The 57,671-nt window shown below is 61.0% G+C and carries 44 protein-coding genes, 2 tRNA genes, 3 rRNA genes and 1 pseudogene (1 of these 50 only partly in view); 40 read left to right on the top strand and 10 right to left on the bottom strand.

Going from position 1 to position 57,671, the window contains the following annotated elements; genetic code table 11:
* Positions 1 to 131: 131 nt before the first annotated feature.
* The 10 genes and pseudogenes from benA (at position 132) to UIB01_RS13325 (ending at position 10,570) form a co-directional block, all read left to right on the top strand.
* Entirely contained in the window at positions 132 to 1,493 is a 1,362-nt protein-coding gene (gene benA, locus UIB01_RS13370) for a benzoate 1,2-dioxygenase large subunit (RefSeq protein ID WP_038665758.1), read from the top strand.
* The gene (benB, locus tag UIB01_RS13365; protein ID WP_038661318.1) at positions 1,493 to 1,981 is read left to right on the top strand and encodes a benzoate 1,2-dioxygenase small subunit; all 489 of its coding nucleotides are present in this window, start codon (positions 1,493 to 1,495) and stop codon (positions 1,979 to 1,981) included. The genes benA and benB overlap by 1 nt, the downstream gene beginning before the upstream one ends.
* Before the next feature lie 10 nt (positions 1,982 to 1,991).
* Entirely contained in the window at positions 1,992 to 3,002 is a 1,011-nt protein-coding gene (benC, locus tag UIB01_RS13360; protein ID WP_038661316.1) for a benzoate 1,2-dioxygenase electron transfer component BenC, read from the top strand.
* A 174-nt stretch (positions 3,003 to 3,176) separates the two neighbouring features.
* A complete protein-coding gene (locus UIB01_RS13355) occupies positions 3,177 to 3,956 on the top strand; it encodes a 1,6-dihydroxycyclohexa-2,4-diene-1-carboxylate dehydrogenase (RefSeq protein WP_038661310.1) in 780 nt (259 codons plus the stop codon).
* A 67-nt stretch (positions 3,957 to 4,023) separates the two neighbouring features.
* Positions 4,024 to 5,367: pseudogene (locus UIB01_RS13350) on the top strand (MFS transporter).
* A gap of 28 nt (positions 5,368 to 5,395) precedes the next feature.
* Complete coding sequence (locus UIB01_RS13345) at positions 5,396 to 6,517, top strand: muconate cycloisomerase family protein (RefSeq protein WP_038661308.1); 1,122 nt, start codon at positions 5,396 to 5,398, stop codon at positions 6,515 to 6,517.
* Positions 6,518 to 6,532: 15 nt separating this feature from the next.
* Positions 6,533 to 6,823, top strand: coding sequence for a muconolactone Delta-isomerase (catC, locus tag UIB01_RS13340; protein WP_038661305.1), 291 nt, complete (start codon positions 6,533 to 6,535; stop codon positions 6,821 to 6,823).
* A 73-nt stretch (positions 6,824 to 6,896) separates the two neighbouring features.
* Positions 6,897 to 7,835: a catechol 1,2-dioxygenase gene (gene catA / locus UIB01_RS13335; protein ID WP_038661304.1), complete on the top strand. Its 939-nt coding sequence runs from the start codon at positions 6,897 to 6,899 to the stop codon at positions 7,833 to 7,835.
* A gap of 159 nt (positions 7,836 to 7,994) precedes the next feature.
* Positions 7,995 to 9,200: a benzoate/H(+) symporter BenE family transporter gene (locus UIB01_RS13330; protein WP_038661296.1), complete on the top strand. Its 1,206-nt coding sequence runs from the start codon at positions 7,995 to 7,997 to the stop codon at positions 9,198 to 9,200.
* A gap of 110 nt (positions 9,201 to 9,310) precedes the next feature.
* Positions 9,311 to 10,570 (top strand): OprD family porin, encoded by a 1,260-nt coding sequence (locus UIB01_RS13325; protein WP_038661294.1) that lies wholly within the window; start codon positions 9,311 to 9,313, stop codon positions 10,568 to 10,570.
* 84 nt (positions 10,571 to 10,654) lie between these two features.
* Here the strand turns inward: UIB01_RS13325 and UIB01_RS13320 are convergent, their stop codons facing one another.
* Complete coding sequence (locus UIB01_RS13320; protein ID WP_038661293.1) at positions 10,655 to 11,095, bottom strand: hypothetical protein; 441 nt, start codon at positions 11,093 to 11,095, stop codon at positions 10,655 to 10,657.
* 101 nt (positions 11,096 to 11,196) lie between these two features.
* Between UIB01_RS13320 and UIB01_RS13315 the strand changes: the two genes are divergently transcribed.
* The 5 genes from UIB01_RS13315 (at position 11,197) to rrf (ending at position 16,418) form a co-directional block, all read left to right on the top strand.
* A 16S ribosomal RNA gene (locus UIB01_RS13315) occupies positions 11,197 to 12,733 on the top strand.
* Positions 12,734 to 12,824: 91 nt separating this feature from the next.
* Positions 12,825 to 12,901, top strand: a tRNA-Ile gene (locus UIB01_RS13310).
* Between the two features lie 30 nt (positions 12,902 to 12,931).
* Positions 12,932 to 13,007 (top strand) — tRNA-Ala (locus UIB01_RS13305).
* A 255-nt stretch (positions 13,008 to 13,262) separates the two neighbouring features.
* Positions 13,263 to 16,153, top strand: a 23S ribosomal RNA gene (locus UIB01_RS13300).
* 149 nt (positions 16,154 to 16,302) lie between these two features.
* Positions 16,303 to 16,418: ribosomal RNA gene (gene rrf / locus UIB01_RS13295) — 5S ribosomal RNA — on the top strand.
* Together the 16S, 23S and 5S rRNA genes with 2 tRNA genes alongside form the textbook arrangement of a ribosomal RNA operon.
* Before the next feature lie 503 nt (positions 16,419 to 16,921).
* Here the strand turns inward: rrf and UIB01_RS13290 are convergent.
* Entirely contained in the window at positions 16,922 to 18,316 is a 1,395-nt protein-coding gene (locus UIB01_RS13290; protein WP_038665755.1) for a class II fumarate hydratase, read from the bottom strand.
* 147 nt (positions 18,317 to 18,463) lie between these two features.
* Here UIB01_RS13290 and UIB01_RS13285 point away from each other — a divergent pair, with 147 nt between their 5' ends.
* From UIB01_RS13285 to UIB01_RS13260, 6 genes are all read left to right on the top strand, one after another.
* Positions 18,464 to 18,970, top strand: a complete 507-nt coding sequence (locus tag UIB01_RS13285) for a DUF2059 domain-containing protein (protein ID WP_038661291.1) — start codon at positions 18,464 to 18,466, stop codon at positions 18,968 to 18,970.
* A gap of 11 nt (positions 18,971 to 18,981) precedes the next feature.
* A complete protein-coding gene (locus tag UIB01_RS13280; protein WP_038661290.1) occupies positions 18,982 to 19,278 on the top strand; it encodes a BolA family protein in 297 nt (98 codons plus the stop codon).
* A 125-nt stretch (positions 19,279 to 19,403) separates the two neighbouring features.
* Positions 19,404 to 20,339: an oxygen-dependent tRNA uridine(34) hydroxylase TrhO gene (gene trhO, locus UIB01_RS13275; RefSeq protein ID WP_038661287.1), complete on the top strand. Its 936-nt coding sequence runs from the start codon at positions 19,404 to 19,406 to the stop codon at positions 20,337 to 20,339.
* 47 nt (positions 20,340 to 20,386) lie between these two features.
* Complete coding sequence (locus UIB01_RS13270) at positions 20,387 to 21,016, top strand: DsbA family protein (RefSeq protein ID WP_256044371.1); 630 nt, start codon at positions 20,387 to 20,389, stop codon at positions 21,014 to 21,016.
* Positions 21,009 to 22,787 (top strand): ABC transporter ATP-binding protein, encoded by a 1,779-nt coding sequence (locus UIB01_RS13265; RefSeq protein WP_038661284.1) that lies wholly within the window; start codon positions 21,009 to 21,011, stop codon positions 22,785 to 22,787. Before UIB01_RS13270 ends, UIB01_RS13265 begins: the two co-directional genes overlap by 8 nt.
* A 248-nt stretch (positions 22,788 to 23,035) precedes the next feature.
* Positions 23,036 to 24,988, top strand: a complete 1,953-nt coding sequence (locus UIB01_RS13260) for a methyl-accepting chemotaxis protein (protein ID WP_038661282.1) — start codon at positions 23,036 to 23,038, stop codon at positions 24,986 to 24,988.
* Positions 24,989 to 25,036: 48 nt separating this feature from the next.
* On the opposite strand, the gene UIB01_RS13255 is transcribed toward UIB01_RS13260, so the two are convergent.
* Positions 25,037 to 26,080, bottom strand: a complete 1,044-nt coding sequence (locus UIB01_RS13255) for a metal-dependent hydrolase (protein ID WP_038661279.1) — start codon at positions 26,078 to 26,080, stop codon at positions 25,037 to 25,039.
* 136 nt (positions 26,081 to 26,216) lie between these two features.
* On the opposite strand from UIB01_RS13255, the gene arfB reads away from it, so the two are divergent.
* Positions 26,217 to 26,630, top strand: a complete 414-nt coding sequence (gene arfB / locus UIB01_RS13250; protein WP_038661276.1) for an alternative ribosome rescue aminoacyl-tRNA hydrolase ArfB — start codon at positions 26,217 to 26,219, stop codon at positions 26,628 to 26,630.
* Positions 26,631 to 26,667: 37 nt separating this feature from the next.
* On the opposite strand, the gene UIB01_RS13245 is transcribed toward arfB, so the two are convergent.
* From UIB01_RS13245 to UIB01_RS13235, 3 genes are all read right to left on the bottom strand, one after another.
* Complete coding sequence (locus tag UIB01_RS13245; RefSeq protein WP_038661273.1) at positions 26,668 to 27,984, bottom strand: MFS transporter; 1,317 nt, start codon at positions 27,982 to 27,984, stop codon at positions 26,668 to 26,670.
* Positions 27,985 to 28,125: 141 nt separating this feature from the next.
* Positions 28,126 to 29,451, bottom strand: a complete 1,326-nt coding sequence (locus tag UIB01_RS13240; RefSeq protein WP_038661270.1) for a DUF2254 domain-containing protein — start codon at positions 29,449 to 29,451, stop codon at positions 28,126 to 28,128.
* Between the two features lie 72 nt (positions 29,452 to 29,523).
* Positions 29,524 to 30,417 (bottom strand): LysR substrate-binding domain-containing protein, encoded by an 894-nt coding sequence (locus UIB01_RS13235; protein ID WP_038661267.1) that lies wholly within the window; start codon positions 30,415 to 30,417, stop codon positions 29,524 to 29,526.
* A gap of 125 nt (positions 30,418 to 30,542) precedes the next feature.
* On the opposite strand from UIB01_RS13235, the gene UIB01_RS13230 reads away from it, so the two are divergent.
* The 11 genes from UIB01_RS13230 (at position 30,543) to UIB01_RS22815 (ending at position 41,199) form a co-directional block, all read left to right on the top strand.
* Positions 30,543 to 31,364 (top strand): HTD2 family dehydratase, encoded by an 822-nt coding sequence (locus UIB01_RS13230; RefSeq protein ID WP_038661263.1) that lies wholly within the window; start codon positions 30,543 to 30,545, stop codon positions 31,362 to 31,364.
* A gap of 76 nt (positions 31,365 to 31,440) precedes the next feature.
* A complete protein-coding gene (locus UIB01_RS13225; protein ID WP_038661260.1) occupies positions 31,441 to 32,604 on the top strand; it encodes an acyl-CoA dehydrogenase family protein in 1,164 nt (387 codons plus the stop codon).
* Positions 32,605 to 32,718: 114 nt separating this feature from the next.
* Complete coding sequence (locus UIB01_RS13220) at positions 32,719 to 33,123, top strand: VOC family protein (protein ID WP_038661256.1); 405 nt, start codon at positions 32,719 to 32,721, stop codon at positions 33,121 to 33,123.
* On the top strand, positions 33,120 to 34,472 hold the full coding sequence (locus UIB01_RS13215) for an MmgE/PrpD family protein (RefSeq protein ID WP_038661253.1): 1,353 nt from the start codon (positions 33,120 to 33,122) through the stop codon (positions 34,470 to 34,472). The genes UIB01_RS13220 and UIB01_RS13215 overlap by 4 nt, the downstream gene beginning before the upstream one ends.
* 130 nt (positions 34,473 to 34,602) lie before the next feature.
* Entirely contained in the window at positions 34,603 to 35,808 is a 1,206-nt protein-coding gene (locus UIB01_RS13210) for a CaiB/BaiF CoA transferase family protein (RefSeq protein WP_038661249.1), read from the top strand.
* A 20-nt stretch (positions 35,809 to 35,828) separates the two neighbouring features.
* The gene (locus UIB01_RS13205) at positions 35,829 to 36,656 is read left to right on the top strand and encodes an HpcH/HpaI aldolase/citrate lyase family protein (RefSeq protein ID WP_038661246.1); all 828 of its coding nucleotides are present in this window, start codon (positions 35,829 to 35,831) and stop codon (positions 36,654 to 36,656) included.
* Between the two features lie 54 nt (positions 36,657 to 36,710).
* A complete protein-coding gene (locus UIB01_RS13200) occupies positions 36,711 to 37,700 on the top strand; it encodes a TRAP transporter substrate-binding protein (RefSeq protein WP_038661243.1) in 990 nt (329 codons plus the stop codon).
* A 152-nt stretch (positions 37,701 to 37,852) separates the two neighbouring features.
* Positions 37,853 to 38,743: an alpha/beta fold hydrolase gene (locus UIB01_RS13195; RefSeq protein WP_038661240.1), complete on the top strand. Its 891-nt coding sequence runs from the start codon at positions 37,853 to 37,855 to the stop codon at positions 38,741 to 38,743.
* A 791-nt stretch (positions 38,744 to 39,534) separates the two neighbouring features.
* Complete coding sequence (locus UIB01_RS23090) at positions 39,535 to 39,807, top strand: hypothetical protein (protein ID WP_146031073.1); 273 nt, start codon at positions 39,535 to 39,537, stop codon at positions 39,805 to 39,807.
* A gap of 195 nt (positions 39,808 to 40,002) precedes the next feature.
* On the top strand, positions 40,003 to 40,410 hold the full coding sequence (locus UIB01_RS22820) for a lysozyme inhibitor LprI family protein (RefSeq protein WP_080695087.1): 408 nt from the start codon (positions 40,003 to 40,005) through the stop codon (positions 40,408 to 40,410).
* A 423-nt stretch (positions 40,411 to 40,833) separates the two neighbouring features.
* Positions 40,834 to 41,199 (top strand): DUF4087 domain-containing protein, encoded by a 366-nt coding sequence (locus tag UIB01_RS22815; RefSeq protein WP_102857231.1) that lies wholly within the window; start codon positions 40,834 to 40,836, stop codon positions 41,197 to 41,199.
* Positions 41,200 to 41,408: 209 nt separating this feature from the next.
* Here UIB01_RS22815 and UIB01_RS13190 read toward each other — a convergent pair whose 3' ends face one another.
* Positions 41,409 to 42,344 carry a hydroxymethylglutaryl-CoA lyase gene (locus tag UIB01_RS13190; protein WP_038661237.1) on the bottom strand — a complete coding sequence of 312 codons (936 nt, stop codon included), beginning with the start codon at positions 42,342 to 42,344 and terminating at the stop codon, positions 41,409 to 41,411.
* Positions 42,345 to 42,525: 181 nt separating this feature from the next.
* Positions 42,526 to 43,734, bottom strand: coding sequence for a CaiB/BaiF CoA transferase family protein (locus UIB01_RS13185; RefSeq protein WP_038661235.1), 1,209 nt, complete (start codon positions 43,732 to 43,734; stop codon positions 42,526 to 42,528).
* Between the two features lie 176 nt (positions 43,735 to 43,910).
* On the opposite strand from UIB01_RS13185, the gene UIB01_RS13180 reads away from it, so the two are divergent.
* The 3 genes from UIB01_RS13180 (at position 43,911) to acs (ending at position 48,295) form a co-directional block, all read left to right on the top strand.
* Positions 43,911 to 44,810 carry a LysR family transcriptional regulator gene (locus UIB01_RS13180; protein WP_038661232.1) on the top strand — a complete coding sequence of 300 codons (900 nt, stop codon included), beginning with the start codon at positions 43,911 to 43,913 and terminating at the stop codon, positions 44,808 to 44,810.
* A 147-nt stretch (positions 44,811 to 44,957) separates the two neighbouring features.
* Positions 44,958 to 45,956, top strand: coding sequence for a TRAP transporter substrate-binding protein (locus tag UIB01_RS13175; protein ID WP_038661229.1), 999 nt, complete (start codon positions 44,958 to 44,960; stop codon positions 45,954 to 45,956).
* Between the two features lie 383 nt (positions 45,957 to 46,339).
* Positions 46,340 to 48,295, top strand: coding sequence for an acetate--CoA ligase (acs, locus tag UIB01_RS13170; RefSeq protein WP_038661227.1), 1,956 nt, complete (start codon positions 46,340 to 46,342; stop codon positions 48,293 to 48,295).
* Between the two features lie 158 nt (positions 48,296 to 48,453).
* On the opposite strand, the gene UIB01_RS13165 is transcribed toward acs, so the two are convergent.
* The gene (locus tag UIB01_RS13165) at positions 48,454 to 48,813 is read right to left on the bottom strand and encodes a YgaP-like transmembrane domain (protein ID WP_015277427.1); all 360 of its coding nucleotides are present in this window, start codon (positions 48,811 to 48,813) and stop codon (positions 48,454 to 48,456) included.
* An 85-nt stretch (positions 48,814 to 48,898) separates the two neighbouring features.
* Positions 48,899 to 50,929: a S9 family peptidase gene (locus UIB01_RS13160; protein ID WP_038661224.1), complete on the bottom strand. Its 2,031-nt coding sequence runs from the start codon at positions 50,927 to 50,929 to the stop codon at positions 48,899 to 48,901.
* 440 nt (positions 50,930 to 51,369) lie between these two features.
* On the opposite strand from UIB01_RS13160, the gene fadB reads away from it, so the two are divergent.
* The 4 genes from fadB to topA all read left to right on the top strand — a co-directional run.
* Positions 51,370 to 53,517 (top strand): fatty acid oxidation complex subunit alpha FadB, encoded by a 2,148-nt coding sequence (gene fadB, locus UIB01_RS13155; protein ID WP_038661221.1) that lies wholly within the window; start codon positions 51,370 to 51,372, stop codon positions 53,515 to 53,517.
* Positions 53,518 to 53,535: 18 nt separating this feature from the next.
* Positions 53,536 to 54,711, top strand: coding sequence for an acetyl-CoA C-acyltransferase FadA (fadA, locus tag UIB01_RS13150; protein WP_038661217.1), 1,176 nt, complete (start codon positions 53,536 to 53,538; stop codon positions 54,709 to 54,711).
* 134 nt (positions 54,712 to 54,845) lie between these two features.
* Complete coding sequence (locus UIB01_RS13145) at positions 54,846 to 55,079, top strand: DUF1653 domain-containing protein (protein WP_038661214.1); 234 nt, start codon at positions 54,846 to 54,848, stop codon at positions 55,077 to 55,079.
* A gap of 288 nt (positions 55,080 to 55,367) precedes the next feature.
* A protein-coding gene (gene topA, locus UIB01_RS13140; RefSeq protein WP_038661211.1) for a type I DNA topoisomerase crosses the window boundary here: on the top strand, positions 55,368 to 57,671 show its 5' portion. The gene runs 300 nt beyond the window's last position; the window shows 2,304 of its 2,604 coding nt (coding positions 1-2,304); it begins with the start codon at positions 55,368 to 55,370; the stop codon falls past the right edge of the window.

Genomic DNA, 57,671 nt, shown 5'->3' with positions numbered 1-57,671 from the left:
GCGCCTGCGTCAATCTGTCCGCTTGCGCTTTGCAGAAAACGGATAGAGGTCCTGCAGAAAACGGATATTGATGCCGCCTCCCGCGCCGTAGCCTTCATCACGTGGAAACAATAACAATGGAGGCCCCGGCCATGTCCCTGGGATTCGACTACCTTGATTCGCTGCTAGAAGAAGATAAAGAGAAGGGCGTCTTTCGCTGCAAGCGCGAGATGTTCACCGACCTGCGGTTGTTCGATCTGGAGATGAAGCACATCTTCGAGGGCAACTGGCTGTACCTCGCCCATGAGAGCCAGATTCCCGAGAAGAACGACTACTACACCACCCAGATGGGTCGTCAGCCGATCTTCATCGCCCGCAACAAGGATGGCGAACTTAACGCCTTCATCAACGCCTGCAGCCATCGCGGCGCCATGCTGTGCCGCTTCAAAAGCGGCAACAAGGCGACCTATACCTGCCCATTTCATGGCTGGACCTTCAACAACTCCGGCAAGCTGCTGAAGGTCAAGGACCCCAAGGAAGCCGGCTACCCGGACAGCTTCAACTGCGACGGCTCCCACGACCTGAAGAAGGTTGCGCGCTTCGAGTCCTACCGCGGCTTCCTGTTCGGCAGCTTGCGTGACGACGTCGCGCCACTGGAGGACTTCCTCGGCGAGTCGAAGAAGATCATCGACATGGTGGTCGACCAGTCGCCCGATGGCATCGAAGTCCTGCGCGGCTCGTCCACCTATGTCTACGAAGGCAACTGGAAGCTGCAGGCCGAAAACGGTGCGGACGGCTACCACGTCACCGCCGTGCACTGGAACTACGCCGCTACTCAACAGCAACGTAAGTTGAAGGAAGCGGGCGACGACATCCGCGCGATGAGCGCCGGTGGCTGGGGCAAGAAGGGCGGTGGTTTCTACTCGTTCGAGAACGGTCACCTGCTTCTCTGGACCCGCTGGGACAACCCGGAAGACCGCCCGCTGTACGCCCGTCGCGAGGAGATGATCGCCGAGTTCGGCCAGGCCCGCACCGACTGGATGATCGAGAATTCGCGCAACCTGTGCCTCTACCCGAACCTGTATCTGATGGACCAGTTCGGCTCGCAGCTGCGCATCGCCAAGCCGATCTCCGTCGACAAGACCGAAGTCACCATCTACTGCATCGCACCCAAGGGCGAGAGCGCCGAAGCCCGCGCCCGCCGCATCCGCCAGTACGAAGACTTCTTCAACGTCAGCGGTATGGCCACGCCGGATGACCTCGAAGAGTTCCGCGCCTGCCAGCAGGGCTTTGCCGGTAGGGCGATGGAATGGAACGACATGTCCCGCGGGGCCAAGCACTGGATCGACGGCGCGGACGAGGGCGCGCAGGAGATCGATCTGCATCCGCTGATGAGCGGCGTGCGCACCGAGGATGAAGGCTTGTTCGTACTGCAACACCACTATTGGCAGCAGCAGATGATCAAGGCGGTGCAGCAAGAGCAGGACCAGCTGATCCACGTGGAGGGCGCGTGATGACGCTTTCCTACGACACCGCGCGTGACTTCCTCTACCGCGAAGCGCGCTACCTGGATGACAAGGACTGGGACGCCTGGCTCGAACTGTACGCGCCAGACGCCACCTTCTGGATGCCCGCCTGGGATGACCGCGACCAGCTGACCCAGGACCCGATGAGCGAAATTTCATTGATCTGGTACGGCAACCGCAGTGGCCTGGAAGACCGTGTGTTCCGCATCCGCACCGAGCGCTCCAGCGCAACCATTCCGGACACCCGGACGAGCCACAACATCAGCAACCTCGAGTTGCTCGAGCAGGCCGACGGCGTCTGCAAGCTGCGCTTCAACTGGCACACGATGAGCTTTCGCTACAAGACGGTCGACCACTTCTACGGCACGAGCTTCTACACCCTCGACACGCGCGGCGGGAACCCGCTGATCAAGGCCAAGAAGGTTGTGCTGAAGAACGACTACATCCGCCAGATGATCGACGTGTACCACATCTGAGGGCGCCGCCATGACTCACAAGATCGCATTGAACTTCGAAGACGGCGTCACCCGTTTCATCGACGCCAACTTAGGCGAAACCGTCGCTGATGCCGCCTACCGCCAAGGCATCAACGTCCCGCTGGATTGCCGGGACGGTGCCTGCGGAGCCTGCAAGTGCTTCGCCGAAAGCGGTCGCTACGACCTCGGCGAGGAATATATCGAGGACGCGCTGAGCGAAGCCGAAGCCGAGCAGGGCTACGTACTGACCTGCCAGATGCGCGCCGAAAGCGACTGCGTGATTCGCGTGCCGGCCGCCTCGGACATCTGCAAGACCCAGCAGGCCAACTACCAGGCCGCCATCAGTAATGTGCGCCAGCTGTCCGAGAGCACCATTGCACTGTCGATCAAGGGCGAGTCACTGAATCAGCTGGCGTTCCTGCCCGGGCAGTACGTGAACCTGCAGGTGCCTGGCAGCGACCAGACCCGCGCCTATTCCTTCAGCTCGCTGCAGAAGGATGGCGAAGTCAGCTTCCTGATCCGCAACGTGCCGGGCGGCTTGATGAGCAGCTTTCTGACCAACCTCGCCAAGGCCGGCGACAGCGTCAATCTGGCCGGGCCGCTCGGCGCCTTCTATCTGCGCGAGATTAAGCGGCCGCTGCTGTTGCTGGCCGGCGGCACCGGCCTCGCGCCCTTCACCGCGATGCTGGAGAAGATCGCCGAGCAGGGCAGCGAGCACCCGCTGCACCTGATCTACGGCGTCACTCACGACCACGACCTGGTGGAGATGGACAAGCTCGAGGCCTTCGCCGCGCGCATCCCCAACTTCACCTACAGCGCCTGCGTCGCCAGCCCGGACAGCGCCTATCCGCAGAAGGGCTACGTGACCCAGCACATCGAGCCCAGGCACCTCAACGACGGTGAAGTGGACATCTACCTCTGCGGCCCGCCTCCGATGGTCGAGGCGGTCAGCCAGTTCATTCGTGAGCAGGGGCTGGAGCCGGCGAACTTCTACTACGAGAAGTTCGCCGCCAGCGCCTGAGGGCAGAGCACTGCACGGCCTTGTAGGAGCGGGCTTGCCCGCGAAAAAAGGGTTTGGCACGCCACAGGACGCTTGGCTCACCGCACCGAAAAGCTTCGCGAGCAATGGCTGAGCGCCCCTCTCGCGCCTACAAGGATTGGGTGTGCTGGCTTCGATCAGATGGAGGTTGGGTAGATGAACACACGTTTCGAAAACAAAGTCGCCGTTATCACCGGCGCCGCCCAGGGCATCGGGCGGCGTGTGGCCGAACGCATGGGCGAAGAGGGTGGCCGGCTGATTCTGGTCGATCGCTCCGAACTGGTCCACGAGCTGGCGGATGAACTGGGCGCCAAGGGCGTCGAGGTGCTCACCCTGACTGCCGATCTCGAGCAGTTCGCCGACTGCCATCGCGTCATGGAAGCCGCGAAAGCGCACATCGGCCGCCTCGACATCCTTATTAACAACGTCGGCGGCACCATCTGGGCCAAGCCGTTCGAGCACTATCAGGAACACGAGATCGAGGCCGAAGTGCGCCGTTCGCTCTTCCCCACGCTGTGGTGCTGCCACGCCGCGCTGCCACACATGCTGGAGCAGGGCGCCGGCGCCATCGTCAACGTGTCCTCTATTGCCACGCGCAGCGTGAATCGCGTGCCCTACGGCGCGGCCAAGGGTGGCGTCAACGCACTGACCGCCTGCCTGGCGTTCGAGAACGCCCAGCGCGGCATCCGCATCAATGCCACCGCACCAGGGGGCACCGAAGCGCCACCGCGGCGCATCCCGCGCAACGCCGCGGAGCAGAGCGAACAGGAAAAGATCTGGTACCAGCAGATCGTCGATCAGACCGTCGATTCAACCTTGATGAAGCGCTACGGAAGCATTGACGAACAGGCCGGGGCGATCCTCTTCCTGGCCTCGGATGACGCCTCCTACATCACCGGAATGACCCTGCCCGTAGGGGGTGGCGACCTGGGTTGAACCGACCCGCCGCCAAATGCGGCCAGCACGCAATTAACGACTAACAAAAACAATAGAGAGTCTTGCCATGCGAAAAGTAGATGTTCACGAGATCATCGATAACGCCCGCTTCAGCAGGTTTCACTGGCTGGTCGTGTGCCTGTGTGCGCTGCTGCTGATCTTCGACGGCTACGACCTGTTCATTTACGGCGTGGTCCTGCCGGTGATCATGAAGTAGTGGGGGTTGAGCCCGCTGGAGGCCGGTGCGCTGGGCAGCTACGCGCTGTTCGGCATGATGTTCGGTGCTCTGGTGTTCGGCACCCTGGCCGACCGCATCGGCCGCAAGAAAGGCATCGCCATCTGCTTCGTGCTGTTCAGCGGCGCCACGGTGCTCAACGGCTTCGCCAGTACACCGACCGAGTTCGGCATCTTCCGCTTTCTCGCCGGTCTCGGCTGCGGCGGCTTGATGCCCAACGTGGTGGCGCTGATGAACGAGTACGCGCCCAAGAAACTGCGCAGCACACTGGTGGCCCTGATGTTCAGCGGCTATTCGCTGGGTGGCATGTTGTCGGCTGGCCTGGGAATCTTCGTGCTGCCGCGCTTCGGCTGGGAAACGATGTTCTTCGCCGCTGCCGTGCCGTTGCTGCTGTTGCCGGTGATTCTCTGGTACCTGCCGGAATCCGTCGGCTTCCTGGTTCGTCAGGGCAAGGCTGATCAGGCGCGGGCCTTGCTCAACAAGGTCGACCCGAGCCGCCAGCTGAGCGCCACCGATGAGCTGGTGATGACCGACGTGAAGGGCAAGAGCGCCTCGGTGATGGAGCTGTTCCGCGACGGCCGTGGCGTGCGCACCTTCTCGCTGTGGCTGGCGTTCTTCTGCTGCCTGCTGATGGTTTACGCGCTGGGCTCCTGGCTGCCGAAGCTGATGGCGAACGCCGGTTATAGCCTGGGCTCCAGCCTGTCCTTCCTGCTCGCGCTGAACTTCGGCGGGATGGCTGGCGCGATTCTCGGTGGCTGGCTGGGCGATCGCTACAACCTGTCCAAGGTGGTGGTGGTGTTCTTCGCGGTGTCGGTGGTCTCGATCAGCCTGTTGGGCTTCAAGACGCCGATGCCGGTGCTCTACACCCTGATCTTCATCGCCGGTGCCACCGTGATCGGCACGCAGATCCTGCTTTACGCAACCGCCGCGCAGTTCTACGGCCTGTCGATCCGCTCGACCGGTCTTGGCTGGGCTTCGGGTATTGGCCGCAACGGCGCCATCGTCGGCCCGCTGCTGGGCGGTGCGCTGTTGGGCATCAACCTGCCATTGCAACTGAACTTCATGGCGTTCGCGGTACCGGGCGTCATCGCCGCCGTGGCCATGGCCATCTTCTCAGTCTCCAGCAACCGCAGCACGGCCACCGCCACGGTGGTGCTGTCGGCGGCGAAGGCTTGAACCCGACATTCGCAACGTGGAAAACGATATGAGCCCCATTCTGATCGAACGCATCCAGGCAATCATCGTCGACCTGCCGACCATCCGCCCGCACAAGCTGGCGATGCACACCATGCAACAGCAGACGCTGGTGATCATCCGCGTGCGGTGCAGCGACGGTATCGAAGGCATCGGCGAGTCCACCACCATCGGCGGTCTGGCCTATGGCAACGAAAGCCCGGAGAGCATCAAGCAGAACATCGACAGCCATCTCGGCGCGCTGCTGGTGGGTCAGGATGCGGCCAATATCAACGCCGCCATGCTGCGGCTGGACAAGGCCGCCAAGGGCAACACCTTCGCCAAGTCGGGCCTGGAAAGCGCCTTGCTCGATGCCCAGGGCAAGCGCCTCGGCCTACCAGTCAGCGAGCTGCTCGGCGGCCGCGTGCGCGACAGCCTGGAAGTGGCCTGGACACTGGCCAGCGGCGACACCGCCAAGGACATCGAAGAAGCCGAGCGCATGCTCGACATCCGTCGCCATCGCATCTTCAAGCTGAAGATCGGCGCCGGTGAAGTGAACGCCGACCTCAAGCACGTCATCGCCATCAAGCAGGCTCTCGGCGAGCGCGCCAGCGTGCGCGTCGACGTGAACCAGGCCTGGGACGAATCGGTGGCGATGCGCGCCTGCCGCATCCTCGGCGATAACGGTATCGACCTGATCGAACAGCCGATCTCGCGGATCAACCGCGGCGGGCAGATCAGGCTGAACCAGCGCAGCCCGGCACCGATCATGGCCGACGAATCCATCGAGAGCGTCGAGGATGCGTTCAGCCTGGCTGCTGACGGCGCGGCCAGCATCTTCGCCCTGAAGATCGCCAAGAACGGCGGCCCGCGCGCCGTGCTGCGTACCGCGCAGATCGCCGAAGCGGCAGGTGTCGCGCTGTATGGCGGCACCATGCTCGAAGGCGCCATCGGCACCCTGGCCTCGGCACACGCCTTCGTCACCCTCAACAAGTTGACCTGGGGCACCGAGCTGTTCGGCCCGCTGCTACTCACCGAAGAAATCGTCACCGAGGCGCCGGTCTATCGGGATTTCCAGCTGGAAGTTCCGCGTACGCCGGGCCTGGGCCTGACCCTGGATGAAGAGCGCCTGGCGTTCTTTGCTCGCAAGTAACCGGAGGCTGAACAGATGCTGTTCCACGTAAAGATGATCGTAAAACTGCCCGTCGACATGGACCCGGCAAAGGCCGCCACGCTCAAGGCCGACGAGAAGGAACTGGCCCAGGGCCTGATGCGCGAGGGCAAGTGGCGCCACCTGTGGCGCATCGCCGGCCAGTACGCCAACTACAGCGTGTTCGACGTTGCCAGCGTGCAGGAACTGCACGACACCCTGATGCAGCTGCCGCTGTTCCCCTACATGGAGATCGAGGTCAATCCGCTGTGCCGGCACCCGTCCTCGATTCGTGAAGACGACACCTGATCGACTCTTCAAGGGCTGGCGTGCGCCGGCCAACTAACCAGCGTCACCACAACTACAAGACGAGGCCTGAGCCATGACTGTGAAAATTTCCCACTCCCCCGAAATCCAGCAATTCTTCAAAGAAGCCAGCGGCTTCAATAATGATGAAGGCAGTAGCCGCATGAAGACCGTGATCAACCGCATCCTGATCGACACCGCAAAAATCGTCGAAGACCTGGAAATCACTCAGGACGAATTCTGGAAGGCGGTGGACTATCTGAATCGCCTGGGCGGTCGTCACGAGGCGGGGCTCTTGGTTGCTGGTCTCGGTCTGGAGCATTTTCTCGATCTGCTGGAGGATGCCAAGGATGAACAGCATGGCTTGACTGGCGGCACGCCGCGCACCATCGAAGGCCCGCTGTATGTGGCCGGCGCGCCGATCGCTCAGGGCGTGACACGCATGGACGACGGCAGCGAGGACGATGTTGCCACGACGATGTTCCTGCAGGGTCGCGTCACCGGCCCGGACGGCAAGCCAATTGCCGGTGCGGTAGTCGACCTGTGGCACGCCAACACCAAGGGCAACTACTCCTATTTCGACAAGAGTCAGTCCGACTACAACCTGCGTCGCCGCATCGTCACCGACGAGAACGGCTGTTACCGCGCGCGCAGCATTGTGCCTTCCGGCTACGGCTGCTCGCCCGACGGCCCGACCCAAGAGGTGCTCGACACCCTCGGTCGCCACGGTCAGCGTCCGGCGCACATCCACTTCTTCATCTCCGCGTCGGGTCATCGCCATCTGACTACCCAGATCAACCTGGCCGGCGACAAGTACCTGTGGGACGACTTCGCTTACGCAACTCGCGACGGGCTGGTCGGTGACATTCGTTTCATTAATGACGCCGAAGCCGCACGCAGCCGCGGCGTGCAAGGCCGCTTCGCCGAGGTCGACTTCGACTTCCAGCTGCAGAAAGCGCCCGCGCCGAAGGCCGAACAGCGCAGCTCGCGTCCGCGGGCTTTGCAGGAGGCGTAAGGCAAACATGTCGGCGCCGGCCACGGACGGCTCTGCCGCGCCACCAGTTAATGCGGTGCGGCGTGTCCCGCTGCGTTGTCGAGCCATTGGAACGATACACCTACAACAAGAGCCGTCCGGACACTGTCACGGATAGCCAGGCCTGACTTGCGAGGCTTCATGAAGACGCTACTCAGAGACTGCTCACTTTCTGCGGTGGTCGCGGGATTCATCGCGACGGTAATCTCCTACGCCGGCCCCCTGGTGATCGTCTTCCAGGCAGCCAAGGCGGGTGGGTTGCCTCAAGACGTACTGTCTTCCTGGGTCTGGACGATCTCCATCGGCAGCGGTGTGCTCGGCATTCTGCTCAGCCTTCGCTACAAGGTGCCGATCATCATTGCCTGGTCCGCGCCGGGCTCTGCGTTGCTGGTCACCATGTTGCCGGACATAACGCTGAATGAAGCTATCGGCGCTTATATCGTAACCAGCGTGGTGCTGCTGTTGGTGGGCCTTTCCGGTGCATTCGACCGCATCATCAACCGCCTGCCTGCCGCGATCGCCGCAGGCATGCTCGCGGGGATCCTGTTCCGCTTCGGGACTGGCCTGTTCATCTCCATAAAGGAACAGCCCTGGCTGGTGCTGGCGATGTTCGCCACCTATCTGGCGTTCAAGCGTGCCTCGCCTCGCTATGCGGTGCTCGCGGTACTGGTTGTCGGCGTAACGATCACCGTCGCCTCGGGCGAACTGCAAAGCGAGGCCCTGGTGCTTGGCCTGGCGACGCCGATGTGGATCGCCCCGGAGTTCAGTTGGCAGGTGATCCTTAATATCGCCTTTCCGCTGGTGATGGTGGCGTTGACCGGGCAGTTCGTTCCGGGGATGGCTGTCCTGCGCAACGACGGCTACAGCACACCGGCCAGCCCGTTGATCAGCAGCAGCGCATTGGGGTCGTTGTTGCTGGCGCCTTTCGGTTGCCACGGGCTTAACCTCGCTGCAATCACGGCGGCGATCTGCACCGGCAGGGAGGCCCATGAAAACCCGGCAAAGCGCTACGTTGCGGGCGTATCGGGCGGTGTTTTCTATCTCCTGCTGGGGGTATTCGGTGCAACGCTGGTCTCCATCTTCACCGCGTTTCCCCCTGCACTGATAGCCGCGTTGGCCGGTCTGGCACTACTGGCAGCAATTGGCGGGGCGCTGAGTGCCGCGATGGCAATGCCCGCAGACCGTGAAGCGGCCTTGATCACCTTTCTGGTGACGGCATCCGGAATGTCGTTCCTGGGTCTGTCCGCCGCGTTCTGGGGACTGATCTTCGGTATCGCCGCCCACCTGTTACTGCGATTGCGCCCCGCTGTGGCAACAGGGGCGAGGGAGCAACAGCCGGCCCGCTGATTTCACTGTCGCCGATACCAAACCCAAGCAACCAAAGCTGTCGTCACCTCTGACTTCGAGTCGGAGGGTCGGCCGCGTGCACCTGCAAACAACAACAAGAGAAATCTAGCATGCAGAACACAATGATCCCCAAACTGTCCCTGGCTGTTGCCGCAGCTTCCGTCCTGCCCTCAGTGCACGCTGCCGATGGCGGCTTCATCGATGGGGCCAGCGCCACGTTGCAAGCGCGTAATTACTACTTCAGCCGGGACTTCTCCGACATCGTGGGCGCCAATCAGCAGTCGAAAGCGGAGGAGTGGGGGCAGGGCTTCATTCTGAACTTCAAGTCCGGTTATACCCAGGGCACGGTTCGCTTGGGCGTTGATGCAATCGGACAACTCGGGCTTAAGCTGGACAGTAGCCGCGATAGGGTGGGGACCGGGCTTCTGCCGGTCGGCGATGACGGTCGCGCGGCTGACGACTACAGTCGGTTCGGTGCTGCGCTCAAGGTGAGAGTGTCGGACACCGAGCTGAAGATTGGTGAATTGCAACCAAATCTCCCTTTGCTGACGTTCAGCGATATTCGCCTGCTACCGCCGACTTATCAGGGCGCCAGTATCATTTCCAACGAGGTCGCCGGCCTGACATTGCACGGAGGGCATCTGCGTTCGACCAGCCTGCGCAACGAGGCGGGCGATGGTCGGATGCGAGCAATGTTAGGGCGTACACCGCAGGCCGGGTTCAGCGATGCGTTCAACTATGTGGGCGGTGACTATGCGTTCAACGCCGAACGTACCTCGCTGAGCGCGTGGTATGCACAGCTTGAAGATATATATAAGCAGCGCTTTATCGGCTTGAAGCACAGTGAGCCACTGGGTAGCTGGACGCTTGGTGCCAACCTTGGCGTTTATGACTCCAACGAGGACGGAAGCAAGCTCGCGGGAGCCATCGACAACCAGGCATTCTATTCGCTGCTCTCAGCCAAACGAGGCGGCCATACATTCTATGTTGGCTATCAGGCAATGTTTGGCGATCACGCATTTCCCAGGGTATTCGCCAACGTAACGCCGCTCGGCAACGAGGTCCCGACCTACGAGTTCGCCGAGAAGGATGAGCGATCCTGGCAGGTACGATACGACTACGATTTCGCCGCGTTAGGCGTTCCGGGCCTGGTTGCGACGGTGCGCTATATCACGAGCGATAACGTCGATACAGATAGGGGCTTCGAGGGTACTGCTCATGAGCGCGACCTGGATGTCGGCTATACCGTTCAGAGCGGCCTGTTGAAAAATGTTGGCATTCGTATCCGCAATGTGGCGGCACGCTCTAACTACCGCAGTGACATTGATGAAAACCGTGTGATCCTCAGTTATACATTGGCGTTGTTCTGAACGTGAGTTCACCGCCAGCGGCCGCATCGTAGGGCTACGCAAACTATTCCGTCGTAAGTCGAAATAAACGGTTGACGTTGAATTTCAGGCCCCTATAATGCGCACCACTTCCGGCGCAGTTCTCAAGCAAAACCTCTTGTAAATCAAAAGGTTAGCGAAATAAAAGGGTTGCACGGATGGCGGATTCGAGTAGAATGCGCCGGGCTGGCAGGGTGGCGGTTGAGTCCTGTTGGTGGCTTCGGTCAGGTTGATCGGAAGCGGTTGAAAGATGTGGTTGACAGCGGTTTTGAACGCTGTATGATTCGCCTCCCGCTGACGAGAGATGCGAATTGATCGGAAGCGCAAGCGGTTGAGAGGAAACGAAAAATTCTTCAAAAACAGCTTGACAGGTAACAAGGCTGCTGTAGAATGCGCGGCCTCGGTTGAGACGAAAGACTTGATCGAAACGCTCTTTAACAACTGAATCAAGCAATTCGTGTGGGTGCTTGTGAATGTAAGACTGATGGTCAGATAGATTATCAGCATCACAAAGCAACACTCGTTTATTCGAGAGTTACTCTTTACTTGTAAAGAGATTTGCGATTGCTGAGCCAAGTTTAGGGTTTTCTCAAAACCCAAGCAGTATTGAACTGAAGAGTTTGATCATGGCTCAGATTGAACGCTGGCGGCAGGCCTAACACATGCAAGTCGAGCGGATGAAGGGAGCTTGCTCTCTGATTCAGCGGCGGACGGGTGAGTAATGCCTAGGAATCTGCCTATTAGTGGGGGACAACGTTTCGAAAGGAACGCTAATACCGCATACGTCCTACGGGAGAAAGCAGGGGACCTTCGGGCCTTGCGCTAATAGATGAGCCTAGGTCGGATTAGCTAGTTGGTGAGGTAAAGGCTCACCAAGGCAACGATCCGTAACTGGTCTGAGAGGATGATCAGTCACACTGGAACTGAGACACGGTCCAGACTCCTACGGGAGGCAGCAGTGGGGAATATTGGACAATGGGCGAAAGCCTGATCCAGCCATGCCGCGTGTGTGAAGAAGGTCTTCGGATTGTAAAGCACTTTAAGTTGGGAGGAAGGGCAGTAAGTTAATACCTTGCTGTTTTGACGTTACCGACAGAATAAGCACCGGCTAACTTCGTGCCAGCAGCCGCGGTAATACGAAGGGTGCAAGCGTTAATCGGAATTACTGGGCGTAAAGCGCGCGTAGGTGGTTCGTTAAGTTGGATGTGAAAGCCCCGGGCTCAACCTGGGAACTGCATCCAAAACTGGCGAGCTAGAGTATGGCAGAGGGTGGTGGAATTTCCTGTGTAGCGGTGAAATGCGTAGATATAGGAAGGAACACCAGTGGCGAAGGCGACCACCTGGGCTAATACTGACACTGAGGTGCGAAAGCGTGGGGAGCAAACAGGATTAGATACCCTGGTAGTCCACGCCGTAAACGATGTCGACTAGCCGTTGGGATCCTTGAGATCTTAGTGGCGCAGCTAACGCATTAAGTCGACCGCCTGGGGAGTACGGCCGCAAGGTTAAAACTCAAATGAATTGACGGGGGCCCGCACAAGCGGTGGAGCATGTGGTTTAATTCGAAGCAACGCGAAGAACCTTACCAGGCCTTGACATGCAGAGAACTTTCCAGAGATGGATTGGTGCCTTCGGGAACTCTGACACAGGTGCTGCATGGCTGTCGTCAGCTCGTGTCGTGAGATGTTGGGTTAAGTCCCGTAACGAGCGCAACCCTTGTCCTTAGTTACCAGCACGTTATGGTGGGCACTCTAAGGAGACTGCCGGTGACAAACCGGAGGAAGGTGGGGATGACGTCAAGTCATCATGGCCCTTACGGCCTGGGCTACACACGTGCTACAATGGTCGGTACAAAGGGTTGCCAAGCCGCGAGGTGGAGCTAATCCCATAAAACCGATCGTAGTCCGGATCGCAGTCTGCAACTCGACTGCGTGAAGTCGGAATCGCTAGTAATCGTGAATCAGAATGTCACGGTGAATACGTTCCCGGGCCTTGTACACACCGCCCGTCACACCATGGGAGTGGGTTGCTCCAGAAGTAGCTAGTCTAACCTTCGGGGGGACGGTTACCACGGAGTGATTCATGACTGGGGTGAAGTCGTAACAAGGTAGCCGTAGGGGAACCTGCGGCTGGATCACCTCCTTAATCGAAGACTTCAGCTTCTTCATAAGCTCCCACACGAATTGCTTGATTCACTAGCGAAAAGCGATTGGGTTTCGACCCGAGAGAGACGATTGGGTCTGTAGCTCAGTTGGTTAGAGCGCACCCCTGATAAGGGTGAGGTCGGCAGTTCGAATCTGCCCAGACCCACCAATTGTCATGGGATGTGGCCGATCTGTAGATGGGGCCATAGCTCAGCTGGGAGAGCGCCTGCTTTGCACGCAGGAGGTCAGGAGTTCGATCCTCCTTGGCTCCACCATTAACTCGATAATCGCTGAAAGCTCAGAAATGAGTGCTGCTTGGGCATCCTGCCGGATGTTTGAGGGTATTGATTTCTGGTCTTTGCGCCAGAAGTGTTCTTTAAAAATTTGGGTATGTGATAGAAGTAGATTTGAGTGATCACTTTCACTGGTGGTTATTCAAGTCAAGGTAAAATTTGCGAGTAAAATTGCGGATTTTCGGCGAATGTCGTCTTCACGTTATTAGACAGTAACCAGATTGCTTGGGGTTATATGGTCAAGTGAAGAAGCGCATACGGTGGATGCCTTGGCAGTCAGAGGCGATGAAAGACGTGGTAGCCTGCGAAAAGCTTCGGGGAGTCGGCAAACAGACTTTGATCCGGAGATGTCTGAATGGGGGAACCCAGCCATCATAAGATGGTTATCACACACTGAATACATAGGTGTGTGAGGCGAACCAGGGGAACTGAAACATCTAAGTACCCTGAGGAAAAGAAATCAACCGAGATTCCCTTAGTAGTGGCGAGCGAACGGGGATTAGCCCTTAAGCTTCTTTGATTTTAGCGGAACGCTCTGGAAAGTGCGGCCATAGTGGGTGATAGCCCTGTACGCGAAAGGATCTTAGAAGTGAAATCGAGTAGGACGGAGCACGAGAAACTTTGTCTGAATATGGGGGGACCATCCTCCAAGGCTAAATACTACTGACTGACCGATAGTGAACCAGTACCGTGAGGGAAAGGCGAAAAGAACCCCGGAGAGGGGAGTGAAATAGAACCTGAAACCGTATGCGTACAAGCAGTGGGAGCCTACTTTGTTAGGTGACTGCGTACCTTTTGTATAATGGGTCAGCGACTTATTTTCAGTGGCGAGCTTAACCGAATAGGGGAGGCGTAGCGAAAGCGAGTCTTAATAGGGCGTTTAGTCGCTGGGAATAGACCCGAAACCGGGCGATCTATCCATGGGCAGGTTGAAGGTTAGGTAACACTGACTGGAGGACCGAACCGACTACCGTTGAAAAGTTAGCGGATGACCTGTGGATCGGAGTGAAAGGCTAATCAAGCTCGGAGATAGCTGGTTCTCCTCGAAAGCTATTTAGGTAGCGCCTCGTGTATCACTGCTGGGGGTAGAGCACTGTTTCGGCTAGGGGGTCATCCCGACTTACCAAACCGATGCAAACTCCGAATACCAGCAAGTGTCAGCACGGGAGACACACGGCGGGTGCTAACGTCCGTCGTGAAAAGGGAAACAACCCAGACCGTCAGCTAAGGTCCCAAAATCCTGGTTAAGTGGGAAACGATGTGGGAAGGCTTAGACAGCTAGGAGGTTGGCTTAGAAGCAGCCACCCTTTAAAGAAAGCGTAATAGCTCACTAGTCGAGTCGGCCTGCGCGGAAGATGTAACGGGGCTCAAACCAGGTACCGAAGCTACGGGTTCAACGCAAGTTGAGCGGTAGAGGAGCGTTCTGTAAGCCTGTGAAGGTCAGTTGAGAAGCTGGCTGGAGGTATCAGAAGTGCGAATGCTGACATGAGTAACGACAATGCGAGTGAAAAACTCGCACGCCGAAAGACCAAGGGTTCCTGCGCAACGTTAATCGACGCAGGGTGAGTCGGTCCCTAAGGCGAGGCTGAAGAGCGTAGTCGATGGGAAACGGGTTAATATTCCCGTACTTCTAGTTACTGCGATGGGGGGACGGAGAAGGCTAGGCCAGCAAGGCGTTGGTTGTCCTTGTTTAAGGTGGTAGGCAGAGATCTTAGGTAAATCCGGGATCTTAATGCCGAGAGCTGATGACGAGCTTTCTTTTAGAAAGCGAAGTGGTTGATGCCATGCTTCCAGGAAAAGCCTCTAAGCTTCAGGTAACTAGGAACCGTACCCCAAACCGACACAGGTGGTTGGGTAGAGAATACCAAGGCGCTTGAGAGAACTCGGGTGAAGGAACTAGGCAAAATGGCACCGTAACTTCGGGAGAAGGTGCGCCGGTGAGGGTGAAGTATTTACTACGTAAGCCCATGCCGGTCGAAGATACCAGGCCGCTGCGACTGTTTATTAAAAACACAGCACTCTGCAAACACGAAAGTGGACGTATAGGGTGTGACGCCTGCCCGGTGCCGGAAGGTTAATTGATGGGGTTAGCGCAAGCGAAGCTCTTGATCGAAGCCCCGGTAAACGGCGGCCGTAACTATAACGGTCCTAAGGTAGCGAAATTCCTTGTCGGGTAAGTTCCGACCTGCACGAATGGCGTAACGATGGCGGCGCTGTCTCCACCCGAGACTCAGTGAAATTGAAATCGCTGTGAAGATGCAGTGTATCCGCGGCTAGACGGAAAGACCCCGTGAACCTTTACTATAGCTTTGCACTGGACTTTGAATTTGCTTGTGTAGGATAGGTGGGAGGCTTTGAAGCGTGGACGCCAGTTCGCGTGGAGCCATCCTTGAAATACCACCCTGGCAACTTTGAGGTTCTAACTCTGGTCCGTTATCCGGATCGAGGACAGTGTATGGTGGGTAGTTTGACTGGGGCGGTCTCCTCCTAAAGAGTAACGGAGGAGTACGAAGGTGCGCTCAGACCGGTCGGAAATCGGTCGTAGAGTATAAAGGCAAAAGCGCGCTTGACTGCGAGACAGACACGTCGAGCAGGTACGAAAGTAGGTCTTAGTGATCCGGTGGTTCTGTATGGAAGGGCCATCGCTCAACGGATAAAAGGTACTCCGGGGATAACAGGCTGATACCGCCCAAGAGTTCATATCGACGGCGGTGTTTGGCACCTCGATGTCGGCTCATCACATCCTGGGGCTGAAGCCGGTCCCAAGGGTATGGCTGTTCGCCATTTAAAGTGGTACGCGAGCTGGGTTTAGAACGTCGTGAGACAGTTCGGTCCCTATCTGCCGTGGACGTTTGAGATTTGAGAGGGGCTGCTCCTAGTACGAGAGGACCGGAGTGGACGAACCTCTGGTGTTCCGGTTGTCACGCCAGTGGCATTGCCGGGTAGCTACGTTCGGAAGAGATAACCGCTGAAAGCATCTAAGCGGGAAACTTGCCTCAAGATGAGATCTCACTGGAGCCTTGAGCTCCCTGAAGGGCCGTCGAAGACTACGACGTTGATAGGTTGGGTGTGTAAGCGCTGTGAGGCGTTGAGCTAACCAATACTAATTGCCCGTGAGGCTTGACCATATAACACCCAAACAATTTGATGTTTGCGTGTCAGACGGTTGAAGTCGACAAACAAACCGAAGATCAGCAACACTCGCAAGTAACATCGAAACAGACATCACATACCCAATTAGGGGAAGCGACTCAACACCGACTCCCCAACCGAATTGCTTGACGACCATAGAGCGTTGGAACCACCTGATCCCATCCCGAACTCAGTAGTGAAACGACGCATCGCCGATGGTAGTGTGGGGTCTCCCCATGTGAGAGTAGGTCATCGTCAAGCTCTTATCCCAAACCCCCGATCGGAGTAATCCGGTCGGGGGTTTGCTTTTGCGCTGAAGAAAGCCGCTGTGGGCGCTGGCTGCTCCTGGCTCGGCGCGTAGAAGGGGGGCGAACAGCGTGGGGGTAAGCCGTGGCAGTGCGGGCCTTGTTCTGAGGCGCGTCTGCCTGCGATCTATATCGAGAGCCGTGGTTATGCCTTAATCCCACGAGCTGTCGCCCAAGCGCGTTTAGCAAACATGCTCCGTGCCTCGGATCCCGGCCCGGCTGCCTGCCGGCGCAGGTGAGGCGAGATGGTGTCAGCCTCGCCGCGCGCTTGGATGGTTTGTTACCTCTCCTCGGTAATCTGCTGCGCGACCGTCTGCTCGAGCATGGCGCGGTATGCAGGGCTTTCGAAGGTGAAACGGTAAACAGGGGCAGAGCTACGGCAGCAGGCTAGAGTCTAAGCTGCCGCGCGAGCCTGGCAATGGGGCGAGGAGCGCCAACCCTCCTCGCCCGGGCTACTTGCTATTCTCGCTGCCCCGATTCGAGCATGGTTTCTGGACGTACCCACTGATCGAATTCTTCGCTGGTCAGATAACCCAGCTCCATCGCTGCTTCACGCAATGTGGTTCCTTGCGCGTAAGCCTTCTTGGCTATCTCAGCCGCCCGGTCGTAGCCGATATGTGGGTTTAGTGCTGTTACCAGCATGAGCCCCCGCTCCAGATGCTCCGCCATGCGTGCCGGGTCCGGCTCAAGTCCCGCAATGCAATGAGTATTGAAATTGCGGCATCCATCCGACAGCAGCTGGATCGACTGCAGCAGGTTGTGAATGATCACCGGCTTGAATACGTTCAGTTGCAGATGCCCCTGGCTGGCGGCAAAGCTGATCGTCATATCGTTACCCATGACCTGACAAGCGAGCATCGACAACGCTTCGCACTGGGTCGGGTTGACCTTGCCCGGCATGATCGAGCTTCCCGGCTCGTTTGCGGGCAACCGTATCTCCGCAAATCCGCCGCGTGGGCCTGAGCCGAGCAGACGAAGGTCATTGGCCAATTTCATCAAGGCGACGGCCAGCGTCTTCAGCGCACCGGACATCGCGACCAGCGGCTCATGTCCGGCTAGCGCGGCAAATTTGTTGGGAGCAGATATGAAGGGGAGGCCCGAGAGCGCCGCCAGCTCCGCTGCGATGGCTTCGGCGAAGCCGTGTGGGGAGTTCAATCCGGTTCCAACCGCGGTACCGCCCTGTGCTAGCTCATAGACAGCAGGTAAGCACAGACGGATCGTGCGTTCAGCGATGTCCAGCTGGGCGACAAAGGCCGACATTTCCTGGCCGAAGGTGATCGGAGTGGCATCCATCATATGGGTGCGCCCGGTCTTGATCAGCTTGCTGTGCCGCACCGAAAGCTCGGCCAGCCCACCAGAGAGCTCCGCCAGGGCTGGAAGCAATTTGCCATGGACCGCTTTTGCCGCAGCGATGTGCATTGCGGTCGGAAAACAGTCGTTGGAACTCTGGGACCGATTCACATGGTCGTTGGGATGGACGGGCGACTTGCCGCCTCGGTTGCCGCCGGCCAGCTCGTTAGCTCGACCTGCGATAACCTCGTTGACGTTCATATTGCTCTGTGTGCCGCTGCCGGTTTGCCAAACGACCAGCGGGAACTGATCGTCGTGTTGCCCATGCAGGATCTCGTCCGCGGCTTGTTCGATCAGGCGAGCTACGTCGGGAGGCAGGTCGCCAATTCGATTGTTAACCCGCGCTGCAGCCTTCTTGATCAGGGCCAATGCGTGCAGCACATCGATCGGCATGCGCTCGGTACCGATTTCGAAATTGCTCAGCGAACGTTCCGTCTGGGCGCCCCAGTAAGCCTGTTCCGGTACTTCGACTGGTCCCAGGCTGTCGGTTTCTATACGCGTCATGCAATGCTCCTGCTCGATATTGCTGGTTAGGCTGCCTTGCGGTGTCGCCGGTTCCCCGAACGGGCCGCTCACGGCTTGAGGCATTGGAACTCCCGGCGCAGAATGTGTCCATTGAAGGCTACCTATAGCCTGCCCAAGGGATTTCCAATGCCAACGTTTCGTACCCAGGCCTTGCGCTCTGCAATGCTATTTATCTGTATCAGTTCGTCGGCCTTGGCTGATAGCGCGAGCCATGCAGGAAGTGCAGAGCGTTTCTTGCAGCTGGCCAATGCCGATCGCCTCGCCGTACCCGTTTATGCCCAGGTGCAACAGATGTTTGCGCAGCGCTTTGCTGAGGCTCAAGCGCCTGACAGCAAGAAGGCGATGCTCGAGCGCTACCAGGCTCAGGCCAACACGGCGTTGGACAAGGCTATAGGGTGGGACAAGCTGAAGCCCGATCTGGTCGCCCTGTATACCAGCCAATTTTCCGAAATCGAGCTGAATCAGCTGATCGACTTCTATCAGTCCCCACTCGGCAAAAAGATGCTTACCAAGCTACCAGAGCTTAATGCACGTTCCGCTCAGATCACCCAGACCAAGCTGGAAGGTGCAGTACCGGAAGTGAACAAGTTGCTAGCCGACATGACGGCCGAACTCGAAAAACAGAAGCCTTGAGAGACCCTGTAATGCGCAAAATCGATTTGATCCAGAATGCCCTGCAGGCTCTGCAGCCAGAACACCTCGAAGTGCTAGATGAAAGCCATACGCATAGCCGCGGACTGGAAACCCACTACAAGGCGGTGATCGTCAGCCCGCAGTTTGCTGGTCTGAACTCGGTTAAGCGTCATCAAAAGGCATACGCGGCGATGGGCGACCTGATGCAACAGATTCACGCCCTTGCCTTGCACACCTATACGCCTGAGGAATGGGCGCAACAGCGGGCGGTTCCTGCATCTCCGGTTTGCGCCGGCGGACATAAGTAGGGCTTTGTCGCGCAGGACCGTGTTACGCGTTCTTTGTTAAACTTCCCGCTCGCGCCGGCCCACGCCGGCGTTTTCGTTTGTATCCGGTCCACCCTTTACGCGGGTGACCACTGGTGGAAGTACACATGACTCAAAAAATTGTTGTGGCTGCGTTGTACAAGTTCGTATCGCTGCCGGATTACGTTGCGCTGCGCGAACCCCTGCTCGAAACACTCCTTCAACACAGCATCAAGGGAACGCTGCTGCTTGCCGAAGAGGGCATCAATGGCACGGTGTCCGGTACCCGCGAGGCCATCGATGCGTTGCTCGACTGGTTCAGCCGCGATGCCCGCTTGGCCGATATCGACCACAAGGAGTCGTACTGCGACGAGCAGCCGTTCTATCGCACCAAGGTCAAACTGAAGAAAGAGATCGTCACGCTGGGCGTTGAGGGTGTCGATCCCAACAAGCGGGTCGGCACTTACGTGGAGCCGCAGGACTGGAACGCGCTCATCGCCGATCCCGAGGTGCTGCTGATCGATACGCGAAACGACTACGAGGTGGCGATCGGTACGTTCGAGGGCGCTGTCGATCCCAAGACCAAGTCGTTCCGCGAGTTTCCCGACTACATCAAGGCCCACTACGATCCGGCGAAGCACAAGAAGGTGGCGATGTTCTGCACCGGCGGTATCCGTTGCGAGAAGGCGTCTAGCTACATGCTCGGTGAGGGCTTCGAAGAGGTCTATCACCTCAAGGGTGGCATTCTCAAATATCTGGAAGATGTGCCCGAAGCGCAAAGCCGCTGGCAGGGTGACTGCTTCGTGTTCGATAACCGGGTGACCGTCCGTCATGACCTCAGTGTCGGCGATTTCGATCTGTGTCACGCATGCCGCGCTCCGCTATCCGTGGAAGATCGGCAATCGCAGCACTACGCTCCGGGTATCAGCTGTCCACACTGCTGGGACAAGTTGAGTGAGAAAACGCGCGCCGGCGCACGTGAGCGGCAGAAGCAGATCGAGCTGGCGCGGCAGCGCAATCAGCCGCATCCGATCGGCCGCGACCCGCGCGAATTGGATCGCTGATAACTGGCCGCTGCGCCAGCACGTCACGCAGTAGTGGAGTGAACGAAGTGGCCCGATTGATCTATGTAATGGACCCGATGTGCTCCTGGTGCTGGGGGTTCGCGCCGGTAATGACGGCCTTAGCCGAGCAAGCCAGGGAGCAGGGCGTATCGCTCGGACTGCGGGTCGGCGGCCTGCGCCGTGAGCGGGTCGTGATGGATCAGGCCGGGCGGGATCGCACGTTGGCCTACTGGCAAGCCGTGCACTCGGCGACGGGACAGGCATTCGATCTGGAGCTGGGTCTGCCTGAAGCGCTGGTATACGACACGGAGCCGGCTTGCCGTGCCCTGGTCGCGGCTCGCGCCCTCGATCAGGCCATCGTCTGGCCGCTGTCATTGCTGATCCAGCAGGCGTTCTACGAGCACCGACGCGACGTGACTCAGCCATCAGTGTTGGTGGAGCTGGCCGAGGCCGCAGGACTTTCGCGGGGCCAGTTCGCCGAGCGTTATGACGATCCGGTCACCAAGGAAGCAACCGCGGCCGACTTTACCTGGGTGGAGAATCTGGGCATAGCCGGTTTCCCCACGTTGCTGGCCGAGCACGAGGGGCAACTGGCGCTGGTCACCAACGGCTATCAGCCATTGCCTGCGCTGGCGCCGCTACTGGAGCGTTGGCTGGAGCGCAACGCCCATGGCTGACCAACTCAGCTGGGCGGAAATTCGCCGGCTTGCGCTGCACCACCGCAAAGCACTGATTCTGGCGAACCTGGTCGCCGTGCTGGCGACGCTCTGCAGCGTGCCGATCCCGTTGCTGCTGCCGTTGCTGGTCGACGAGGTGCTGCTCGGTGCAGGCGATACCGCGTTACAGGTGATGAATCGCTTTCTGCCGGCCAGCTGGGAAAGCGCGGCGGGCTATATCGGGCTGATGCTGGGTATCACACTGGTCTTGCGGGCCTCGGCGCTGGTGTTCAACGTGCTGCAGGCGCGCCTGTTTGCTCGGCTGTCGAAGGACATCGTGTACCGCATTCGCGTGCGTCTGATCGAGCGCCTCAAGCGCATCGCCCTTGCGGAATACGAAAGCCTCGGCGGCGGAACGGTTGCGGCCCATCTGGTCACCGATCTGGAGACCATCGACAAGTTCATCGGCGACACGCTCAGCCGTCTTCTCGTCGCGGTCCTTTCGATCATCGGCACGGCCGCCATTCTGGTGTGGATGCACTGGCAGCTGGCATTGTTGATCCTCTTGTTCAATCCGCTGGTGATCTACGCCACCGTGCAGTTGGGCAAGCGGGTAAAGCACCTTAAGAAGCTGGAGAACGACAGTACGTCGCGTTTCACCCAGGCGCTGACGGAAACCCTTGATGCGATCCAGGAGGTGCGTGCTGGTAATCGCCAGGGATTCTTCCTCGGCCGTCTGGGGCTGCGCGCACGAGAGGTGCGGGACTACGCAGTAGCCTCGCAATGGAAGACGGACGCATCCAACCGTGCCAGTGGCCTGTTGTTCCAGTTTGGCATCGACGTGTTCCGCGCCGCCGCGATGCTCACCGTGCTGTTTTCCGACCTGTCGATCGGCCAGATGCTGGCAGTGTTCAGCTACCTCTGGTTCATGATCGGCCCCGTGGAGCAACTGCTGAGCCTGCAGTACGCCTTCTACGCTGCCGGTGGTGCGCTGGGCCGTATCAATCAGCTGCTGGCGCGCGCGGACGAGCCGCAGTATCCCGGCGGACACGATCCCTTTGCGGGGCAGACAACGGTGGCGATCGAGGTGCGTGGCTTACAGTTCGCCTATCAGGACGAACCGGTGCTCGAGGGCCTCGACCTCAGCATCGCACCTGGTGAGAAGGTCGCCATCGTCGGGGCGAGCGGCGGAGGCAAAAGCACCCTGGTGCAGTTGCTGCTGGGGCTGTATCAGCCGCAAGCCGGGCAAATTCGTTTTGGCGGCGTGCCGATTGAAGAGATCGGGCTGGGTACCGTGCGCGACAACGTTGCGGTCGTGCTGCAACACCCGGCGCTGTTCAACGACACAGTTCGGGCCAATCTGATGATGGGCCGCGAGCGCGATGATGATGCGTGCTGGCGTGCGCTGGAGATCGCTCAATTGGCCGATACGATTCGCCAGTTACCGAACGGTCTGGACAGCATCGTGGGCCGCTCCGGCGTGCGCCTTTCCGGTGGGCAGCGGCAACGGCTGGCTGTCGCACGCATGATCCTGGCCGAGCCGAAAGTCGTGATCCTCGACGAGGCCACCTCGGCGCTCGATGCGGCGACCGAGTATGCGCTGCATCAGGGGCTCAACCGCTTCCTCCAGGGACGCACGACGCTGATCATCGCCCACCGGTTGTCGGCGGTGAAACAGGCTGATCGCGTGCTGGTCTTCGACGGTGGCCGCATCGCCGAAGACGGCGATCACCAGCAGCTTATCGCTGACGGCGGGCTGTACGCTCGGCTCTACGGGCATCTTCAGCACTAGAAGCGTACCCACGTCAGCGTTTACCCGCAGCGCGGACTACTCGCCAACGCAGGATTTGGCGTGATCCTCCAGCCTCTGGACGGCGAATGTATCGGAGCGACTATCCCGACCGAGAGGTTGATCGCACCGGCAGTTCAAGGATCGCTACTACCGTCAGTCTTGAGGCGCCAAAATATCCTGTCTGGACGCTCAACTATTAGTAACCTCTGCCGACTTCCCGATGTGCCCTTTGTTGCGGAACCCTTCTGATGGAACCAGTACTGAATCTCTTCACCAATCTCTCCGTTGGCAAAAAGCTCATCTGCGGCTTCGGCCTGGTATTGCTGCTGACGCTCGGCGTGGCCGGTACCGGCTTCGTTGCGGTCGATGAAATCCTCGGCCGGGCGCAACAGATCGAGCAACTGTCCAGCGTCAACGCATCGATCCTGGCCGCCCGTGGCGCCGAGCGCGACTTCGCCCTGACTCGCCAGAAGTCTTCGGCCGACGCGTTGCACAGCTCGTTGCAGCAGCTCAATACGGAACTGGCTGGCATGGCCTCCAGTTCCAGCGCAACGGAGCGAGGCTATCTGGATCGGATCAGCCAGGCTGCGGACGAATATGTACGACAGTTTGACCGCTATATGCAGCTGATCGAGCGGGGAGTGGCGCTGCGCACGCGCATGCAGAATGCCGCGCAGGTCAGTCGTGAGGAGTTCGAGTTCATCGAGCTGGATATGTACGACGCGGTACGAGTGCTGCGTCTGGAGGGCGATCGGCTCAAGGGCAGCGACCCGTTGACGATTGCCGAGGCGACATCCGGTCTGACCAAGCAGGTCCTCGACATGCGCACTCTGGAGAACGTCTATGTGGCCAACAGCTCCGACGCAGCGGCGCAAAGCTGGAGCGCGCTGCACGGGAACGTCACGGCCATCGGCAGCAACCTGAAGGTCTGGTTGAACGACGATCAGCAGGCCTCGATGAGCAAGGCGCTCGCCGAACTGGAGCAGTACCGCGTCGCATTCGATGAGTTTCGGCAGAATCGTGGCGAGCGGCTCGCGCTCGAACGCTCCATGGCCCAGCAATCCGAAGTGGTGATTGCTGCCGCTGACGAGGCACTGGCCAATGCCAGCAAGGCGATGCAGCAGCAACGGCGTAGCAGCTACATGTTGCTCAGCGTGATCGGTGCGCTGGCCATCGTTTTCGGGTTGCTGGCTGCCACGGTCATTTCGCGAATGATCGTCGGCCCGCTGCGCAGCACCGTTCAGCAGGCTCAGCGTGTCGCCAATGGCGACCTGACGTACTCCCAGGCCAGCGCACGGCGTGATGAGGTTGGGCAGCTGCAGAACGCCATGCATGGCATGACCGAAAGCCTGCGCAACCTGATCGGCCGCATCGGGGGTGGCGTCAGCCAGATCGCCGCCGCCGCCGATCAGCTCTCGGCCGTGACGGCGCAGACGAGTGCCGGCGTACAGACCCAGCGTGTCGAAACCGAGCAGGTGGCCACTGCGATGCACGAGATGGCCGCCACCGTGCAGGAGGTGGCGCGCAATGCAGAGCAGGCGTCCATTGCCGCGCGACAGGCGGATCAGCAGGCGCGTCAGGGCGATCGAGTGGTGCAGGATGCTGTCGGGCAAATCGGCAATCTAGCCGGCGAGGTGGATCAGTCGGCGCATGCCATCGAGGCGCTGCATGCCGAAAGCGGTCGGATCGGCAGCGTGCTCGAGGTGATTCGTGCGGTTGCCGAGCAGACTAACCTGTTGGCGCTCAATGCGGCCATCGAAGCGGCTCGTGCCGGCGAGCAGGGCCGCGGCTTCGCCGTGGTGGCCGACGAGGTCCGTGCCTTGGCGCGGCGTACCCATGATTCCACCGAGGAAATCGAAGGGCTGATCGCCAATCTGCAGCGTGTTGCGCAGCAGGCGGTGGAGCAGATGCAGAGCAGTCGTGACCTCACCCAGCGCACCGTGGACCTGGCCAACGAGGCCGGGGTCGCGCTGGGCCGGATCACCGAGTCGGTGTCGACCATCGAGCAGATGAACCAGCAGATTGCTGCAGCGGCCGAGCAGCAGAGCGCTGTAGCGGAAAACATCTCTGAGAGCGTGACGCGCGTGCGGGATATCGGCGATCAGAGCGCCAGCGCCACTGAACAGACAGCTGGGGCCAGCGCTGAGCTGGCACGTCTCGGTCTGGAACTGCAGCAACTGGTTCGTCAATTCCGCACCTGATTTACCGATGCTGGGAGGTAGGCAGCTCGGGTTTCTCGAGCCGCCTGTTCAGCGACTTCCGTTCAGCTCGGCCGCCCAGGTAGCCAGAGGTAGCGCAGGCTCTTGCTGCCAGATGCGTTGCCACAGGCTGATCAGGCGGCCCATGTCGCCGCGATTGGCCGGCAGTCGTTCGGGTTGCGCGATTAGCTGCCAACCTTCGGCAGAGCGTTCTGCCAGCGGAAAGCGGAATGGATGAAAGCCGGTCATGCCCAGTCGCAGGTCAGTCACCAGCAGCTGTTCGCCATCCACATCGTAGCGCAGCACGTTTCCGCTAAACCACTTCAGTCGTTCATGCTGCGCCGAGCCATCGAGCTCTGCGGCCAGCTGCGCGTTGCGCGGCAGCCTTACTAGGCTGGGCGGTGCGTCGTCCCACCAACTGACCAGCGTTTCATAATAATGCTCGCCATCCACCAGGATCACCCGCCACAACAGGCTGTTGAAGGGTGTCGGTGTGCTGAACATCTGCTCCGCCTGAATACCCTGGCTGGCCATGGTCGTCTGCACACGATGCTCGGCCATCTGTTTGCCGGCGAGGGTAAAGGCCAGATAAAAGGTGGAGACGGCCAGGGCGTAGGCGGGCCATCTGGCTGTGCGCCCGCGCAACCCGACTAGCAGACCCGCCAGCACCGCAACGAGCAATGGCACGCTGTACAGCGGGTCGATGATGAACACGCTGGACCAGGCGATAGGCGGCGTGGTCAGTGGCCAGAGCAACTGCGTGCCATAGCTGGTGAAGGCGTCCAGCAGGACGTGGGTGATCAGCACCAGCCAGATCGTGAGGAAAAGTCGCGTTCCGGAGTAGCGCTCGTCTGGGCGGAATCGCCTGATCAGCCAGGTCAGCAGCACCGCGAGCAGACTCAGCACGAACAGCGAATGGCTGAAGCCACGGTGATAGGTCATGTTGGCGACCGCATCGCCGTAGTCGATGACCACATCGAGGTCCGGCAGGGTGCCGAGCACAGCGCCGTAAGCGAGCGCCTTGCGACCTTGCCAGCGACCGAGCATCGCACCTTGCACGCTGGCGCCGAGTAGAGCCTGGGTGATCGAGTCCATGTTCTGATCCGTTGGGGCGGGCGTTTACCTTAGCCGAACGGCTGCCGGCAGCTGACGGCCAATGTTCTAAAAAGTGTGTCGGTGGCGCGCAGGTCATAGGACAATCACCGACGCCCATCGTCCGCCGCGAGCTTTCATGCTGGAAATTTCCAATGCCGTGCAGTTGCCGGATGCAGAGATCGAACTGACTGCCATCCGCGCCCAAGGTGCGGGCGGGCAGAACGTCAACAAGGTCTCCAGTGCCTTGCACCTGCGCTTCGACATCCTGGCGTCTTCGTTACCGCCGTTCTACAAGGAGCGGCTGCTGGCGCTGCGTGACAGTAGGATCACCAGCGAGGGCGTGGTTGTCATCAAGGCGCAGCGGTATCGAACCCAGGAGCAGAACCGCCTCGATGCGCTGGAACGGCTGGCGGAACTGATTCGCAGCGTGGCCAAGGTGGAGAAGGCGCGCCGCCCGACCAAGCCGACGCTCGGCTCGAAGAAGCGCCGGCTCGAAGGCAAGACCAAGCGCGGCGCGATCAAGGCAGGGCGAGGCAAGGTCGACTTCTGATCGGTCTGTGTCGCCACGCCGCCCGCGAAGCAGCCGACTACAGCGTGCCGGTACGTGGTGGAAGCGGCTCTTCCTGCGCGGCCGGGTGTTCGTCGACCATCTCCGCCTCGTTGGCCGATGCCGGTGCAGCTTCGACTTCCGGGGTGTCGGGCATCAACTCCAGCACGGTGTGGCTGGTACGCAGCATCGGCGTGAAATGGCCGTGCGGTTCGGTCACCAGGTCCACTACGCGGCGCGGGCGCCAGAACGAGTAGATCGCGAGGACGCCCAGCGACACAGCGAAGAACAGCGGCAGGGCGATGTGGCCGAACAGGTGCATCAGCCCACCGGCTACCACCGGGCCGAACGCCGCACCGAAGCCGTTGGCCAGTAACAGGCCGCTGGAGCCTGACAGGATTTCGTCCGGGTGCAACTGATCGACCATCTGCGCAACGGCGATCGAATAGATCGAAAACGCCAGCCCGCCCCAGAGAAACATCAGCCCCAGCAGTAGCGAACCGGACAGGATCGGCGTGATCACCAGCGCCAGGACCGCTGCGATCGCCACCACCCAGAGCAGCACGACGCGCCGATCATGCTTGTCCGAGAACAGCCCGATCGGCCATTGCAGCACCGCGCCGCCGAGAATCGTAATACTCATCAGCAGGCCGACACCGGCTGCGTCGAAGCCGACCTGGCTCGCGTACACCGGCGCCAGGCCCCAGAAGCCGCCCAGCGTAAGCCCGGAAATACCGGCCGCCATCAACGGCAGCGGGGCGATGCGCGCCAGTTGCAGCAAGTCGGTGGCTGGCATGTCCGGCAGCGCAGGTTGCGCCTGGCGCGTCAGCGTGATCGGCATCAGCGCGCTGCTGATGAGGATGGCCGCCAGCGCGAACAGCGTGAAATTCATCGGCGTGTCGAGGCTCAACAGCTGCTGTGCAGCCGCCAGCGCGCCGAGGTTGACCGCCATGTACAGGGCGAACACCTGGCCGCGCTTCTCGCCACTGACCTGCGCGTTCAGCCAGCTTTCGATGACCATGTACAGCGTGACCAGCGACACCCCGTAGAGCACCCGTAGCACCAGCCACACCCACGGGTTGACGATCAGCACGTGCACCAGCACGGCGACCGCCGCCAGCGCGGCATAAAAGGCGAAGGTGCGAATGTGGCCGATGCGGCGGATCAGCGAGGGCGCCAGCCAGGTGCCGATGAGAAAGCCGGCAAAGTAGCCGGACATCAGCAGACCGATCATCCCGGTGGAGTAGCCTTCGGCCACGCCGCGCAACGTGAGCAGAGTATTGAGCAGCCCGTGCCCGAGCAGAAGCAGCGCCACGCCAGCGAGCAGGGAGCTGATAGGTGCGATCAAGGTTTTCATCGGGACACCCTAAATAACGAGATAACTGAAAACAAGCCGAATCGCCTTTTCCGTTGCGAGTGATGCGATGCAACTTTTTGATTTTTAATGAGTTTCACGAGTTTGAGAGCGCCATGCTCGCGGACGGAGTTGAACACATCGTCAGGACTCCCGTGTCAGCGTGTTCTCCAGCGGCTCGGCGTGGCGCACGGCCTGGTTCAACAACCGCACCGCCTCGGCGACGGCCTGGCGATCCAGCGCGCCGTCCAGCGAGACGGCTGCCTGCTCGAGGATCGCCTGAGCGTGGCGCAGAATTACGCGTTCGTCCCCAGCGTTGGTTGCGCTGAACAGCAAGTTCTTGCACGCCTGAAGCAGGCTCAGCAGCACCTGCAGGTCCTCCTTGCCGTAAGCGCGCAACGAGCCGAAGGCCAGCAGGAGCATTTGATGCAGATCGAACTCTCTGAGATAGATCCGTGGTGCGCCTTGCTCGGGCGCGACATCGTGGTCCGGCAGCCTCATCCGTTCGCTGAGCAGCACGCCCATCATGTCGATCGCCTTGATCGCCGTTCCGGGGTCATTGATACCTGGGCTCAGCGCCCGCACCGCGATTTCGATGATCTGCTTGAAACCAAAGAAGAAATGCCGGTGGGCGTATTCCTCGACGTAGAAATCGAAACAGTCGAGCAACTGCGCCACGCATTGCTCGTCCAGTTCCCGGCTCAACCGTATCAGCGGGTGGCCAGGCATGACGAAGAAACCGTAGTGCACTTGCACGGTCATGCAGGCGTCCTGCTCGTTTAGCAGATCCTGTGCCGCAGCGGCATTCAGCGCCTTGAAGTAGCCGGAACGCCGTGCCCGGATGGTCTGCCAGCCGCTGTCGTCCGGCCAATCGGCGACCTCGCAGTGCTCCAGTCGCTCAAGACGCTGTTGCAGCTGGGCGTGGGTCTGCTTGTAGACCCGGTTGAGGATGAAATCCACCTGGATCGACAGTGAAATGGAGCGGATGAAGTACACGAACAGGCACAGACAGATCACCGCGAGTCCCAGCGCCAGGAAGATGCCCAGGCTCGGTACGTTGATGTCGTCGCCTTCCTGAATCGTCGAGATCAGCATCAGCGAATTGATGATCGTGCCGAGATAGACGCCGAGTACGATCTGGTGGCTGCGGCTGCTGATCAGCCCGGGAATGACCCGCGGCGACAGCGACGAGGCGGCCGAGTTAAGCACCACCATCACCATGGAAAAGCTGAACACCATCAGCGAAATGATCCCGCCGACCAGGGTGCCGAGGATCAGCCGGGCGTTCTCGGCATTCTTCACCAGTCCCAGGTCAAGGTCCTCCTTGTACGGCTGCAGCCAGGTCATCTCCAAGAGGATTGTGACGACACACAGGATTCCCAGGCTCAGGGCGATCAGTGTCGGATAGAAGGCGATGCTGCCGGTGACTCGGTGATACAACCGAAACAGCCGGTTGGTCAGTGCGGACATGGTGGCTCCCTGCGATGGTCCGCCGAAGCGGGGCTACCCGCCTTTCGGCAGCATCCGGGACGTAACGTTCGCTCAGGCCTCGTCGTTGGGAACCAGGGTCGCAATCAGCGCACGGACGCTACCGGGCAGGGCGTCCAGTTCTCGGACCAGAATGCTGCGCTCGCGCACCGCCCAGGGTTCGTCCAGTTCCACCAGCGCCAGCTGCATGGTGCGGCTGTGTCGGCGCGCCGCGGACTCGGGAATGATGCCGATGCCGACGCTGGCCTCGATCATCCGGCACACCGCCTCGAAGCTGGAAACCTGGATGCGCAGTGATAGCTGGCTGCCGAGCGTTTCCACCTGATCGCGCAGAAAGGTCAGCAGCGTGCTGCCCTCGTGCAGGCCGATGTGCTGATAGGTCAGGGTCTGGCGCAGCGTGACCTGTGCTTCCCCGGCCAGCGGATGCCCGACCGGCACCGCCAGCAGCAGGCGGTCGGTGCTGAAGTGCAATACCTGCAGCCCTTCGGCCTGCACCGGGCCCGCGATGATGCCCATGTCGGTGCTGCCGTCCAGCACGCCGCGGACGATGTCGCGGCTCAGTCGTTCCTGCAGGTCCACCGTGACGCCGGGGCGCTCGGCGAGGAAGCCAGCTAGCACCTCTGGCAGAAATTCGGTTACAGCCGTGGTGTTGGCGAAGATGCGGATATGTCCGGCTGAGTCGGTGCCGTATTCGGCGAACTCGCTTTTCAGGTAATCCACCTGGCGCATGATCAGCCGCGCGTGCTGCAGCAGCTTGTGCCCGGCCGGCGTCAACTCGACACCGCGGCTGTCGCGGTAGAGCAGGCGGCTGTCGAGCTGGGTTTCCAGCGCCTTGATGCGTGCGCTGGCCGCCGCTGGCGACAGGTGCGCGCGGCGTGCGCCCTGGGTAAGGCTTGGGGATTCGGCGATATGAATGAACAGGCGCAGGTCGGCCAGATCGAAATGCATGCTTGCTACCGGTACTTGGAACGGCGTTCAGCTTAGGCGAACGCCGGTGTCGGTAAATACAAATTCACGGAACGCCGCCTTCGTTGCATTCTCCAGTGAAACAAAGACAACGACCGGAAGCCGCAATGACCGATATCTCTGCCTGGATTGGCCGCAGCGAAGAAGTGCACGACCAGCTCAGTCGCAACCTGCTGATGCGCATCGCCGCCACCTTCGGCGAAACCACGCCCGCTCATGGCGAAGCCTTGCCGCCGTTGTGGCAATGGTGCTTCTTTCAGGAGCCCATCGCCGAGAGCGGCCTTGGCGAGGACGGTCACCCGGCGCGCGGCGGCTTCCTGCCCCCGGCCGATAACCGCAACCGCATGTGGGCTGGCGGTCGGGTCGATTTCATTCGTCCGCTGGAAGCCGGTGGCGAGGCGCGGCGGGTATCCACCATCAAGCACATCGAGGAGAAGCACGGCCGCAGCGGTGCGCTCTTGTTCGTCACCGTGCAGCACGACTACCTGCAGGACAGCCGTCTGGCTATTCGTGAGGAACAGGACATCGTCTACCGCGAGCCCACCCCGCCGAAGACCAGCAGCGGCGAACCCATGGTCGCCGGTGGCTGGCGCGAAGCGGTGACGCCGACGCCGACGCTGCTGTTTCGCTACTCGGCGGTCACCTTCAACGGCCATCGCATCCATTACGACTGGCCCTACGTCACCGAGACCGAAGGCTATGCCGGCCTGGTTGTGCACGGGCCGCTGATCGCCACGCTCAACCTGCGCGCTTTCTGCCGCGCCAATCCCGACGCCCGCCTGCGCCGCTTCGCCTATCGCGGCCTGCGCCCGCTGATCGCGCCGCAGCCGTTCGAGGTCGGCGGACGCATCGTCGCGCCGGGCAGGGCCGAGCTCTGGGCCGGCGACCACAACGGCCTGGCGCAGAAAGCCGAAGCGGAATTCGACTGAACCGTAGGGTGGATAACGGCGCAGCCTTACCCACCGCTGAGGCCATGCGCGCCCAACGAACAAGCGAGAAACCGAGATGCACCCGAACAAGACCGAAGAACTGAATTTCATCCGCGAAGGCGTGCGCGCCCTCTGTGCCGAATTTCCCGCCGAATACTGGCGCAGGATCGATGAGGAAAAGGGCTTCCCGGAAGCCTTCGTCACCGCCATGACCGAGGCCGGCTGGCTCTCGGCGATGATCCCGGAAGAATACGGCGGCTCGGGCCTGGGCCTGGCTGAGGCCTCGGTGATCCTCGAGGAGGTCAACCGTTGCGGCGGCAACTCCGGGACCATCCATGGGCAGATGTACAACATGTTCACCCTGCTCAGAAACGGCAGCGAGGAGCAGAAGCGCTACTACCTGCCGAAGCTGGCCAGCGGCGAGTTGCGCCTGCAGTCCATGGGTGTCACCGAGCCGACCACCGGCACCGACACCACCAAGATCAAGACCACCGCCGTGCGCCGGGGCGACAAGTACGTCATCAACGGGCAGAAGGTGTGGATCTCGCGCATCCAGCATTCCGACCTGATGATCCTGCTGGCACGCACCACGCCGCTGGCCGAGGTGCAGCGAAAGTCCGAGGGCATGTCGATCTTCCTCGTCGACCTGCGCGAGGCCATCGGCAACGGCCTGACCGTGCAGCCGATCGCCAACATGGTCAACCACGAGACCAACGAGCTGTTCTTCGACAACCTGGAAATTCCCGCCAGTAGCCTGATTGGCGAGGAGGGCAAGGGCTTTCGCTACATCCTTGACGGTCTGAATGCCGAGCGCACGCTGATCGCCGCCGAGTGCATCGGCGATGGCCGCTGGTTCGTCGAGAAGTCCGCGCAGTACGCCCGCGATCGCGTGGTATTCGGCCGGCCCATCGGCCAGAACCAGGGCGTGCAGTTCCCGATCGCCGAAGCGCATATCGAGATCGAGGCCGCCGACCTGATGCGCTGGCGCGCCTGCGAGGAATACGACGCCGGGCGCAACGCCGGAGCGGCGGCCAACATGGCCAAGTATCTGGCAGCGAAGGCCAGCTGGGAGGCTGCCAACGCTTGCCTGCAGACCCACGGCGGCTTCGGCTTCGCCAACGAATACGACGTCGAGCGCAAGTTCCGCGAGACGCGGCTGTATCAGGTAGCGCCGATCTCCACCAACCTGATCCTGTCGTACGTGGCCGAGCACTTGCTCGAGCTGCCGCGTTCGTTTTAACGGAGCCAGACGTAGGGTGGAAAACGGCGAAGCCTTTTCCACGCGTATCGAACAGACGACACAGACGGTGGAAATGCCTCGCGATTTCCACCCTACGAAAGAGGGAAGTGCGTCATGGATATCAGCCACCTCGACCATCTGGTACTGACCGTCGCCGACCTCGAGGCCACGATCGACTTCTACACCCGCGTGCTCGGCATGCAGTTGGTGACCTTCGGCGAAGGGCGCAAGGCGCTGGCCTTCGGCAACCAGAAGATCAACCTGCACCAGGCCGGGCGCGAATTCGAGCCCAAGGCCGAGCGGCCGACACCCGGTTCGGCGGACCTCTGCTTTATCGTCGCCACGCCGCTGGAACAGGTGATCGCCCATCTCCAGGCGCAGCAGGTCGCCATCGCTGAAGGTCCTGTGCAGCGCACCGGCGCGACCGGACCGATCCGCTCGGTGTACCTGCGCGACCCCGACCACAACCTCATCGAACTGTCCAATCCGTTAGAGCATCCGCTGGAGCCCAACGCATGAGCCAGCACACCCGTGCCCTGACCGAATTCCTTGCCGGGCTCACCTACGAGCAGATCCCCGAGCCGGTGCTGGCCCGCACCGAGGACCTCTTTCTCGACTGGCTCGGCTCGGCCCTGGCCAGCGCCGGCTCGCATCCGATTCCGCTGTTCGAGCGTTACGCGCAGAAGATGGGCCCGGCCGACGGGCCGGCGCGCATTCTGGTCAACGGCCAGAGCAGCTCGGCCTATTTCGCCGCTCTGGTGAATGCCGCCAGCTCGCACCTGGTGGAGCAGGACGACCTGCACAACAGCTCCGTGCTGCACCCGGCCACCGTGGTGTTTCCCGCTGCGCTGGCGGCGGCGCAGGATCTCGGCAAGTCCGGCCGCGAGCTGCTGGTGGCCTCGGTGGCCGGCTACGAGGCGGGCATCCGCATCGGCGAGTTCCTCGGCCGCTCGCATTACCGCATCTTCCACACCACCGCGACCGTCGGCGCCCTGGCCGCGGCGGTGGCCGTTGGCAAGCTGATGGATTTCGACCAGCAGCAGTTCACCCATCTGCTCGGCAGCGCCGGTACGCAAGCGGCGGGGCTGTGGGAGTTTCTCCGTGACGCGGCGGACTCCAAGCAACTGCACACCGCCAAGGCGGCTGCCGATGGCCTGCTCGCCGCCTACCTGACCGCCGAGGGCCTGACCGGCGCACAGAACATCCTCGAAGGCGAGCAGGGCATGGCGGCGGGCATGTCCCGCGATGCCGAGCCGAGCAAGCTGTCCGACCGGCTCGGCAGCCGCTGGGCGCTGGCGGAAACCTCGTTCAAGTTCCACGCCTCCTGCCGGCATACCCACCCGGCGGCCGATGCGCTGCTGGCGCTGATGCAGCGCGAAGGGCTCGGGGCCGATGACATCGCCTCGGTCACCACCCGCGTGCACCAGGGCGCGATCGACGTGCTCGGCCGCGTGACGGTGCCGCAGACGGTGCATCAAGCCAAATTCTCCATGGGCACCGTGCTGGGGCTGATCGCCCTGTACGGCAAGGCCGGCCTGACCGAATTCCACAGCCATGCGCTCAGCGACCCGCGCGTCGGCGAGTTCCGCGAGAAGGTCTCGATGACGCTCGATCCCGAGGTGGACGGCACCTACCCGGCACGCTGGCTCGGTCGCGTCGAAGTGACCACCGCCGATGGCCGCACGCTGCACGGCGCCATCGACGAGCCGAAGGGCGACCCGGGCAACACGCTGAGCCGCGCCGAGCTGGAGGACAAGTTCCGCCGCCTGGTGCAGTTCTCCGTGGCGCGCAGCGATGACGAGGCGGGCGCGCTGATCGATACGGTCTGGCGCCTGCGCGAGCTGCAGCGGCTGGACGCATTGGCCTGAACTGAATCGTAGGGTGGATGACGGCGAAGCCTTATCCACCAATGTGGCGCCAGAGCCCCAGGGGCTGGAACAAACGCGTGGAAATGGCTTCGGCGATTTCCACCCTACGCCGAAATTGCAGGAACCGAACATGAACGACACCCAAGTCAAACCCCGCCCACTCGATGGCATCACCGTGGTCAGCCTCGAGCACGCCATCGCCGCGCCGTTCTGCACGCGCCAGCTGGCCGACCTCGGCGCACGGGTGATCAAGATCGAGCGGCCCGGTGCCGGCGACTTCGCCCGCGGCTACGACGAGCGGGTCGACGGCCTGGCCTCGCATTTCGTCTGGACCAACCGCTCGAAGGAAAGCCTGAGCCTGGACGTGAAGCAGGACGCCGCTGCCCAGGTGCTCGACCAGCTCTTGGCCAAGGCCGACGTACTGGTGCAGAACCTGGCTCCGGGCGCCGCCGCGCGCATGGGGTTGTCTTTCGAGGCGCTGCATGAGCGCTTTCCGCGGCTGATCGTCTGCGACATCTCCGGCTACGGCGAGGGCGGCCCTTACGAGCAGAAGAAGGCCTATGACCTGCTGATCCAGAGCGAGGGCGGCTTTCTCTCCGTCACCGGCGGGCCGGGCGAGACCGAGATGGCCAAGGCCGGCTGCTCCATTGCCGATATCGCCGCGGGCATGTACGCCTACACCGGAGTGCTCTCGGCGCTGATGCTGCGCGACAAGACGGGCGAGGGCAGCCGTGTGGATGTGTCCATGCTCGAAAGCCTGGTCGAGTGGATGGGCTACCCGCTGTACTACGCCTACAACGGCGCGACGCCGCCGCCGCGCGCCGGTGCCGCGCACGCCACCATCTACCCCTACGGCCCGTTCCCCACCGGCGACGGCGGCACGGTGATGCTCGGGCTGCAGAACGAGCGCGAGTGGCTGGCGTTCTGCGACAAGGTGCTGCTGCAGCCGGAGCTGGCGCAGGACGAGCGCTTCTCGAGCAATGCCCGGCGTTCGGAGCATCGCACCGAATTGCGTGCGCTCATCGTCGAGGCATTCGGCCGCCTGAACGCCGAGGAGGTGATTGCCCGGCTGGATGCCGCGCCAATCGCCAATGCCCACGTCAACGACATGGCCGGCGTCTGGGCGCATCCGCAGCTCAAGGCCCGCCAGCGCTGGAGCGAGGTGGAAAGTCCGTCCGGCCGCCTGCCGGCATTGCTGCCACCGGGGCGCAACAGCGCCTTTTCCCCGCGCATGGACCCGATCCCCGCGCTGGGCCAGCACACCGATAGCCTGCTGGCCGAACTGGGCTATGCCCCCGGGGACATTCAGCGCTTGCACGAGCAGGGCGCGGTATGAGCGTGCCCAGGAGCCAGCCCATGAACTCACCGATCATCCGTAGCGCGCTGTTTGTCCCGGCGACCCGCCCGGAACGCATTCCCAAAGCACTGGCGAGCGGCGCCGACGCGGTCATCGTCGACCTCGAGGATGCGGTCGCGGAGAACCTTAAAGCAGAGGCGAGGGGCAACCTCGATGCCTTCCTGGCTGCCAACCCGGCGGCGCGCCTGCTGGTGCGCATCAACGCGCCAACCCATGCCGAGCAGGCCGCGGACCTGGCGCTCTGCGCCCGTCATGCCGGCGTCGCCGGCGTGCTGCTGCCGAAGGTCGAAAGCGCGGTGCAGGTTGCGCTGGCGGCCAGCTGCGGCAAGCCGGTCTGGCCAATCGTCGAAAGCGCCCGCGGGCTGGCCAACCTGGCGGAAATTGCCCACGCCCAGGGTGTCGAGCGGCTGTCCTTCGGCGCGCTGGACCTGGGCCTCGATCTCGGCCTGGCCAACGGCACCGCCGGCGCCGAGCGCATGCTTGACCAGGCACGCTATGCGCTGCTGTTGCAGTCGCGATTGGCCGGGCTGGCAGCACCGCTGGACAGCGTCTTTCCCGACATCAAGAACCTCGAAGGCCTCGCCCGCGCCGCTGCCGACGCGCGTGACATGGGCTTTGGCGGCCTGCTGTGCATCCACCCGAGCCAGGTGGCTGTGGTGCACGAAACCCTGATGCCCAGTGCCGCGGAACTGGACTGGGCGCAACGCATCCTCGCCGCCGGAGCCTCCGGCGATGGGGTTTTCGTGGTGGACGGACAGATGGTCGATGCCCCCGTCATCGGCCGAGCCCGTCGCCTGCTGCAACGTGCCGGGCAAGCGGTGCCCTGACCGCAACGCTTGCCTGCGAAACGTACCAATCGACAAAAACAAGAGGGTACTTCCATGCTGAGTAACAAGCTCAAGGCACTCGCCTGCGCGCTTTCTTTCTCCATCGCCGGGCTGGTGCATGCCGACCCCGTGACCATCAAATTCGCCCATGTGGTGGCGGACAACACACCGAAGGGGCAGGGCGCCCTGCTGTTCAAGAAGTTCGCCGAGGAACGCCTGCCGGGCAAGGTGAAGGTCGAGGTCTACCCGAACTCCTCGCTGTTCGGCGACGGCAAGGAAATGGAGGCCCTGCTGCTCGGTGACGTGCACATGCTGGCGCCGTCGCTGGCCAAGTTCGAGCATTACGCCAAGGCCATTCAGATCTATGACCTGCCGTTCCTGTTCGATGACCTGGCGGCTGCCGATCGTTTTCAGAGCGGCCCGCAGGGCAAGGCGCTGCTGCGCGCGATGGAGGACAAGAACATCACCGGCCTGGCCTACTGGCACAACGGCATGAAGCAGCTCTCGGCGAACAAGCCGCTGCGCGAGCCGAAGGATGCCCGCGGGCTGAAGTTCCGCGTACAGGCCTCGGCAGTGCTCGACGAGCAGTTCAAGGCGGTGCGCGCCAACCCCCGCAAGATGAGCTTCGCCGAGGTCTACCAGGGCTTGCAGACCGGCGTGGTCAATGGCACCGAGAACACCTGGTCGAACTATGAAAGCCAGAAGGTGCACGAGGTCCAGCCTTACATGACCGCCTCCGACCACGGCCTGATCGACTACATGGTGATTACCAACACCAAGTTCTGGAACGGCCTGCCGGAAGACGTGCGCGGCGAGCTGGAAACGATCATGGAAGAGGTCACCGCTGAGGTGAACCGCCAGGCCGACGACCTTAACCAGCAGGCGCGCCAGGCCATCGCCGCCTCCGGCAAGACCGAAATCATCGAACTGACCCCCGAGCAACGCGCCCAGTGGCGCGAGGCGATGCGGCCGGTATGGAAGAAGTTCGAGAACGACATCGGCGCCGAGCTGATCGAGGCGGCACAGGCAGCCAATCGCTCCTGACACCAATTCACTCGCCTGGGCGGGCCTAATGTGATCTCGCCCAGGTTCCTCTCGATCAACCATGCGACGCCCGTGCAGATGAGACGGGCCTGCTTTTTTTACCCAGACGAACGCTTATGCTGGCCGCTCGACCAACGTAAGGAGACGCCGGCATGAGTCGCTATGCCTTTGTCAGCACGCCGGTGCTGGATATCGCTTATCTCGAATGGAATCCCCGTGGCCAACAGGTCGCCGTGCTCGTGCATGGCTGGCCGGATTGCCCCGAAGGCTGGATAGCCGTCGCCGAGCGATTGGCCGCGGCTGGCTATCGCGTACTGTGCCCGACACTGCGCGGCTTCGGCCAGACGCGCTTCATCGATCCGCTGACCCCACGCAGCGGCCAGCTCGCCGCGCTGGGCCGTGACCTGCTGGATTTCATCGACGCATTGCGCCTCGACCAGCCGGTGCTGGTCGGCCATGACTGGGGCGCGCGGGCGGTGGCCAATGCCTGCGGGCTGCGCCATCACGCCGCCGCACGGCTGGTAATGCTCGCGGTGGGCTACGGCACCAATGACCCGAACCAGCACATCTCGCTCAGCCAGGCCCGCAACTACTGGTACCACTGGTACATGGCCACCCCGCGCGGCGAGCAGACGGTAGTTGAGGATCGCGCGGCCTTCACGCGGCTGCTGTGGGATACCTGGTCACCGGCCGGCTGGTACGCCGAGGCTGATTTAATCCAGGCGCTGGAGGCGTTCGACAACCCGGACTGGGCCGCCGTGGTACTGCATTCCTATCGCCACCGTTGGGGTTTCGTCGACGGCGATCCTGCCTATGCATCGGACGAGGCGCTGCTGCAACCGGCCCCGGTGCTCGCCGTGCCGACGCTGGTGCTGCACGGCGAGGCCGATACCTGCAACGCACCGGAAACCTCGGCCGGGCGCGAGGCCTTGTTCAGCGGCCCATACCACCGACAGCTATTGCCAGGCGTCGGCCATTTCCCCCAGCGCGAGGCGCCGCAGGCAGTAGCCGAGGCGATTCTGCAGTTCTGTCAGGGGGACTGAGCCCGTTGCTACATGCTGCGGGCGGCGAGACCTAACTGTTTTCCGGCCTGCAGTGGTTGGTTTTTCTAGGGCTCTGCTAGGCCTGCCGCTTGTGCTTGCCAGTTTTTTTCTGCGGCTCTAAACGGCATGGAATCTCGAAGCCTTATCGAGACGGCAATGGTGGAGCGTGTGCGGAAGATCGCAGGCGAGGCAAGGTTTGATGACATCAATTTCATGCTTCCCGGAGCTGGTGTATAAACACCGGCGTCCCTGAGAGGCCCGAGCTAGAGGCTCGGAGAGAAAGGCGAACGGAATTTTATACACCAAGCCCGTTCGGCGTCTTATACACCACTTGGTGTCTAATTATAGTTAGGTGCAGTTTCAAAAATCACGGAACCATCATGGCATTTGACATGTATTACGGTAGCGAGAAAGCATGCATAGAAACGCATGAAGAGTCGCTATTCGTTCCTGTTAACGAAAATCCGAATTCCCATGCCTCGGCTGGCTCTTGGCAGAACTCTATAACTATCCCAGGATTCCGCCAGAAAAATCGAACATTATTGTTCATGAGCTTATTGCGTTGCGCGAGGAAGTTCTTGGAACTGAGCTAAGTTATGTAACAAGAACAATTGACAGAGTTATGCCTTTCTTCAGCAAAGCATACATACTCAAAGCGGAGATAAAGTGCGTAAGCGATTGAGGCTTGTGCCATGCATCTAACCAGTGGTTCAAATCGCTCGCTCCGCTCACTGGGACGGGCTAAAGCCCGCCCCTTAACCAAACTTTAGGCTACCCCACAAGGAACAATAATGTCCGCACCAGAAAGTTTTGAATTGCACCTAGTAAAATCAAAAGAAGACAGCGACATTTTCAGCCCAGAATATCAAAGAGAACTGGGCAGATTCTCCAGGGGCGCACATGCAACTAGCCAGCGCTGCTTCGCCATGGATAGTGCAGTCGGCGGTGGTGGCCCACTTGGCGAGTTTATTTTTAACAACGCAGCAGCATTAATTACCGCTTACAACCGTTGCATGCGTATGGATAAAGGCACGGAACGGAAGAAAAATTCGCATAAAAATTAAAGACATTGAAGTTGAAGCAAGCACAAGCGACGAAATAAAAGAGGCAGTAGAGCAAATTAAAGCACTTCAGAAAAAGCCCTGAGGTACTAGTAATGATGCAGAGAAAGCCTAACAATTGGTTCAAATCGTTCGCTTCGCTCATTGGGACGGGCTAAAGCCCGCCCTTTAACCAAGCGTTAGGTGCTAGGAATAAATTTGAAAGCAATATACTTTGTATTTTTCTTCTTCATTTCAGCAGCAGCCTTTGCCACTGAAGAAAATGATGATCCCTGCAATGCCCAAGGCGGAGGCGTTACCGCAGGATATATGTGCGTGGCACAAAAATACAAACTCGCCGACGAGAAATTGAATGCAGAATACAAAAAAGCCATCAAAAGAACTGAAGAAGAAGAAACTGCATTACGCCAGAACTGGCCACACGCCGAACTGGTTAGCTTGTTTCGTTCTTCTCAAAGGGCGTGGCTTAAATTCAGAGATGCCGAGTGTGAGTTCATAGGAATATCGTCAACCCCATCTCCTTGGCAGGGCGTCCAAGTGGAAGAGTGCAAATTAAGAATGACTATTGAACGAGCAGAGTATTTTAAGAGTGTTTACTCAGGCTAACGCACCTGACAAAAGGTTCAAGCCGTTCGCTTCGCTCACTAGGACGGGCTAAAGCCCGCCCCTCAACGAAACGTTAGGCAAGAGGCAGTCTTTTAAATTTTCAATATAGTAAGGAAGCTATGTCTAGAATATTATTTATATTACTGCTCGCCATCAGTTGTTCTACTTTTGCCGGAGCTCCCCCGCCAGGAGCGAAAATTGGCTTCGGTAGAGAAACATTTAACCAAGAGGAAGTTGTTTTCTTAATAGGTGCGATTATAGTTTTCGCTGTAATTGTTTTTTTTATGGAGTCCGCTTGGGGAAACCAGGATGAAAACGAAAGAAGTGACCGCCCTTAGTCATGTATAACAACAGCTTCAAATGTTCGCTTCGCTCACTGGGACGTGCTAAAGCCCGCCCTTAACCAAGTTAGGGAAAGACTAATTGCACCACATAATCCTTATCCTGTTTCTCGTGATGCCTCTCAGCACCATGTCCGCTGAAAAACGCTGCGGTTGGTTAGAAAACCCCACGCCAGCAAACCTATGGCTAATCGACAACGATTCAGAATGGACGCTATCGGTACAAGGCAGAGGGTTTATCAACGAAAAGTCAATGGCTAACATGCCATTTATTGACCAAAAAGAATTTGTCCGTACAAATGGAAACTACGGCTTTTCATGCGTATGTCTAAATGTTAAAACCAACAAAGAAAAATCAGAAATATTAGAAATTTACGGCGGAGAACAACTGCTACTAAAGAAATGCTTAGAAGATCCAAATATCTACAGCAAGATACCCTTGCGGTGATCTCCCCTAACAACTGATTCAAACCGTAATTGTTATCATCGGCCTTGCTCTGCTCCAAGACTCGCCGCTCCGGCCATCTCGCTTCATAACAACACTAAACCATCACCTCATTGTTCAATCCTGTCGTAAGGGGCGGCCTTGCGTTGTGCCAGTTACGGCCGAAGCACCGCTCATGGCACCACACTGTCCAACAGGCGCTCCGCACGCGGTCAAACACCGACTTCCTGCATCCACTTCGGTCTCGGATAACGGCGATCGGCCTTGCCGGCCTTGAGTACCGCGCCCGGCACGTCGTGGCCGACCAGTTGGGGCAGGTCGGCGGCGCATTGCAGCAGACGGTCGAGATCGACGCCGGTGTTCAGGCCCATGCGCTGGAACATGTGCACGAGATCTTCGGTGCAGATATTGCCGCTGGCACCCGGCGCGTACGGGCAGCCGCCGAGTCCGCCGAGGGAGGCATCGAAGCGGTCGATGCCGGCGTTCAGCGCAGCCAGCGCGTTGGCCAGGCCCATGCCGCGGGTGTTGTGGAAGTGTGCGGTGAATACTGCCTGCGGCCAGCTGTTCAGCACTTCGCGGCAGATGCGCTCGACCTGCGCCGGGTCGGCCATGCCGGTGGTGTCGCAGAGGGTGATGCCCTGCACGCCGATCTCCAGCAGGCGCTGCACCAGCTCATAGATGCGCCGCTCGGGCACGTTGCCCTCAAACGGGCAGCCGAAAGTGGTCGATAGCGAGGCGTTGATAAACACGCCACTGCCGCGAGTGACTTCGATGATTTCGCGGAACTGCACCAGTGACTGTTCGGGTGTCATGCGCAGGTTGGCCAGGCCGTGGGTGTCGCTGGCCGACATCACCAGGTTGATCTCGTCCACCTCGCAGGCCAGCGCGCGCTCGCAGCCCTTCACGTTGGGCACCAGCACGGTGTACTCGACGCCCTCCGCACGGCGGATGCCGCGCATCACGTCTTCGGCGTCGCGCAGGTTGGGGATGGCCTTGGGCGAGGTGAGGGAGGTGACCTCGATCTTCGCCAGCCCGGTTTGCGAGAGGCGGTCGATCAGAGCGATCTTGGCTTCGGTCGGCACGAAGTTCGCTTCGATCTGGAAGCCGTCGCGGGTGGCGACTTCCTGGATATATAGGCGTTTGCTCATGGGGGAGTCCTGGAGTTTCGTAGGGTGGATGACGCTTCATCCATCCACCTTTTCGGTTGCCTCGGAGGTGGACAAGCTTCGCGTTGTCCACCCTACGTATGGGCGTAGGGTGGATGACGCTCCACCCATCCACCGTTGCGGAGATGGTGGGTGAATGAAGCATCATCCCCCGACGCACTGTTCAGATGATCCCGCGCTCGCGCAGGCCCTGGCGTTGTTCATCGGTGAGGCCAAGGCCGGCCAGCACGTCGTCGGTGTGCTCGCCCAGTTGCGGGCCGCCTTCGCCGATGCGCCCCGGCGTGCGCGATAGCTTGGGCAGCACGCCCGGCACCTTGAGCGGGCCGGCAAAGGTCTGCACTTGCTCGATCATCTGCCGCGCCAGGTAGTGTGGGTCCTTGACGATATCGGCTGCGGTGTAGGGATAGCCGGCCGGCACGCGGGCGCCCTTGAGTGCTTCGATCACCTCGTCGCGGCTGTGCTGGATGGTCCATTCGCCGATGGCGGCATCGATCAGCTCGGCGTGCTGGGCGCGGCCGTCGTTGTGGGCGAAGCGCGGATCATCGGCAAGGTCCTGGCGGCCCATCAGGGTCATTAGGCGCTTGTAGATGCTGTCGCCATTGCCGGCGATCAGCACATAGGCGCCGTCGTTGCACAAATAGGAATTGGACGGCGTGATGCCGGGCAGGGCGCTGCCAGCCGGCTCGCGTACGTAGCCGAAGGCGTCGTATTCGGGCACCAGGCTTTCCATCATGGCGAACACCGACTCGTACAGCGCCACGTCGATCTCCTGGCCCTGGCCCTGGCCGCTGCGGTTGCGTTCCTGCAGGGCGAGCAATACGCCGATCACCCCATACAGCGAGGACAGCGAATCGCCGATGCTGACGCCGACCCGCACCGGCGGCTGGCCGGGATAGCCGGAGAGGTGGCGCAGGCCACCCATCGCTTCGCCGATCACGCCGAAGCCCGGCAGGTCGCGATAGGGGCCGGTCTGTCCGTAGCCGGAAATGCGCAGCATGATCAGCCGAGGGTTCAGCTTCGACAGCTCATCCCAACCCAGGCCCCATTCTTCCAGCGTGCCAGGGCGGAAGTTCTCCACCAGGATGTCGGCTTCGGCCACCAGCTGGCGGACGATTTCCTGGCCTTCCGCGGCCTTGAGATCCAACGTCACCGAGCGCTTGTTGCGCGACTGCACATGCCACCAGAGCGAGGTGCCGTCCTTTAGCTTGCGCCACTTGCGCAACGGGTCGCCGACCCTGGGCGGCTCGATCTTGATCACGTCGGCGCCGAATTCACCGAGCAGCTTGCTGGCGAAAGGGCCGGCGATCAGCTGGCCCATCTCGATCACTTTGAGGCCCTGCAGCGGCAGGTTCTTGTCTGTCTGTTCGCTCATCACGACACCTGTGCCGGTTGATTCTTGGTGCCGAGCATGACCGACGCATCGGCAGCGGACAATTGGCCGTTGGCCAAGTGAGGTTTCGCGCTTCACGAAGGCTAAGACGAAAGAAGCTTTGAAAAGCACGGATTGAGCAGCGCATGCTTCGTCTACCGCGAATACGGGAATCCACTATGCGCCGCATCGATTTCGTCACCCTTCGGCTGTTCGTCGCCATCGCCGAGACCCGCAGCCTGACCCGCGCCGCCGAGCGCGAGCATCTGGCGCTGGCGGCGGTGAGCAAGCGCGTCAGCGATCTGGAAGGGCAGCTTGGCGTCAGCCTGCTCTATCGCCAACCCAAGGGCGTCGAGCTGACGCCGGCCGGCCACGCGCTGCTGCACCACGCGCGCAACCTGCTGGATAACCTGCAACAGCTGGACGCCGACTTGAGCGAGTTCAGCGAGGGCGTGAAGGGCCATGTGCGCATTCACGCCAATACCTCGGCGGTCATCGAATTTCTCCCCGAGGACCTGAGTACCTTCACCCGTCAGCACCCGGAAGTGAAGATCGACCTGGAGGAGCGTGTCAGCAGCGACACCCTGCGCGCACTGCGCGAGGGGCTGACCGATATCGGCATTTTCGCCGGGCATATGCCGGCCGAGGACCTGCAGGTGTTTCCCTACCGCGAGGATCGGCTGGTGCTGGTAACGCCGCGCGAGCATGTGCTGGCCGGCCGCGAATGCATTGCACTGCGCGAGGCGGCAGGCTTCGACTTTATCGGCCTGCAGCACGACGCCTCGCTGCACGCGCTGCTGCAGCAATCGGCGCAACAGATGGGTACGCCGCTGCGTCTGCGCATCCAGGTGCGCAGCTTCGAGGCGATCTGTCGGATGATCCATACCGGCATGGGCATCGGCGTGCTGCCCGAGCAGGTGGTACGCAACTACCTCCCGGCGCTGGACGTAGCCATCGTGCCGCTGAGCGATGCCTGGGCACGACGCGAGCTGAAGCTCGGCGTGCGCAATCTGGAAAGCCTGTCGATGACTGCGCGGCAGATGCTCGAGCACCTCACTGCTCGCGAAGGCAATGGCTGAAGAAGCGCGTCGGGCCTGGTGATTGCGCTGCTGCCTTCGCCAAACGCGAAGTCGCGCTTTGCCAAATAGCAATTCAGCGCGTGGCGGTGCCGGGGTAGAGTCCGGCCAGCGATATGGCTCACACAACTACAAAACGGAGCTCACCCCATGGCACGACTTTCCCGTGGCATTACCCGTCTGCTCGCCGCTTCGGCGCTGTTTACCGTACTTGGCGCCCAGGCCGATCCGATCCTGATCAAGTTCTCCCATATCACCGCCGACAGCACGCCAAAGGGCCAGGGCGCGCTGATGTTCAAGAAGCTCGTCGAGGAGCGCCTGCCCGGCCAGGTAGAAGTGCAGGTGTTCGCCAACTCCTCGCTGTACGGCGACGGCAAGGAGATGGAAGCGCTGCTGATGAACGAGGTGCAGCTGCTGGCGCCGGCGCCGTCGAAGCTGGAGCAGTACACCAAGCAGCTGCAACTGTTCGACCTGATGTTCCTGTTCGACGACATGCCTGCCGCGCAACGCTTCCAGCAGTCGGACAAGGGCCGCGCCATGCTCAAATCCATGGAGGACAAGGGCATCACCGGCCTGGCCTACTGGCTCAACGGCATGCGCCATTTCACCGCCAACAAGCCGCTGCGCGAGCCGGGCGACGCCCGCGGGCTGAAATTCCGCGTGCAGCCGTCGGACCTGCAGGCCGCCCAGTACACCGCGCTGCGGGCGGTGCCGCGCAAGATGGCCTTCGCCGAGATCTACCAGGGCCTGCAAACCGGGGTGGTCAATGCTCAGGACAATCCCTGGTCGAACATCTACAGCCAGAAGTACCACGAGGTGCAGAAGTACATCACCGAGTCCGGTCACGGCATCGGCAACTACCTGTTGATCACCAACACCAAGTTCTGGAACGGCCTGCCGGCAGAGGTGCGCAGCGAGCTGGAAGCAATCATCGATGAGGTCACCGCAGAGGTGAATCGCCAGGCCGAAGCGCTGAACGAGAAGGCCAAGCAGGGCGTGATCGATTCGGGCAAGAGCGAGATTCTGGTGCTGACCGGCGAGCAGCGCGCCAAGTGGCGCGAAGCGGTGCAGCCGGCCTGGAAGAAGTTCGAAGCCGATATCGGCAAGGATCTGATCGAGGCCGCGCGTGCAGCCAACTCGGCGCCCTGAGGCAAGCCCGCCAATGGTCTGTTAGACCAATGTGCAGTTTCGGCAGCAGCGCGAGCTGCACAGAATGGCGGCGTCTATCTGCGTGATCGGACAAGTGTGTATTCCAACCGGATGGTTGAACGAGCGGCCCTTGAGGCCGCTTTTTTTTTGCCTGCAATCGCGCCCTGTCACGCAGCCGCCGAAGCACTTTGATACGCCCGGCCTGTTTTCGCGGCTGTGCCAGGCACGTCATGCCACTACACGCGGTCTATGCTTGAGCAAGCTGATATCGCCATGAACGGCGTGTTTGGCTGTATTGCTTCGTCTGACAGGCGCTGGGTTGGTCATTGGGTTCGCCTGCTGGACAGGGTTCTGCATACCAACAAGACAGGCGAGGAACTGCCATGAGTGCTGCGTCAGTTTACCCAGTGCGTCCCGAAGTGGCCGCTCAGTCGTTGACCAATGAAGCCAGTTACAAGGCCATGTATCAGCAGTCGGTGATCAACCCTGAAGGGTTCTGGCGTGAGCAGGCGGCACGGCTGGACTGGATTCAACCCTTCACGGAGGTCAAGCGCACCTCATTCGATGACCATCATGTCGACATCAAATGGTTTGCCGACGGCACGCTGAATGTCTCGGCCAATTGCCTGGATCGGCACCTGGCTGAACGCGGCGATCAGCTGGCGATTATCTGGGAGGGTGATGAGCCGTCCGAGCATCGCGAAATCACCTATCGCGAGCTGTACCAGGAGGTCTGCAAGTTCGCCAATGCGCTGCGCGGCCAGGATGTGCACCGTGGCGACGTGGTGACCATCTATATGCCGATGATTCCGGAAGCCGCGGTGGCGATGCTCGCCTGCGTGCGCATTGGCGCGATCCACTCGGTGGTGTTCGGTGGCTTCTCTCCGGAAGCGTTGGCCGGACGCATCATCGATGGCCAGTCGAAGATCGTGATCACCGCCGACGAAGGCATCCGCGGCGGCAAAACCGTACCGCTCAAGGAGAACGTCGACGAGGCGCTGACGCACCCGCAGACCAGCTGTGTGCAGAAGATCATCGTCGTGCGTCGAACGGGCGCAGACATTCGTTGGCATTCACATCGCGACATCTGCTACGACGACCTGATGCGGGTTGCCGGAGAGGTCTGTGCACCGAAGGAGATGGGCGCCGAGGAGCCACTGTTCATCCTCTATACCTCCGGCTCTACCGGTAAACCGAAGGGCGTTTTGCATACCTGCGGCGGCTACCTGCTCTATGCGGCGCTGACCCACGAGCGGGTCTTCGATTACCGGCCCGGAGACGTCTACTGGTGCACCGCTGATATCGGCTGGATTACCGGGCACAGCTACCTGATCTACGGCCCGTTGGCCAACGGCGCGACAACGCTGATGTACGAGGGTGTGCCGAACCATCCGGACGTAACCCGCGTTGCGCGAATCATCGATAAGCACAAGGTGAACATCCTCTACACGGCACCCACGGCGATCCGCGCGATGATGGCTGAGGGGGCGGCGGCGGTTGAAGGCGCCGATGGCTCCAGCCTGCGCTTGCTCGGGACCGTCGGCGAGCCAATCAACCCCGAGGCGTGGCATTGGTATTACGAAACGGTAGGGCAGTCGCGTTGCCCGATCGTCGATACCTGGTGGCAGACCGAGACCGGCGGCATCCTCATCAGCCCGTTGCCGGGAGCAACAGCGCTCAAGCCGGGCTCCGCTACGCGGCCGCTGTTCGGCGTAGTGCCTGGGCTGGTAGACAACCTTGGCAATCTGCTCGAAGGTCCGGCCGAGGGCAATCTGGTGATTCTCGATTCCTGGCCTGGGCAGATGCGCACCATCTACAAAGACCACGATCGCTTCGTCGACACCTATTTCAAGACTTTCCGCGGCATGTACTTCACCGGCGACGGCGCGCGCCGGGACGAGGACGGCTACTACTGGATCACCGGTAGGGTGGACGACGTACTAAACGTCTCCGGACACCGCATGGGCACCGCCGAGATCGAGAGCGCCATGGTTGCCCATGCCAAGGTAGCCGAGGCCGCCGCGGTGGGTGTGCCGCACGCGCTGAAGGGGCAGGCGATCTACGTTTACGTGACCCTGGTCGCCGGAGTGGAGCCGAGCGACGCGCTGCGCCAGGAGCTGCAGCAGTGGGTGCGGCACGAGATAGGTCCGATCGCGGTACCGGACACCATCCAGTGGGCACCGGGGCTGCCGAAGACGCGCTCGGGCAAGATCATGCGCCGCCTGCTGCGCAAGATCGCCACGGACGACTATGACGCACTGGGCGATACCTCGACCCTGGCCGACCCTGGCGTGGTCGATCAGCTGATCGAGGCCCATGAAGCGGTGAAACAGCGCTGAAATGGAGGGCGCCCGGCGAGGGCGCATCCAGCATGCGGCCCATGCCAGATGGCAATGGTTTGCCTCTGGGGCTACCAGGCTCCCGCAACCTGACCGGGCCGCCGTGCCAGCCTCATTCGCGGACCAGGCCGTTCCCCACAATCAACCGGGCAAAACGCTTAGACGCCGGCAGGTGGGCTTTTCAGGTCGTCGTTACCGGTGACCGTGGTGCCGTTGGTGGCGGCCGCCGCATTGGCTCGCAACTGCTCCTCGTTCGCGGCGTATCGCTCGAAGGGCATCTGGTGCGAGCGCCCTTCGGCCATGCCGGCCTGTTCGTTGACTTCATTGAACACGCGCTTGGCTTCGCAATGACCGGTCACGCCGCGGGCTACGGCCATGCCGCCGATGCCGAGCTGCAGCAGGCCGCCGAGGCCGCCGCGGCGCAAGCCCTTGGCAAGAAAATAGAGGCCGCCGGCCAGGGACATCGCGCGTTCCCAGCCGTGGACGTTCTGTTCGAGGTGCTTGGAAGAATTGTTCATGGGTGGCTCCGACGAAGACATTCTTAATGAATGACTGTCGCCGGCGCCGGCTGTTCGGCACCGTAGGTCGGCGGGCGTGGGCCCATCAGGCCATGTCGAATACCTTGAGCACGAAGGCATACTCTAGCGCCACGTCCTTGAGCGCCTGGTAGCGACCGCTCATGCCACCGTGCCCCGCGCCGAACTCGGTCTTGAGCAGCAGCAGATTGTCGTCGGTGCGGGTGGCGCGCAGCTTGGCGACCCATTTGGCCGCTTCCCAATACTGCACTCGGCTGTCGTTGTAGCCGGCCACCGCGAGCAGCGCAGGGTAGGCCTGGGCGCGGACGTTTTCATAGGGCGCGTAGGCCTTGATCCGCTCATGAACTTCGGGCTGGTTCGGGTCGCCCCACTCGTCGTACTCGGTCACGGTCAGCGGCAGGTCGGCGTTGAGCATGGTGTTCAGCACATCGACGAAGGGCACCTCGGCGACGGCCGCACCAAACAGCTCTGGGCGCATGTTCAGCACCGCGCCGATCAGCAGACCGCCGGCACTGCCGCCGCTGATGGCCAGGCGCGCCGAGGTGGTGTAGCCGTCGGCCAGCAGTTGTTCGGCGCAGGCAATGAAGTCGCTGAAGGTGTTCGGCTTCTGCTCCAGCTTGCCGGCACGGTACCAGGCCTCGCCGAGATCGCCGCCGCCGCGTACATGGGCGATGGCGAAGACGAAACCGCGGTCGAGCAGCGACAGGCGCGCATGGGAGAACCACGGATCGAGGCTGTGCCCATAGGCGCCGTAACCGTAGAGATAGAGCGGAGCCGGCTTGCCGAAGCTGTCACGCCGGCCGACCAGGCTGATGGGGATCTGCGTGCCGTCCTGGGCCGTCGCCCAGATGCGTCGACTTTCATAGGCGTCCGCATCGAAAGGGCCTTCCACCGGCGTTTCCTTGAGCACTTCCTGCGTGCCGTCGGCCAGCGTCAGCTGACGGACTTGCGCGGGGCGGTTGAGCGCCTCATAGCGCAGGCGGATCACCGTGCTGGTGAATTCCAGCGAATTCTGTACATGCAGGCTGTAGGCCGCATCGGGCAACTGCAGACGATAGGCCTGCACGCCCTGCGGCCGCACCTCGATCACCGGCAGGCCGCTTTCGCGCAGGGTCAAAGTAATCGCCTCGGCGTTCAAGCTGACATCTTCCAGCATCACCGCTTCGTCATGCGGGACCAGTTCCTGCCAGTGCTCGCGGCCCGGCTGGGACTCGCTGGCGTGATAGAGGGCAAAGTTGATGCCCGCCTGATTGCTGCGGATCAGCCAGCGCCATTGGCCTTCGTGAAGGCCATGGTCGGGAAAGTACTCATGGTCTTCCTGGCGCGGCGCCAGGCACGTCCATTGACCTTCCGGCTCGTCCGCCGATAGCACCCAGGCTTCGCTGGTGGTCTTGCTGTGGGAGAGGATGACCAGCTGACGCTCGGAGCTGGCGCGGTAGCAGTGCACGAAGAAGCGTCCATCCGGGTCGTGATAGACCTCGCTGCTGCCGGCCTCTCCGAGGCGATGGCGGTAGATCTTGTGCGGGCGGTGGGTTTCGTCCAGTTCACCGTAGAACAGCGTCTGGCTGTCGTTGGCCCAGGTCATGCTGCCGTCGCAGTCATCGAAGGGCAGGGCGGTCACGTCGCCGCTGGCGAGGTCCTTGACGAACAGTCGGTAGATCTCGTCGCCTTCGCGGTCGAGGCTGTAGGCCAGCTTGCTGTGGTCCTGGCTGATGCTGAAGGCGCCGAGCGAAAGGAAACCGCCGCCGGCCAGTTCGTTGGGGTCGAGCAGCAGCTGTTCGGCGTTCTCATCTACGGTGAGCGAACCATCCAGCGGCCGCGGGCAGCGATAGTGCCGCGGGTATTCGTCGCCAGCGGTGGTGCGCTGGTAATACAGCCATGGCCCCCAGGGCGAGGGCAGAGACAGATCGGTTTCGCGGATGCGGCTCTTTATTTCCTGAAACAGCGTCTCGCGCACTTCGGCCTGGTCGGCGAGCTGTTCCTCGATGTATGCGTTCTCTGCCTTGAGGTACGCCAGCACATCATCGGCGTCGCGATTCTCCAGCCAGCGATAGGGATCGGTGCCGGTGTCGGCGCGGGCGATGGGGGCTTGGGACATGCAGTAACTCCGGATTCGTTTCGCGGCCTGGAAGGCCGGTGATGGCATAGAGCGAGATGCGCCAGTGTACCTGCTCGGCTAGGTCTAGGATTGACTCGGTGGGTACGGTGCGGTTTCAGCCGTTCGGTCAGCCCGAGGTGGCGATCATCGATGCAGTGAATGCGCCAGGATGGCTGCTGTCGATGATGACCCGTTAGTCGTGAAACGTTCGCTTGCAGGTGACTTTCGGTTAGGCAAACCAGCTGATTGACAATGCGGAGCTTTTCCCCGAAGGTGTGCCGACCCAAATCAAACGGGCGTATGAATCGAGCGTTTGCCAGAGCAGACGCCGGTCACCCGGATTATCGTGTCGGTGGGTGTCGTTCGCCGCAAGGCGCGGCCGAGTAGGGCCGAAGACGTGAGACACGTAACGTTCAGCTTCCATACCTGGAGATCAGTTGATGATTTACGAAGGTAAAGCCATCACGGTTAAGGCTCTTGAGAGCGGCATCGTCGAATTGAATTTCGACCTCAAGGGTGAGTCCGTCAACAAGTTCAATCGCCTCACTCTCAACGATCTGCGCCAGGCCGTCGATGCCATCAAGGCTGACGCGTCGGTGAAGGGCGTCATCGTAACCAGCGGCAAGGACGTATTCATCGTCGGCGCCGACATCACCGAATTCGTCGACAACTTCAAGATGGCCGACGAGGAACTGGTCGCCGGCAACCTCGAAGCGAACAAGATCTTCAGCGATTTCGAAGACCTGGGCGTACCCACCGTGGCCGCTATCAACGGCATCGCCCTGGGTGGCGGTTTCGAGATGTGCATGGCTGCCGACTACCGCGTCATGTCCACCGCTGCCAAAGTGGGCCTGCCAGAAGTGAAGCTGGGCATCTACCCGGGCTTCGGCGGCACCGTTCGCCTGCCACGCCTGATCGGTGTTGATAACGCCGTCGAGTGGATCGCATCCGGCAAGGAAAACCGTGCCGAAGACGCGCTCAAGGTTCATGCAGTCGATGCCGTGGTCGCCCCGGACAAGCTGCAGGCCGCTGCACTGGATCTGGTCAAGCGCGCCATTTCCGGCGAGCTGGATTACAAGGCCAAGCGCCAGCCGAAGCTGGACAAGCTCAAGCTCAACGCCATCGAGCAGATGATGGCCTTCGAAACCAGCAAGGCTTTCGTGGCTGGCCAGGCCGGCCCGAACTACCCGGCGCCGGTCGAAGCCATCAAGACCATTCAGAAAGCCGCCAACTTCGGTCGTGACAAGGCCATCGAAGTCGAGGCCGCCGGCTTCGTCAAACTGGCCAAGACCTCGGTTGCGCAGAGCCTCGTCGGTCTGTTCCTCAGCGATCAGGAATTGAAGAAGAAGGCCAAGGCCTACGACAAGCAGGCGCGCGACGTGAAGCTGGCTGCCGTACTGGGCGCTGGCATCATGGGTGGCGGCATCGCCTACCAGTCGGCCGTCAAGGGCACCCCGATCCTGATGAAGGATATCCGCGAAGAGGGTATCCAGATGGGTCTGGACGAGGCCTCCAAGCTGCTCGGCAAGCGTGTCGAGAAAGGCCGTCTGACCGCCGACAAGATGGCGCAGGCGCTCAACGCGATCCGCCCGACCATGTCCTATGGCGATTTCGGCAACGTCGACATCGTCGTCGAAGCAGTGGTCGAGAACCCGAAGGTCAAGCACGCCGTGCTGGCCGAGGTGGAAGGCCACGTTCGCGAAGACGCGATCATTGCCTCCAACACCTCCACCATTTCCATCAGCTTCCTGGCCCAGGCGCTCAAGCGTCCGGAAAACTTCTGCGGCATGCACTTCTTCAACCCGGTACACATGATGCCGCTGGTGGAAGTGATCCGTGGCGAGAAGACCAGCGAAGTGGCTATCGCTACCACAGTCGCCTACGCCAAGAAGATGGGCAAGAGCCCGGTCGTGGTCAACGATTGCCCGGGCTTCCTGGTCAACCGCGTGCTGTTCCCGTACTTCGGCGGCTTTGCCCGCGCCATCGCCCACGGTGTCGACTTCGTTCGCGCTGACAAGGTGATGGAGAAGTTCGGCTGGCCCATGGGTCCGGCCTATCTGATGGACGTCGTCGGCATGGATACCGGCCACCACGGCCGTGACGTGATGGCTGAAGGCTTCCCGGATCGCATGAAGGATGACACCCGCACGGCTGTCGACGTCATGTACGAGGCCAACCGCCTCGGCCAGAAGAACGGCAAGGGCTTCTACGCCTACGAGATGGACAAGAAGGGCAAGCCGAAGAAGGTTGTCGATGCCGAGGCCTACGAGCTGCTCAAGCCGATCGTTGCCGAAACTCGCGAGCTGTCCGACGAGGACATCATCAACTACATGATGATCCCGCTGTGCCTGGAAACCGTGCGCTGCCTGGAAGACGGCATCGTCGAGACCGCTGCCGAAGCCGACATGGGCCTGATCTATGGCATTGGCTTCCCACCCTTCCGTGGTGGTGCGCTGCGCTACATCGATTCGATCGGCGTCGCCGAGTTCGTCGCGATGGCCGACAAGTACGCCGACCTGGGCCCGCTGTACCACCCGACCGCGAAGCTGCGTGAGATGGCTGCCAACGGCCAGCGCTTCTACGGTTAATCGAGGGAGAGAGAATTCATGAGTCTGAATCCAAGAGATGCAGTCATCGTCGACTTCGGTCGCACCCCGATGGGGCGCTCCAAGGGCGGCATGCACCGTAATACCCGCGCTGAAACCATGTCCGCACACCTGATCGACGGTGTGCTGGCGCGCAACCCGAAGATCGATCCGGCCGAGGTCGAGGACGTGATCTGGGGCTGCGTGAACCAGACCCTCGAGCAGGGCTGGAACATCGCCCGCATGGCTTCGCTGCTGACCCGTATTCCGCACACCAGTGCGGCGCAGACCGTGAGCCGCCTCTGCGGTTCGTCCATGAGCGCCCTGCACACTGCCGTGCAGGCCATCCAGACCAACAACGGCGACGTATTCGTCATCGGTGGTGTGGAACACATGGGCCACGTCAGCATGATGCACGGCGTCGACCCGAACCCGCAGCTGTCGCTGTACGCCGCCAAGGCGTCCGGCATGATGGGTCTGACTGCCGAAATGCTCGGCAAGATGCACGGCATCACCCGCGAGCAGCAGGATGCCTTCGGTGAGCGTTCGCACCGTCTGGCGCACAAGGCCACGGTTGAAGGCAACTTCAAGGATGAAATCATCCCGATGGAAGGCTACGACGAGGACGGTTTCCTCAAGGTCTTCGATTACGACGAAACCATCCGTCCAGACACCACCCTGGAAAGCCTGGCTGCACTGAAGCCGGCGTTCAATCCGAAGGGCGGCACCGTGACTGCAGGTACTTCCTCGCAGATCACTGATGGCGCGTCCTGCATGATCGTCATGTCTGCGCAGCGTGCCAAGGACCTCGGCATCCAGCCGCTGGCCGTGGTTCGCGCCATGGCGCTGGCTGGCGTTGACCCGGCAATCATGGGCTACGGCCCGGTGCCGTCGACCCAGAAGGTGCTCAAGCGCGCCGGTCTGACCATGGACGACATCAGCCACGTCGAGCTGAACGAAGCCTTTGCTGCACAGGCCCTGCCGGTGCTCAAGGACCTCAAGCTGCTCGACAAGATGGAAGAGAAGGTCAACCTGCACGGCGGCGCTATCGCTCTGGGTCACCCGTTCGGTTGCTCCGGTGCCCGTATCTCCGGAACCCTGCTGAACGTGATGAAGCAGAACAACGGTACGATTGGTGTCGCCACCATGTGTATCGGTCTGGGCCAGGGGATCAGTACGGTCTTCGAACGCGTCTAACAGACAGATGCAAATGACTGCGCTAGGCTGACAGCCATTCCGCTAGCTTGCGGGAACATTGTTGTCAGCCGGTGCATGGAAGCCGGGGCCTGGTGCCCCGGTTTTTCTTTTTTGTGTTTTGCGTGGAGGTAGGCATGCAGTTGGAGCCGGGGCGTTATCGCCATTACAAGGGGCCGGAATATCGGGTTTTCGCCGTTGCACGGCATTCCGAGACCGAGGAGCCGGTGGTGTTCTACCAGGCGCTGTACGGGGAGCGTGGGCTCTGGGTGCGCCCGCTGTCGATGTTCACCGAGAGCGTTGAGGTGAACGGCGAAACGGTCCCGCGGTTCGCATTGATCGAAGCCGAAACAAGCGTTTTCGGTGGCTGAGCTGGCCGGCGGCCATCAGGCTCGCGCTTGACCTCACCTCCATCGCCACTATATATAGCGGTGCTTTTTAAACAGAGCGAAAACCTCGGCGTTCGCTTGATGGCATCAAATCGCTGCTCTTAATCGCACTATGCGGAGCCGGGCGCGGTCATGGTTTTTGCCAGGTAGCCTGTTCGCAATTGCGAATTGACGTTCGTGTGATGCCATACCGATTACCGCCGGTACGGGCATTCAAACTGTCGGGGGCGCTGCCTCTGTTCACCTTTCGATTCAGGAACTCTCCTCTCCATGGGTAAATCGCTGGTCATCGTGGAATCACCGGCCAAGGCCAAGACAATCAACAAGTATTTGGGCAACCAGTACGTGGTGAAGTCGAGTATCGGCCATATCCGCGACCTTCCTACCAGCGGCTCTGCCAACAAGGAGCCGGTCAAGCGCGGCAAGGCCGCGGCCGCCGAAGCGCCGGTGCTGTCGCCTAAGGAGAAGGCCAAGCGCCAGCTCGTCGCTCGCATGGGTGTCGACCCTGAGCATGGCTGGAAAGCCAAGTACGAGATCCTGCCCGGCAAGGAAAAGGTGATCGAGGAACTGCGCCGCCTGGCCAAGGAAGCCGACACCATTTATCTCGCAACCGACTTGGATAGAGAGGGAGAGGCCATCGCCTGGCACCTGCGCGAGTCGATTGGCGGCGACGACAGCCGTTACAAGCGCGTGGTATTCAACGAGATCACCAAAAAGGCGATCCAGGAAGCGTTTTCCAAGCCCGGCGATCTGGATATCAATCGGGTCAACGCGCAGCAGGCGCGTCGTTTCCTCGATCGGGTGGTCGGCTATATGGTGTCGCCGCTGCTCTGGGCGAAGATTGCCCGCGGGCTTTCGGCCGGCCGGGTGCAATCGGTAGCGGTGAAGCTGGTGGTCGAGCGTGAGCGCGAAATCCGCGCCTTCGTTCCGGAAGAGTATTGGGAAGTGCACGCGGACCTGGCGACTGCTCAGCAGGCCAAGGTGCGCTTCGAAGTCGCGCGTGAGAACGGCGAAGCCTTCAAGCCGCTCAACGAAGCGCAAGCCACCGCTGCACTGGAGAAGCTCAAGGGCGCGCAGTACAGCGTCAGCAAGCGCGAAGACAAGCCGACCAGCAGCAAGCCCTCGGCCCCCTTCATCACTTCGACCCTGCAGCAGGCGGCGAGCAATCGCCTCGGCTTCGGCGTGAAGAAGACCATGATGATGGCTCAGCGCTTGTACGAAGCCGGTTACATCACCTACATGCGTACCGACTCGACCAACCTCTCCGCTGACGCGGTCGGCATGGTGCGCGGTTTCATCGAAAGCGAGTTCGGTGGCAAGTATCTGCCGGAAAAGCCGAACGTCTATTCAAGCAAGGAAGGCGCCCAGGAAGCGCACGAGGCAATCCGCCCGTCCGACGTCAACCTGCGTCCCACCCAGCTTTCGGGCATGGAACGCGACGCCGAGCGCCTGTACGAGCTGATCTGGCGTCAGTTCGTGGCCTGCCAGATGCCGCCAGCGCAGTACCTGTCTACCAGCGTGACCGTTGCCGCCGGCAATTTCGAGTTGCGCGCCAAGGGCCGCATCCTGAAGTTCGACGGTTACACCAAGGTCATGCCGCAGCAGAGCAAGGCTGGTGAGGATGACGTGTTGCCGGAGATGAACAAGGGCGACGACATGAAGCTGCTCAAGCTCGACCCGAGCCAGCACTTCACCAAGCCGCCGGCGCGCTATTCCGAAGCCAGTCTGGTCAAGGAGATGGAGAAGCGTGGCATTGGCCGGCCATCGACCTATGCCGCGATCATTTCGACCATTCAGGACCGCGGCTACGTCTCGCTGCACAACCGCCGCTTCTACTCGGAGAAGATGGGCGACATCGTCACCGAGCGTCTGTCAGAGAGCTTCAACAACCTGATGGATTACGGTTTTACCGCCGGTATGGAAGAGCATCTGGACGACGTCGCTCAGGGCGAACGTGACTGGAAGCACGTGCTGGACGAGTTCTACGGTGACTTCCGCAAGAAGCTCGAGGTGGCCGAGGCTAGCGAGAATGGCATGCGTGCCAACCAGCCGACCCTGACCGACATCCCATGCAAGGTCTGCGGCCGGCCGATGATGATCCGTACCGCCTCGACCGGGGTGTTCCTAGGTTGCTCCGGCTACAGCCTGCCACCGAAGGAACGCTGCAAGTCGACGGTCAACCTGATTCCCGGTGACGAGATCGCTGCTGATGACGAGGGCGAATCCGAGTCTCTCGTGCTGCTCGGCAAGCACCGCTGCCCGATCTGCAGCACCGCGATGGATGCCTATCTGCTCGACGAGACGCAGAAGCTGCACATCTGCGGCAACAACCCCGATTGCTCCGGTTACGAGATCGAGAAGGGCCAGTACCGCATCAAGGGCTATGAAGGTCCGAGTCTGGAATGTGACAAGTGCGGCAGTGAGATGCAGCTCAAGACCGGTCGTTTCGGCAAGTTCTTCGGATGCACCAACGCCGAGTGCAAGAACACCCGCAAGCTGCTGAAGAACGGTGAGGCCGCGCCGCCGAAGATGGATGCGGTGAAGATGCCGGAACTCAAGTGCGAGAAGGTCGAT

Origin of the sequence: Stutzerimonas decontaminans (genome assembly GCF_000661915.1) — a bacterium.
Taxonomy (GTDB): domain Bacteria; phylum Pseudomonadota; class Gammaproteobacteria; order Pseudomonadales; family Pseudomonadaceae; genus Stutzerimonas; species Stutzerimonas decontaminans.
The sequence above is the reverse complement of the archived record's forward strand: the minus strand, read 5'-3'. Positions and strand labels throughout refer to the sequence as shown.

Excerpts from the sequence above, each read along its gene's own strand:
- UIB01_RS13225 (WP_038661260.1), top strand. The coding sequence starts at position 31,441 with ATGCACCCGAACAAGACCGAAGAACTGAATTTCATCCGCGAAGGCGTG.
- acs (WP_038661227.1), top strand. The coding sequence starts at position 46,340 with ATGAGTGCTGCGTCAGTTTACCCAGTGCGTCCCGAAGTGGCCGCTCAG.
- UIB01_RS13245 (WP_038661273.1), bottom strand. The coding sequence starts at position 27,984 with ATGAAAACCTTGATCGCACCTATCAGCTCCCTGCTCGCTGGCGTGGCG.
- UIB01_RS13255 (WP_038661279.1), bottom strand. The coding sequence starts at position 26,080 with ATGGACTCGATCACCCAGGCTCTACTCGGCGCCAGCGTGCAAGGTGCG.
- UIB01_RS13290 (WP_038665755.1), bottom strand. The coding sequence starts at position 18,316 with ATGACGCGTATAGAAACCGACAGCCTGGGACCAGTCGAAGTACCGGAA.
- trhO (WP_038661287.1), top strand. The coding sequence starts at position 19,404 with ATGACTCAAAAAATTGTTGTGGCTGCGTTGTACAAGTTCGTATCGCTG.
- UIB01_RS13175 (WP_038661229.1), top strand. The coding sequence starts at position 44,958 with ATGGCACGACTTTCCCGTGGCATTACCCGTCTGCTCGCCGCTTCGGCG.
- UIB01_RS13285 (WP_038661291.1), top strand. The coding sequence starts at position 18,464 with ATGCCAACGTTTCGTACCCAGGCCTTGCGCTCTGCAATGCTATTTATC.
- UIB01_RS13230 (WP_038661263.1), top strand. The coding sequence starts at position 30,543 with ATGACCGATATCTCTGCCTGGATTGGCCGCAGCGAAGAAGTGCACGAC.
- UIB01_RS13265 (WP_038661284.1), top strand. The coding sequence starts at position 21,009 with ATGGCTGACCAACTCAGCTGGGCGGAAATTCGCCGGCTTGCGCTGCAC.
- UIB01_RS13180 (WP_038661232.1), top strand. The coding sequence starts at position 43,911 with ATGCGCCGCATCGATTTCGTCACCCTTCGGCTGTTCGTCGCCATCGCC.
- fadB (WP_038661221.1), top strand. The coding sequence starts at position 51,370 with ATGATTTACGAAGGTAAAGCCATCACGGTTAAGGCTCTTGAGAGCGGC.
- catA (WP_038661304.1), top strand. The coding sequence starts at position 6,897 with ATGACTGTGAAAATTTCCCACTCCCCCGAAATCCAGCAATTCTTCAAA.
- benA (WP_038665758.1), top strand. The coding sequence starts at position 132 with ATGTCCCTGGGATTCGACTACCTTGATTCGCTGCTAGAAGAAGATAAA.
- UIB01_RS13260 (WP_038661282.1), top strand. The coding sequence starts at position 23,036 with ATGGAACCAGTACTGAATCTCTTCACCAATCTCTCCGTTGGCAAAAAG.
- benC (WP_038661316.1), top strand. The coding sequence starts at position 1,992 with ATGACTCACAAGATCGCATTGAACTTCGAAGACGGCGTCACCCGTTTC.
- fadA (WP_038661217.1), top strand. The coding sequence starts at position 53,536 with ATGAGTCTGAATCCAAGAGATGCAGTCATCGTCGACTTCGGTCGCACC.
- UIB01_RS13240 (WP_038661270.1), bottom strand. The coding sequence starts at position 29,451 with ATGTCCGCACTGACCAACCGGCTGTTTCGGTTGTATCACCGAGTCACC.
- UIB01_RS13145 (WP_038661214.1), top strand. The coding sequence starts at position 54,846 with ATGCAGTTGGAGCCGGGGCGTTATCGCCATTACAAGGGGCCGGAATAT.
- arfB (WP_038661276.1), top strand. The coding sequence starts at position 26,217 with ATGCTGGAAATTTCCAATGCCGTGCAGTTGCCGGATGCAGAGATCGAA.
- UIB01_RS13165 (WP_015277427.1), bottom strand. The coding sequence starts at position 48,813 with ATGAACAATTCTTCCAAGCACCTCGAACAGAACGTCCACGGCTGGGAA.
- UIB01_RS13215 (WP_038661253.1), top strand. The coding sequence starts at position 33,120 with ATGAGCCAGCACACCCGTGCCCTGACCGAATTCCTTGCCGGGCTCACC.
- UIB01_RS13325 (WP_038661294.1), top strand. The coding sequence starts at position 9,311 with ATGCAGAACACAATGATCCCCAAACTGTCCCTGGCTGTTGCCGCAGCT.
- UIB01_RS13195 (WP_038661240.1), top strand. The coding sequence starts at position 37,853 with ATGAGTCGCTATGCCTTTGTCAGCACGCCGGTGCTGGATATCGCTTAT.
- UIB01_RS13345 (WP_038661308.1), top strand. The coding sequence starts at position 5,396 with ATGAGCCCCATTCTGATCGAACGCATCCAGGCAATCATCGTCGACCTG.
- UIB01_RS13210 (WP_038661249.1), top strand. The coding sequence starts at position 34,603 with ATGAACGACACCCAAGTCAAACCCCGCCCACTCGATGGCATCACCGTG.
- benB (WP_038661318.1), top strand. The coding sequence starts at position 1,493 with ATGACGCTTTCCTACGACACCGCGCGTGACTTCCTCTACCGCGAAGCG.
- UIB01_RS13320 (WP_038661293.1), bottom strand. The coding sequence starts at position 11,095 with ATGCTGATAATCTATCTGACCATCAGTCTTACATTCACAAGCACCCAC.
- UIB01_RS13160 (WP_038661224.1), bottom strand. The coding sequence starts at position 50,929 with ATGTCCCAAGCCCCCATCGCCCGCGCCGACACCGGCACCGATCCCTAT.
- UIB01_RS13235 (WP_038661267.1), bottom strand. The coding sequence starts at position 30,417 with ATGCATTTCGATCTGGCCGACCTGCGCCTGTTCATTCATATCGCCGAA.
- UIB01_RS13205 (WP_038661246.1), top strand. The coding sequence starts at position 35,829 with ATGAACTCACCGATCATCCGTAGCGCGCTGTTTGTCCCGGCGACCCGC.
- UIB01_RS23090 (WP_146031073.1), top strand. The coding sequence starts at position 39,535 with ATGTCCGCACCAGAAAGTTTTGAATTGCACCTAGTAAAATCAAAAGAA.
- UIB01_RS13190 (WP_038661237.1), bottom strand. The coding sequence starts at position 42,344 with ATGAGCAAACGCCTATATATCCAGGAAGTCGCCACCCGCGACGGCTTC.
- UIB01_RS13280 (WP_038661290.1), top strand. The coding sequence starts at position 18,982 with ATGCGCAAAATCGATTTGATCCAGAATGCCCTGCAGGCTCTGCAGCCA.
- UIB01_RS13200 (WP_038661243.1), top strand. The coding sequence starts at position 36,711 with ATGCTGAGTAACAAGCTCAAGGCACTCGCCTGCGCGCTTTCTTTCTCC.
- catC (WP_038661305.1), top strand. The coding sequence starts at position 6,533 with ATGCTGTTCCACGTAAAGATGATCGTAAAACTGCCCGTCGACATGGAC.
- UIB01_RS13330 (WP_038661296.1), top strand. The coding sequence starts at position 7,995 with ATGAAGACGCTACTCAGAGACTGCTCACTTTCTGCGGTGGTCGCGGGA.
- UIB01_RS13355 (WP_038661310.1), top strand. The coding sequence starts at position 3,177 with ATGAACACACGTTTCGAAAACAAAGTCGCCGTTATCACCGGCGCCGCC.
- UIB01_RS13185 (WP_038661235.1), bottom strand. The coding sequence starts at position 43,734 with ATGAGCGAACAGACAGACAAGAACCTGCCGCTGCAGGGCCTCAAAGTG.
- UIB01_RS13220 (WP_038661256.1), top strand. The coding sequence starts at position 32,719 with ATGGATATCAGCCACCTCGACCATCTGGTACTGACCGTCGCCGACCTC.